Raw genomic sequence first — 50,117 nt, 5'->3', positions numbered from 1 at the left:
CGCACCGCCCAGACCGTTCTGCGTGATGTCCTCACCCGTCACGGCCTTCACGACATCCGGCCCGGTGATGAACATCTGCGAGGTCTCACGGACCATGAACACGAAGTCCGTCAGCGCCGGACTGTAGGCCGCACCACCCGCACACGGACCCAGCATCACCGAGATCTGCGGGATGACACCCGAAGCCCGCGTGTTGCGCTGGAAGATCCCGCCGTAGCCGGCCAGCGCCGACACACCCTCCTGGATCCGCGCACCCGCACCGTCGTTCAGCGACACCAGCGGAGCACCGGCCGAGATGGCCATGTCCATGATCTTGTGGATCTTCGTGGCATGGGCCTCGCCCAACGCACCCCCGAAGATCCGGAAGTCGTGCGCGTACACGAACACCGTCCGGCCGTGGACCGTACCCCACCCGGTGATCACACCATCGGTGTACGGACGCTTCGCCTCCAGCCCGAACCCGCTCGCACGATGCCGCCGCAACGGCTCCACCTCACGGAAGGAACCCTCGTCCAGCAGCAGATCGATCCGCTCCCGCGCCGTCAGCTTGCCCTTGGCCCGCTGCGCCTCGGTCGCCTTCTCGCTCGGCCCGCGCCAGACCTCCTCGCGAATCGCATGGAGTTCGGCCACGCGGGACTGCGCGGTCGGTGCCGGTGCCGGTGCGGGTGCCGGTGCGGGTGCGGGTGCCGGCGGCGCGGTGACGGGCGCGGCGGCGACGGCGGCGCCGTCCGGAGCGACGACGGAGGGCGGCTCGGCGGACTCGACGGTGATCGGAGCGGCGGTGGCCACGGACTTTCCCCTTCCCCTGAGGCAGGCCGGCTGTACCCCGCGGGGGTCGGGGCACAGCCGTCGACTCAGTGTGGGTGTCCGTCCTTTCGGACCGCTAAAGGGTCGTCTGTCCGGCGGTGGAGGGAGCCTAGGCCCGGCCACGGGCCCGGCCAGGACCCCGGACGTCTCCCGGGGCGCCGCGGAGCGGCCTTCGGCGCCCCGGGTGCCGGCGGCGGCACCCCGAACCGCGCTCCCACCTGCGGTGAAAGGCGCGTACCAGCGGCGCCGGGGCCGATCGCGAGCCGGTAGCCGCCGGGGTCGCCGACCGCGAAGCCGCGCCCGCCCGCGATGGCGAGGCGCATGAGCGGCGTCCGCAGCCGCCGACCCCGGACCTCGACCTGCCGGGCGCCGTCGTCGCGCCGACGTCCCGCAGGCGGCGTTCCACGCCGGCCCGCCACACGCCGTCCGGCGGATCACGGGTGCGCCGCGCGGAACACGCACTGCGCACCCCCTAGGCATACCGACCGGTCGGTACTACCCTCTGCCCAACTCCGACCCCGGCGTTCGCGTACCGGCCGCTCCGGGGCCACCCCACCGGTATTCCTGCACCATTTGGAGGAGCCGTATGTCCGCCACTCCGACGTCCTTCGACGACGGCAGACGGGAGCCCGCAGCCCCCGGCGCCGGCGCTCCCACCGCACTCTCCCGGCTGCTGCGCCGGGACCTGGCCGCGTATCCGGCCACCGGGCGCCGGATGGCGTATCTGGCGATCGTGGTCGTCACCACCGTCGTGCTCTACTACATGCTCTACATCCAGTACGCGGTCGCGACGTCGATCATCACCCACTTCGGCATGACCTACCGCTACTTCGTGTGGGTGTCGGTGATCGGCAACGCGGTCGGCGCCTTCGCCTCGCTCGCCGCCGGGCTCGCCGACCGGTGGGGTCGCGCCAACATGGTGGTCTACGGGCTGCTGGCCGCCTCGCTCCTGGTGTTCTTCGGACTGCCCAACGCCGGCAGCAAAGCCACGTACCTGGTGCTGTTCGCGCTCGTCAGCTTCATCGAGGGCGTCGTCCTGGTGGCCACCCCCGCGCTGATCCGGGACTTCTCCCCGCAGTTGGGCCGGGCGACCGCGATGGGCGCGTGGACGATGGGCCCGGTCGTCGGCAGCCTGGTCGTCACGACGGTCACCAGCAACACCCTCGACTCCTCCACCTGGCAGGACGAGCTGCGCTACTCCGGGATCGCCGGGTTCGTCGTGTTCGTGTTCGCGCTGTTCGTGCTGCGCGAGCTCTCGCCCGCCCTGCGTGACCAGATCATGGTCACCCTGCGGGACCGCGCGCTGGTCGAGGCCCGGGCCAAGGGCATCGATCCGGCGCAGGCCCGCCGCGGCGAGTGGCGCCAGATGCTGCGGCCGGACGTCACCGGCTCCGCCCTGGCCATCTCGATCTACCTGCTGCTCTACTTCGCCGCGGTCGGCAACTTCGTGGTCTTCTTCGCCACCACCTACGGCTACACCGAGCAGCGCGCCAACGCCGTCGCCAACTGGTACTGGGCGGCCAACGCCGTCGCGCTGGTCGTGGTGGGGCTGCTCTCCGACAGGATCAGGGTCCGCAAGCCGTTCATGATCGTCGGCGCGCTCGGCTCCATCGTGGCCACCGCGATCTTCGCCACCCGCGCCACCCACCCGGGCACCGACTACTACACCTTCGCCTGGCTGTTCGTGGCCATCGGCGTCTTCAGCGGCGTCGCCTACGCGCCGTGGATGGCGAGCTTCACCGAGACCGTCGAGAAGCACAACCCGGCCGCGACCGCCACCGGCCTCGCGGTGTGGGGATGGACGATCCGCGCGGTCGTGGCGATCTCCGCCGCCTTCATCCCGGTGCTGGTCACCTCGGTGACGCCACTGGTCGACCACGGCGCCGAGGTGGCTGCCGCGCAGAAGCAGGCGGCCCCCGCGCTCGCGATCGTCGGCGCCCACCCGCAGACCTTCGCCGAACTCGGCAAGTACCCGCCGGGCAAGGTGCCGCAGGACGTCGCCGCGCGGGCGGTCCAGGACGTCGGCGCCGCCGACCTCGCCACCGTGCAGAAGGCGCAGCCGCAGCTCGACGTCCTCAAGACGTACGGGACCAAGGTGCAGAAGGCCGCCCACGACGGCCCCGGCCAGTGGCGCACCTGGTGGTGGATCTGCGTCGGCGGCCAGGTGCTGTTCCTGCCGTTCGTGTTCCTGATGACCGGGCGGTGGAGCCCCAAGCGGGCCCGCGAGGACGCCGAGCTGCACCAGCAGGCCGTGGACCGCGAACTGGCCGCGCTCTCGACCGAACCCGCCTGACGGTCCGCGCCCCGGCGGCGCCCGGCCTCGCTGCCCCCGGCCGCGCCCGGCGGTCCGGCCCCCGGCCGCGCCGCCGGGCCACCGGAGGCCGGGGCTCCGGATCTTCCGGGGACCCCGGCCGTGCCGGAACCCCGTCGTCCGCATCCGGCAGCGCCGCAGGTGAGGCGTCCGCGCACGGGCGGCCCCGGCGCGGTGTTCGCGCCGTGACCGCCCGTGACCTGCTCAATTCGACGGCCTTGACCGGTACTTGACGACTACAGTCCCCGATCATGACCGAACGTCCGTTTGAGGCAGTGGGGTTGAGCGCCGATGCGGACCGGGCCTATCCGCTGCTCATCGCCACGCGGGGGGTTGCCGCGGCGGAACTGGCCCGGGGCATGGGGGTGTCACAGGAACGCGCCGAGGCCGCCTGCCGCGAGCTGGCCCGGCGCGGGCTCGTGCGGCAGTCCGGCGACGGCCTGTGGTACCCGCTGCCTCCGCAGTCGGAGTTCCTGCCCCTGGTGGCCCGCGCGCAGGACCAGTTACGCCGCGGCCGCGAGCTGCTCGACCGGCTCGGCGCCGAGTACCGGCGTGTCCACGAGGGACGCAGGGCCGGCCAGATCGTGCAGGTCGTGGAGGGCGCGGCGGCCGTGCGGGAGCAGGTCCAGGAACTCCACGCCGAAGTGCGCGAGGAGATCCTGGTGTTCGCCCGGGCGCCCGCCGCGGGACCGGCCGGTGGCGACGTCCCCGCGCTGCGGCACGGCGTGCGCAGCCGGGTCGTCGTCGAACGTGACGCCCTGGACTCCGGGCGCCTGTTCGGCGCGGCGCACCTGAGGGTCGCCGACCGGCTGCCGGTGCAGCTGTCCATCGCCGACCGGACCCGGGCCCTGCTGCCGCTGGCCGCCGACGGCCAGCACGGCGACCCGCTGATGATGGTCGTGCGGCCGAGCGGGCTGCTGGACGCCCTGGTCACGCTCTTCGAGTCGGTGTGGGCGGCCGGCGTGCCGCTGGGCACCCCGCACAGCCCGCTGCGGCTGCGGATCCTGGGCATGCTCGTCGGCGGCAGCACGGACGCCGCGATGGCCCGTGCGCTCGGCGTCGCGGTGCGCACCGTGCAGCGGCACATCTCCGCGATGGAGCAGGCCGCGGGCGTCGACAACCGCATCCAGCTCGTCTGGCACGCGGCCCGGCACGGCTGGCTCGACGGGCAGCAGCCGGCTCCTCCCGGACAGCCCGGCGACCCCGCGTTACGGGCGGGGGCGGGCGGTGGCGGGATGCCGACGTGACGCAGGAGCGGGAAGTTGTCATGTGTCCGACACGGCGTTCGGGATTCCGAAGGTGCCTGTGGTGCACAGGTATACGCCAGCGGTCCGACTGGACCGCGCACCCATGGCCCAAGGGAGACCCACCTTGCGCATACCCTCGCTCAGACGTCGCGCCGCCACCGCGGCCGCTCTTGCCGTCGTCGCCCTCCAACTGCCCCTGGCCGTCGTGGCACACGCCGCCCCCAAGGACCAGTCCGACCGTCCCGACGTGGTGCGGCAGTGCGCCGACCCGAAACCGGGGGCGTTCTCCTGCTTCGCGCTGCGGCGCACCGACGTCGCCGCCCGGCGCGGGCTTCAGCCGGCGGCCACCACCCCCGCCGGCTTCGGGCCCGGCGACCTGCAGGGTGCGTACGCGCTGCCCGCCGACGGCGGCGCCGGCCAGACCGTGGCCATCGTCGACGCCTACGACGACCCCAACGCCGAGGCCGACCTGGCGGTCTACCGGCAGCAGTTCGGGCTGCCGGCGTGCACCACCGCCAGTGGCTGCTTCAGCAAGGTCAGCCAGCGCGGCGGCACCGACTACCCCACCCCGGACCCCGACTGGTCCGGCGAGATCTCCCTCGACGTCGACATGGTCTCCGCGGTCGCGCCCAACGCCCACATCCTGCTGGTCGAGGCCGACTCGGCGAACTTCGAGGACCTGGGCGCCGCGGTGGACGAGGCCGTCGCCCTCGGCGCGAAGTACGTGTCCAACTCCTACGGCACGGGCTACTCCAGCACCCCGGGCAGCGGCGAGGACCCGTCCGAACTCACCGCCATGGACCCGTACTACAACCACCCGGGCGTCGCCGTCGTCGCGTCCTCCGGCGACAGCGACTACGGCGTCAGCTACCCGGCCGCGTCGCAGTACGTCACCTCGGTCGGCGGCACCGCGCTCACCCGGGACTCCGGCACCAGCCGCGGCTGGAGCGAGTCGGTGTGGAACAACGCCTACGGCGGCCCCGGTTCCGGCTGCTCGCTGTACGAGCCGAAACCTGCCTTCCAGACCGACACCGCGTGCGCCAAGCGGACCCTGACGGACGTCTCCGCGGTCGCCGACCCGGTCACCGGCGTCTCCGTCTACCAGACCTACGGCGGCGGCGGCTGGTCCGTGTACGGCGGCACCAGCGCCTCCTCGCCGATCATCGCGGGCGTGTACGCCTCGGCCGGCACCCCGGCCGCTGGCACCTACCCCAACGCGTACCCGTACGCGCAGCGCGGTGCGCTCAACGATGTGACGACCGGCGACAACGGCACCTGCACGCCGGCCGCGCTGTGCACCGCGGGACCCGGCTACGACGGCCCCACCGGCCTCGGCACCCCCAACGGCCTGGCCGCCTTCCGCAGCGGCCCGCACGGGGTCATCAAGGGCACCGTCACCGACCACGCCACGGGCGCCGCCCTCGCCGGCGCGACCGTCAAGGCCGGCGACTACTCGGCGACGTCCGACGCCACCGGCGCCTTCACCATGGACATCCCGCCGGGCAGCTACGACGTCACGGCGAGCGCCTACGGCTACAGCAGCGCGTCCGACAACGGTGTCGCCCTGACCGACGGCGGGACCGTCACCGAGTCCTTCGCGCTGGACGCCGTACCGCGCCAGACGGTGACCGGCAAGATCACCGACGGCTCCGGCCACGGCTGGCCGCTGTACGCCAAGATCACCGCGGACGGCGTGCCCGGCGGCCCGGTCTTCTCCGACCCGGTGACCGGCGCCTACACGCTGACCCTGCCGCAGAACGCGTCCTACACGCTGCACATCGCGTCCGACTACCCGGGCTACCAGACCGTCGACAAGACCGTGCAGGTCGGCGCCGCCGGCAGCACCGTCAACGTCGCCGTCCCGGTGGACGCGGAGGCCGCGCAGGCCCCCGGCTACGCCGTCCATCTCAGCGGCCCCACCGAGCCGTTCACCAGCACCACGGCCGCCCCGGACGGCTGGAGCGTCACCAACGCCACCGGCACCACCGGCGGCTGGGCGTTCGACGACCAGGGCAACCGCGGCAACCGCACCGGCGGCAGCGGCGGCTTCGCGATGGTCGACAGCGACCACATCGGGTCGGGCCTGCACCAGGACACCGCCCTGCTGTCGCCCTCGTACGACCTGAGCGGCCAGAGCGACCCGATCCTGGCCTTCGACACCGACTACAAGGAGTTCTCCAACTCCACCGCCGACGTGGACGTCTCGGCCGACGGCGGCACCACCTGGACCACGCTGTGGCACAAGACCACCACCTCGGTGACCGGCCCCTCGCACGTCTCCCTGCCGCTCACCGACTACGCGGGCAAGAGCGACGTGCGGCTGCGGTTCCACTACACCGGCACCTGGGCGTACTGGTGGGAGCTGGACAACGTCTTCGTCGGGCAGCGCAGTTACGACCCGGTGCCCGGCGGCCTGATCGTCGGCAACGTCACCGACGCCAACACGGCGGCGGGCGTCAACGGCGCCACGGTCACCAGCACGGACGCCCCCGACGACCACACCACCACCGTCGCCACCCCGGACGACCCGGGCCTCGGCGACGGCTTCTACTGGACGTTCTCGCACCTCACCGGCAAGCACCCGGTGTCCGCCGCGGCCTCGCACTACACGACCGCCACGGCCACCGCGAACGTCCCCGCGGACGGCACCGCGTCACGCGACCTGACGCTCAAGGCGGGTCGGCTGAAGGTCACTCCGGCCTCGATCGCCAAGACCGTCGCGTGGGGCAAGAGCGCCGCGCAGACGGTGACGGTCAAGAACACCGGCACCGCGCCGGCCACCGTGACCCTGGGCGAGAACCCGGGCGGCGTCGTCATCCAGCAGGCCGGCGCCCCGCTCAACCTCGTCAAGGGCCACTACTCGCCGCTGTCGCTGGCCGCGCAGGCCGCCAAGTCCGGTGCCGCCGGCGGCGGCACGGCGGGGGCCAAGACCGCGGCCACGCCCGCCGACACCGCCCAGGGCGCCGCGGGCACGGCCTGGCAGACCATCCCCGACCTGCCCGTCACCACCGGGGACAACGCCGTCGCCACCTACCAGGGCACCGTGTACTCGGCGTTCGGCTACACCGGGCTGAACGACACCAGCGACCTGTACGCGTACAGCGCGGACAGCGGCGCCTGGACCAAGCTCGCGTCGGCCGCCGACACCCGCGAGGCCCCGGCCCACGGCATCATCAACGGCAAGTTCTACGCCGCCGGCGGCTGGGGCGCCTCGGGCAGCCCCGATGCCAAGCTGGAGATCTACGACATCGCCGGCAACACCTGGTCCACCGGTGCGAACACGCCCAAGCCGTACGCCGGTTCGGGTAGCGCGGTGCTCGACGGCAAGCTGTACTCGGTCGGCGGCTGCACCGCCACCGCGTGCGGCACCACCGACGTCACCGCCTACGACCCGTCGTCCGACTCGTGGGCGAGCCTGGCCGCCTACCCGGAGCCGGTGTCCTGGGAGTCCTGCGGCGGCGTCGCCGGCAAGCTGTACTGCGCCGGCGGCACCACCGACGCGGGCAGCATCACCTCCGCCTACGTCTACGACCCGGCCGCGGACTCGTGGTCGCCGATCGCCGACCAGCCGACCGACGCCTGGGGCGCGTCCTACACCGCCGCCAACGGGCTGCTGCTGGTCAAGGGCGGCGCCGTGCAGAGCGGCGGCGCGCTGAGCAACCAGACGTGGGCGTACCAGCCGAACGACAACACGTGGACGGCACTGCCCAACGCCAACTCCTCGCTGTACCGCGGCGGTGGCGGCGTCGGCTTCTACGCGGTCGGCGGCATGACCGGCACCACGCCCAACAAGGCGGCCGAAGTGCTGCCCGGTTACGACCAGACCGAGTCCGCCGACGTCACCTGGCTGTCGGAGAGCACCGGAACGGTCACCGTCGCGCCCGGCGCCAGCGCCACGCTGACGGTCACGGTCGACGCGTCCGTGCCCGAGATCACCCAGCCCGGCGTCTACACCGCCTCACTGGGCCTGGGGTCCGACACGCCGTACCGGCTCGACCCGATCGCCGTCTCGATGACGGTCAAGCCGCCGGCCAGCTGGGGCAAGATCGCCGGCACGGTGACCGCCTCGGGCGGGGCGCCGATCGCCGGCGCGACCGTGCAGATCACCAGCTGGGCGACGCACTACACGCTCAAGACCGGCACGGACGGCTCGTACCAGCTGTGGCTCGACGTCCGGAACAACCCGCTGCAGGTCATCGTGGCCAAGGACGGCTACCAGCCGACCGTGGCGACGGTGCGGATCACGAAGGGGGCGACCACCACGAAGGACTTCACGCTGCTCAAGGACTGACCGCCGCTCGGGACCCGGTGCGGCCCGGCCGCCGTGCCGCACCGGGTCCGCTCACTCCAGCCCGGTCGCGCGCAGTGTGGGAGTGTGAGCCGGCCGCCGGTCAGCCCGGTGGCCGGCTCACCCGTCACTCCCTGCGTGGAGCGCCCGGGCGGGTGCGCCCGGCCCTGGTCCCTGCGGACCCATCTACGGGCGGTAGACCTTGCCCGGTTCCGGCGTCGCGGGGGCCAGCAGTTCGGGGACGGTCACGAACGTGTACCCCTGCGCACGGAGCGCGTCGATGATCCCGGGCACGGCCGGGACCGTCCCCCGGTAGAGGTCGTGGAGCAGGATGATGCCGTCGCGGTGGGCGTCCTTGAGTATCCGCCGGTGTATCAACGCGCTGTCGGTGGTGGCGTAGTCGGACGCCGTGTCGTTCCACAGCACCTCGGAGAGGCCGAGTTCCCTGCACACCTTCGAGACCTTGTCGCTGGTACGGCCCTGCGGCGGGCGCATGAGGGTCGGCCGGGTTCCGGTCAGCTTCTCGACCGCCGTGTCCAGCCGGTCGAGTTCGCTGCGGATCTCGGCGGGGTCGAGATCGGTGAGCCGCCGGTGCGTCCAGGTGTGGTTGCCCAGCACGTTGCCGCCCTGGCCCATCTGCCGTACCAGGTCGGGGTACGTGTCGACGTGGTTGTGGCCGAGCAGGAAGAACGTGACCCGGACCTTCTTCTCCCGCAGCACCTTCAGCAGCGCGGGCGTGTTCGCGCTCGGGCCGGCGTCGAAGGTGAGCGCGATGCACTTGGCGACGCGGCAGTCGACCGCGCCGGGGGCGAGGGCGCCCTTGTGCCCGCCGCCCGCCGCGCCCGTGCCGCCGCCCGAACCCGCCGTGCCCTGACCGCCGTCACTGCTCCCGGCGTCCGCCGCCGCCGCGTATGCCGCGTCCCGGGCGTCCTTCGGGGACACCGTGTCGTAGCGGGTGCAGCCGGTCAGCCCCAGCGCCAACGCGACCGCGGCGGCCATCGCCGGCACGCCGCCGCGCCGGGCGCCCCCCGTCGAGCGAGATGTCGCTCGGGACGTCGATCCTGACGTCGTTCGGGGCATGGCCAACCTCCAGGCTGTGAGTCCGCTGTGCCCGCGGGCCGCGGGCCCGCCCACTGTACACAGCCTCTATACACGCCATGTATAGCGGGTGACCTGGGTGCGCACGAGAGCCGTCGGGGCGGGGAGTCCGCGGCCGCGCCGCGCGGGTCGCGGCCGTGCTCCCGCGGTCGCCCGAGTGCGGTGGCGAAACGGGGGAGGATCGGTTCACCGGCAGACAGTTCGGGTCAGATGTCGTCCTCAAGTTCCCACAATTAAAAGGATCTTCGCGCAAAACACCGGCGCAAGCGGTCCCGTGCGGTGTGTACTGGGCGGGTCCGCCGCAAGGCGGGCCGACACCCTTCACCCGCATGGACCCTCTGAGGCCGATTCGATGATCGAGATTCCGGACCTGGTCCTCGGCTGCCTGGCCGCCGGGACCCTGGCGGCGTTCGCCCTCGGGGGCGCCCTGCTGCGGCTGCGCCGCCGCGGCGCGCGGCAGGCCGGGGAGATCGCGTCCCTGACCGCCGCGCTCGACACCGAACGCCGGGAACTCGACCTCGGGCGCGCGGAGTTGGCGGACGCCAGGACCGAACGCGCGCGTACCGCCGCGGCCGTCGCCGCCGAGGTCGTCCATCTCGCCCGGCAGCGCGTCCCCGCGGCGGCGACCGCCTCCGCCCACCCGCACGTGAAGGTGCCGGGCCCCCTCGGCGCGGCGATCGACGGCACCCCGCTGGGCGACGCGCTCGACGAGGCGCAGGCCGCGGTGCTGACCGCCATGGCCCAGGAGCGCAAGCGCGTCGACGCGGCGGCCCGCGCCGGGATGCGCGGCGCCACCCGCGACATCCAGGCCGGCCTCTACCGCCTCCAGGACGTGCTGCGCGGCCTGCAGCGGCAGTACGACGACCCCGAACTGGCCGAGGTGCTCTTCGCCCTCGACCACGAGAACGAGCAGTCGCTGCGCCGCGCCCAGGTCACCGCCGTGGTGTGCGGCGCCTGGGTGGGGCTGGCCCGCGAGGAGTCGCACCTGGTCGAGGCGGTCACCGGCGGCCAGGCCCGGCTCGTCGGCTACCACCGCGTCAAGGTGCACCACCACCTGGAGGCGGGCACCGCGCTGGTCTCGCACGCGGTCGAGCCGGTGGCGATCATCGTCGCCGAACTGCTCGACAACGCGCTGCGCCACTCCGCGCCCGACACCGACGTCGTCGTCAACCTCGAACGCGTCCCGCACGGCGTCGCGGTCACCGTCGACGACTACGGCGTCGGCATGGCGGCGGACGAACGGGCCCGGGCCCAGCGCATGGTGGGCGGCACGGAGCCGATCCTGCTGTCGGAGCTCGGCGACCCGCCGCGGATGGGCCTGGCCGCCATCGGCCAGCTGACCCGGCGCTTCGACCTGTCGGTGGACCTCTCCTCGCCGTCGCCCTACGGCGGCGTCCGCGCCGTCCTCCTGATCAGGAACCACCTGCTCAGCCACATCGACCCGGCCGAGCAGCCGCCGGCCGCCGCCACGCCGCGCCCCACCCGTGCCGCCGTGCAGATCCCCGAGCAGCGCACCGCGCACGCACGCGGGGCCGCGCCCGCCGAGCCCGCGGCCGGCGCCCGGACCCTCACGCACGAGACGGGCGCGCCCGTCGGCGCCGCGGCGCACGCCCCGGCCGGCCACGACGCACACGACGGCCGCGAGGACGCCCCCGGCGCGCCCGCCCCTTCCGCCGGGCACGACGCGGACCGGGCCGGTGACGACCTCGGCCCCGCGGCGGACGCCGGCCCCCGCCAGGACATCGACGACCGCGACCTCCGCGACGACCGCGACCTCCGCGACGCCCCCGCCCCCCGCGACGCCCGGGCCGCCGTCGACGCCGAATCCGTGTCCTCCGCCCCGGGCGACGCCTCCGAGGGCGACGCCCTGCCCCAGCGGCGCCGCCGCAACCGCAGCACCGACGCGGGCGGCGCCCCCTCCGCCCCGGCGGCCCCCGCCCGCACCCCCGAAGAGGCCGCCGCAGCGCTCGGCGCCCTCCAGGCCGGCACCGCCGCTGCCCGATCCGAAGCCGACACCGAAGGGAGCGACCCGAGATGACCAGCCGCGACACCGGCGACACGGCCTGGGTGCTCGATCCGATCCTGGAGATCCCGCACGTCAAGGCCGCCGTCCTGCTCACCCGGGACGGACTGGTCTCCGGCTACACCGAGGCGCTGTCCCAGCCGACCGCGGAGCGGACCGCCGCGATCATCAGCACCGTGCAGGGCGCCTGCCGCACGGCGGCCGCGGCGTTCGCGGACAAGGACGACGCCCAGGTCCGCCAGGTCGTCATCGAGTCCGACCACGGCTACATCCTGGTCGCGCCGACCGCCCACGGCACCTGCGTGGCCGCCTTCGGCGACCCCGAGGTGCGTCTCGACCTGCTCGCCCACCGGGTCCACTCGCAGGTCGCCCGCCTCGGCGAGAAGACCATGACCGCCGCGCCCCGCGGAGCCGATGGCGGCGCTCCGGCATGACCGCCCGCCGGACCGGCCGCCCGCTGGTCCCCGCGTACCTGTCCACCGGCGGCGTGGCCACGCCGCGCCGCGGCAGCCTCGAGCGGCTGTCCGTGCTCGCCGCCACGGACCAGCCCGTGCCGCAGGGACTTCCCGCGGCGCAGCACGCGCTGCTCGACGTGCTCGGCGACGGCTCGCTGACCGTCGTGGAGAGCGCGGCGCTGCTCAGACTGCCGGTGTCGGCGATCCGGGTGCTGGCCGCGGAGCTGACCGACCGCGGCCTGGTCACCTCGCGACCGCCGGTGCCCGCGGCCGAACCGCCCGATCCCGACCTGCTGAAGAGAGTGGCCGATGGCCTCCGCGCCCTCAAGCACTAGCGGTCTGCGCCAGCCGGGCAGCGGCCCGCACCTGCCGGACACCGCACGCGAACTGGTCAAGATCCTCGTCGCCGGGCCCTTCGGCGTGGGCAAGACCACGCTGATCGACTCGGTCTCCGAGATCACGCCGCTGCACACCGAGGAGCAGCTCACCGAGGCGTCGGTCGCCGTGGACGACCTCGCCGGGGTGCGGGACAAGACGACCACCACCGTCGCCATCGACTTCGGCCGCATCAGCCTGCCCGGCGGGGTCGTGCTCTACCTGTTCGGCACCCCCGGGCAGGAACGGTTCCGCTCGCTGTGGGACGACATCGCCTACGGGGCGCTCGGGGCCCTGGTCCTGGTCGACACCCGGCGCATCGACGACTCCTTCGACGTCCTCGGGCTCGTCGAGGAGACCGGCCTGCCGTACGCGGTCGCGCTCAACACGTTCCCCGACTCCCGCAGTTACACCGAGGACCAGCTGCGCGCGGCCCTCGACCTGGAGCCCGGTACGCCGATGGTGGCGTGCGACGCCCGGGAGACCAACTCCTCCATCGACGCCCTGCTCGCGCTCGTGCAGCACCTCATCGACCGCAGCGCGGGCACGTGAGCCGGCCGGGCGCCGCCGCGCCGGCCGCCGTGCCGCCGCGTTCCGGCCCCCGGCCGGTCCCCACCCTCGCCGATTCCCCGTCCGGAGCCCCTCGTGAACCCCTCGACCTCCCCGCCGCCCAGTCCGAAACCCGCCTACCCCGCGCCCGCCGAGGCGTTCACGCTGTCCACGCCGGTGCGGCTGTGGGAGGACGGGTTCGGCGCCGATCCGCACCACTACTACGAGGCGCTGCGGGCACAGGGGCCGCTGGGCTGGGCCGAACTCGCCCCGGGCGTCCCGGCCTACGTCGTGACCGACCGGCAGGCCGCGCTCGACCTGCTGCACGACGACGCGACGTGGTCGCACGACCCGCGGCCCTGGGAGACGACCGTCGCCGAGGACGCGCCGATCCTCGGCATGATGCGCTGGCGGCCCAACACCCTGTTCTCCGACGGCGAGGCGCACGTCCGGTACCGCAGGGCGTTCGTCGACGCGTTCGACCTGGTCGAGCCGCACGACCTGCGCGAGCGGGTGCACCGCGCGGTGGATCTGCTGGTCGGCAGGTTCGGTCCGGCGGGCGAGGCGGACCTCGTCTCCGGGTTCGCCCGGCCGCTGATGTCGCTGGTCTTCAACGACCTGTTCGGGCTGCCCGACAGCGAGAGCGGCCGGCTGGAGGCGGGCCTCGGCAAGATGATGGAGGGCGGCGCCCAAGCGGCCGAGGGCGAGGCGGAGTTCGGCGCGTACGTGCTGGACCTGATCGCCGCGAAGTCCGAGCGGCGCGGGCCCGACATCACCAGCTGGCTGCTGGACCACCCGGTGGAGCTCACCGCCGAGGAGGTCACCTGGCAGGTGTTCCTCACCCTGGGCGCGGGCCACGAGCCGACCGCGAACCTCGTCTCCAACGTGCTGTCCCGGGTCATCGGCAACCCCGACTTCTACTCGACGCTGACCAGCGGCTCCAGGCCGATCACGGACGCGGTCACCGAAGTGCTGCGCTACGAGACGCCGTTGTCGAACTACGGCATCCACTACGCCCGCGAGTCGGTGAGCTTCCACGGCGTGTGGGTGCAGGCCGCGGTGCCCGTCGTCATCTCCTACGGCGCCCTCGGGCACTTCGGCGAGCGGGAGTTCGGCGCGGCGCACCACCCCAGCGACGCCTCGCACCTGTCCTGGTCGGCGGGCGAGCACGCCTGCCCGGTCAAGCACCACACCCTGCTGATCGCCACCGAGGCCGTCGAGCGGCTCACCCAGTGGCTTCCCGACCTGGAGCCGGTCGTCCCACGCGACGCACTCGCCTGGCGCCCCGGCCCGTTCCACCGTTCGCTGACCGCCCTGCCCGTCCGCTTCACCCCTCGCACCCCCGACCAGTCCGGAGAGCGCCCATGACCACCTCCACCCGTCTGGCCATCGATCCGTTCGGCGACGACATCCCGGCGGAGAGCGCCCGGCTGCGGGCGCTCGGCCCGGTCGTGCCGGTCGACCTGCCGGGCGGCATCCCCGCCTGGGCGCCGACCGGTTACGACACCCTGAAGTCGCTGATCCTCGACCCCCGGGTCAGCAAGGACCCGCGCCGGCACTGGTCGTTGTGGCCGCAGGTCGCGGAGAACCCGTCCTGGGGCTGGATCCTCGGCTGGGTCGGCGTGGTCAACATGCTGTCCACGTACGGCGAGGACCACACCCGGCTGCGCAGGCTGGTCGCCCCCAGCTTCACCGCCCGCCGCACCGAGGCGATGCGGCCGCGCGTCGAGGCGATCACCGCCGGACTGCTGGACGCCCTGGAGGCGGCCGGCGCGGCGGCCCCCGGCGCGCCCGTCGACCTGCGGGCCGCGCTCGCGTACCCGCTGCCCATGCGGATGATCTGCGAACTGTTCGGCGTGCCCGACGACTTGGTGGAGTCCGTCGGCACCCTGATCGCCGCGATCATGGACACCTCCGACCCCAGTCCCGAGCACGGCGCGTTCGTCCAGGAGCAGATCGGCACGGTGCTGCCCGCGCTGATCGGCTACCGGGCCGAGCACCCGGGCGACGACATGACCACCGAGCTGATCCGGGTCCGCGACGAGGACGGCGACCGGCTCAGCGACGAGGAGCTGCTGTTCACCCTGCTGCTGGTGATCGGCGCCGGCTTCGAGACCACCGTCAACCTGATCGGCAACGCGGTGGTGGCGCTGCTCGGCCACCCCGAGCAGCTGGCCGCCGTCCGCGCCGGTACGGTCGGCTGGGACGCGGTGGTGGACGAGACGCTGCGCGTCCACCCGTCGATCGCGTCGCTCCCCTTGCGGTTCGCCGTCGAGGACATCGCCATCGGCGACGTCGTGATCCCGGCGGGCGACGCGCTCGTCACCACCTATGCGGCCGCCAACCTCGACCCCGCGCACTACGGTGACGACGCCGCCGAGTTCAACGCGATGCGGGCCGCCGACGACCACCTGGCCTTCGGCATCGGCGTCCACCGCTGCATCGGCGCCCCGCTCGCCCGCGCCGAGGCCCTGACCGCGCTCCCCGCCCTCTTCTCCCGCTTCGAGCACCTCGCCCTCGCCGCCGACCCGGGCACCCTGAAGCAGGTCCCCTCCTTCATCGCCTTCGGCTGGCAGCAGATCCCGGTGTTCCTCGACGGCACCGCTGACCGCGACGCCTGACCGCGCAGCCCGACCCCGGCGGCTGCCCGGGCCCGGCCCGGGCCCCGGCAGCCGCTTCGGTCATGTCCGGGGCCGGAGGCCGGTGACCGCTACCGCGGCCGCACCGGGGTCAGGGACTCGCGGGTGACCGGGTCGCCGCAGTGGGCGCAGTGGAGGGCGACGTCGACGGTCTCCCCGCAGGTGTGACGCAGGTCGAGCGCGGGGGAGTCCACCGCCCAGCGGTCACCCCAGGCGCGCAGGGCCATCAGGACCGGGAAGAGCTCCTGGCCGGACCGGGTCAGGTGGTACTCGTAGCGCGGCGGGTGCTCGCTGTACTGCCGGCGCTCGACGACCCCGGCGTCCTCGAGCTTGCGCAGGCGGTCGGCGAGGATGTCCCGGGACGCGCCCGTGTAGCCGGCGATCTTCGCGAAGCGGTGCACGCCGTAGCCCATCTCGCGCAGCGCCAGCAGCGACCACCGCTCGCCGAGGATGTCCAGGGCCGCCGCGATCGAGCAGGGCCGGGGTGCGAGCGGCATCGCCGCCATCGGCGGCAGCGGCGCACCGCCGCCCCTCCCCACCGCGTCCACGGCACCCGTACCCGCCGCCGCACCCGCACTCGCGGCCGCTTCCGATCCTGCGTCCCGTCCCGGTCCGCGTGGCGCTTCCGCCGTCTGAGGGGCGTCCGCCGCTTCCGCGGTCCGCGCCCCTGCCGTGCTGCCGTCCATGCCCCCAGCCTAGCTCGCGGTCAGTTGTGTTCTCCTACTCACCGCCGCTACAGTCGGTCGAGTCGGTAGGAAATCACAACACACTCCGCCGTCGGACCGCGCGCACCCCGAGCGCGCGCACCCCATCCCGAAGGCGCGGTCCCGCGCACCGCGCACACATCACCGAGGGGCACCATGACCATCCCGGAGCGGACGCCCGCCGCCGCTGCCGCCGGCTCGGCCGCGGACGCGCACGACTCGCCGGCCGCCCGGCGGCACGCCCTGCGCGTCCTCGCCCTCAGCAGCCTCGGCGTCTTCGTGGTGTTCCTCGACACCACGATCGTCAACGTCGCCTTCGCGACCATCAGCCACGGGTTCCACACCACCACCGGGCACCTGGCCTGGGTGCTGAACGCCTACAGCCTGGTGTTCGCCGCCGTCCTCATACCGGCCGGACGGCTCGCCGACCGCTACGGCCGCAAGCGGGTGTTCCTGACCGGCATCACCGGGTTCGCCGTGACGAGCGCGCTGTGCGGCATCGCGCCGAGCGCGGGCGCGCTGATCGGCGCCCGGGCCCTGCAGGCGGCCTTCGCCGCCCTCGTCACGCCGACCTCGCTCGCCCTGGTGCTGCCCGAGTTCCCGGCCGCCCGGCGCCCGATGGCGATCGGCACCTGGGGCGCGATGGCGGCGGCCGCCGCCGCGCTCGGCCCCACCACCGGCGCCCTGCTCACGCAGTACGCCTCGTGGCGCTGGATCTTCCTGGTCAACGTGCCGGTCTGCGCCCTGGTCCTGGTCGTGGGCCTGCGCCTGCTGCGCGAGGCACGCGAGCAGCACGCCGAGGGCCTGCCCGACCCGGTGGGCGTGGTGCTGGTCGCGGCGGTCCCCGCCGCGCTGAGCCTGGCCATCATCGAGGGCCCCTCGTGGGGCTGGTCCGACCCGCGCGTCATCGCCGCGTTCGCCGTCGGCGCCCTGCTGCTGCCGGTGTTCCTGCTGCGCACCCGCGCCGCCGCCCACCCCGTGATGGACCTGGCGCTCTTCCGCGTCCGGCAGTTCCGCGTGGTCAACGCGTCGTCGCTGCTGTTCTCCTCGGCCTTCTACGGGATGCTGCTCGCCAACATCCTCTTCCTGCAGACGGTGTGGGGGTACTCGGTACTGCGCGCCGCCCTGGCCAGCGCGCCGTCGCCCCTGGTCGTCACCGCGGTCGCCCGCACCGCGAGCCGGCTCGGCCACACCTACGGGCCCAAGCGGGTGCTCTCGGCCGGTGCGGCGTGCTGGACCGTCGGCCTGGTGCTGCTCGCGGTGGGCGCCGGCGGTCACCCGCACTGGGTGACGGGCTTCCTGCCCGCGTCGCTGATCATCGGTCTCGGCATCGGCCTGACGCTGCCCGTGCAGTCGGGCGCCGCCGTCCAGTCGCTGCCGCCCGCGCGGCTCGCCGTCGGTTCGGCGATCAACGCCAGCTTCCGGCAGCTCGGCGCGGTCCTCGGCATCAGCGTCTTCGTGGCGGTCCTCGGCACGCCGACGCCGGCCACCGCCGTGGACGCCTTCCACCACGTGTGGTGGGTGCTGGGCGCGCTCGGCCTCGCCTCCGGCCTGCTGCTCCACCTCCCGCGGCTGCGCCGGGGCGCCGATGACGCCGACGGTGCCGCGTCGTCCCCCGAGAAGGCGCCCGCCGAGCCGGCCCCGGCGGCCTGAGCGCCGCCCGGGCCCTCCCGACCGCCCTCGGTGTCCGCCACGCCTGTTCCCTCGGGAGTGGCGGACGCCGAGGGCCCCGCCCTCCGGGCGGACGGCGACCAGGCGCCCTGAGGGCGGGGTCCGGACTCAGCCGGCCGCGGCCAGGGTGTCGAGGAGCCGGGTGAGCGAGCCGCCGAGGCCCCAGCGCTCGGCGAGCTGCTCCAGCAGCCCGGGGTCGGCCGGCTCGGTGGGGAGCGCCGCGTCGAACGCCGGCAGCGGCACGTCCCGCGCGACCCGCACCACCGCGGGCGCCACGTCGAGATACCCGGCCGCCTCGGTGATGTTGCGCCGCCGGGCCGGCGTCAGCTTGGAGAACGGGTCCGCGGCCGCCGCCCGCACCCCCGCCAGGTCCCCGTACTCGGTGACCAGCTGGGCGGCGGTCTTCTCGCCGATGCCCTTCACACCGGGCAGGCCGTCGCTCGGGTCGCCGCGCAGCGCCGCGAAGTCCGCGTACTGGTCCGCCCGCACCCCGTACCGCGACGCGATCAGCTCCTCGTCGACCACGTCGCAGTCGCCCACGCCCTTGCGCGGGTACAGCACGCGCACCCCCCGCGCGTCGTCGACCAGCTGGAACAGGTCGCGGTCGCCGGTCACGATCGCCACCGGCCCCGCGGCGGCCGAGGCGAGCGTGCCGATCACGTCGTCGGCCTCGTACCCGGCGGCGCCCAGGCGGGTCAGGCCGATCGCGTCGAGCACCGCCTCGATCACCGGCACCTGCGGCGACAGGGTGTCGGGCACCTCCTCGACGCCCTCGGTCTCGGCGACGACCCGGTGCGACTTGTACGACGGGATCAGGTCCACCCGCCACTGCGGGCGCCAGTCGGCGTCCATGCACGCCACCAGCGCGGCGGGGGAGTGGTCGGCGACCAGCCGGGCGATGAAGTCCAGCAGCCCGCGCACCGCGTTGACCGGCGTGCCGTCGGGCGCCCGCACGGACTCGGGCACGCCGAAGTACGCGCGGAAGTACAGGCTCGCGGTGTCGAGCAGCAGCAGCCCGCCGGGCCTGCCCTCGGTCGCCTCGGTCATCGTCGTGTGATCCCCTCGTCCGGCACGGCGCCAGCATGGCACGCCCCGCCGACAGCCCGCCGTACCGTGGGCCGGTGACCGCGAAGAGTCCGGCGCCCGTGCGGCGCCTCGTCAGCCTCGTGCCCTCGCTCACCGAGGCGGTCGCCGCGACCGCGCCCGGCCTGCTCGTGGGCGCCACCGACTGGTGCACCCACCCCGCGGACCTGGACGTGGCCCGGATCGGCGGCACCAAGAACCCCGACGTCGCCGCGGTCGCGGCGCTCGCACCCGATCTCGTGATCGCCAACGAGGAGGAGAACCGCCCCGCCGACCTGGCGGAACTGCGCGCCGCCGGGCTGCGCGTCCTGGTCACCGAAGTGCGCTCGCTGCCACGGGCGTTCCGCGAACTGGAGCGCGTCCTCGTCGGCGGGTGCGGCGTCGCCAGGCCGCTGTGGCTGGACGAGGCCGAGGCCGCCTGGCGCGCGGTCCGGCCGGTGTCCCCGCGGCGCACGGCCGTGGTGCCCGTGTGGCGGCGGCCCTGGATGGCGCTGGGCCGCGACACGTTCGCCGGGGACGTCCTCGCGCGGCTGGGCGTGGACCACGCCTTCGCCGGGGACCCCGAGCGCTACCCCCGCTTCGACCCCGCCGCGCTGACCGGCGCCGACCTCGCGGTCCTCCCCGACGAGCCGTACCGCTTCACCGCGGACGACGGCCCCGAGGCGTTCCCCGGCCTCCCCGCGGCTCTCGTCGACGGCCGTTACCTCACCTGGTACGGGCCCTCCCTCGTGCGGGCCCCCGCGGCCCTGCTCGCCGCCCTCGCAGACCCGCTGCCGCCGCGCGGCCGTTGACCTTCCGGACCGTTGACCTTTCGGACCGTTGACCTTCCGGACCGTTGACCTTTCGGACCGTTGACCTGCCGGCCCGGCGCCGTCCGGCCCGGCGCCGTCCGAGCCGGAGGCGTCAGGCGGGCCGGGCCACGCTCGCCCGCACCGTGCCCGCCGCGGCGGCCAGCCAGGCGGCGGCCAGCGCCGCGTACAGCGCGACCGCCAGCCAGGTCAGCGCGTGCAGGCCGGTGTGGCGGGCCAGGCCCGCGGCGCCGGTGACGCAGGTGCCGACCGGGAAGGTGAACGCCCACCAGGTCATGGAGAACCCCATGCCGTTGCGGGCCGCCCTGACCACCAGGGCGAGCGCGATCGCGAGCCACAGCAGGGCGAAGCCCATCACCGGGACGCCGTACAGGACGGCGAAGCCGCGCAGCGCCGCCGCGTAGGGCCCGGGCACGCTGCCCGGCGCCGCGTCGGCGACGTTCCCGGCCGCCGTCGTGGACTGGCCCAGCGGGCCGAGCACCAGGAACAGCGCCGGGGTCAGCGCCACCGGCAGCGGCCCGGTGCGCAGCAACCGCCCCCACACCAGAGGCAGCAGCGTGAGCGTCGCCAGCAGGCTCATCCCGAACATCGCCAGGCACCCCAGCAGCAGCGCCTCGCGGCCCTGTACGTCGCCGGCCGGCAGATGCGCCACCAGCGCAGGGCCGAGCGCCGCCGCCACCATCGGCGCCACGATCGGCAGCAGCCACACCGGCGACGCGTCGTCCGCGCCGATCCGGTGCCGGGTCACCATCAGATACGGCACGCCCGCCGCGACCAGCAGCGCGAGCACGGAGCCGGCCCCCCACAGCACCGCGTCCAGACCGGTCGCGGCCGGCTCGCCGATCACCGTCCGCCCGCAGGACAGTGCTCCCGCGCCGACCGCCAGCAGGGCCATCGGCAGGCAGCCGAAGAACGGCGCGACCGCCGGGTCCAGCAGATCGCCGCGGGCCGCCGCCGGGTGGCGGATCCAGCGCAGCGCGCGCGCCCCCAGCACTCCGGCGAGCAGCACCACCGACAGCACCCACACCACCGAGCAGGCGTCCCGCAGCCACGGCGGGCTGCCGGGCAGCGCCACCCCGGCGTTGCCGACGATCGCGGTGCCCATCACGGTGGCGTACCAGTTGGGCCCCACCTGGCGCAGCGTGAGACCCCGCCGGCCCACCGGCACGGACGGGGACGGGGCCCCCGGAGCGGACAGGGACGGGGACGGAGCACTCACGACAGCCATACCCCGACCCTCGCCGAGGCCGTCCCCGGCCGGTAGGGGCCGCCCGGCTATCGGCACATAAGCTGGGGTTATGAGCAGCGCCACCGAACCGCACGGGGAGCCCGCCGCGCCCCTCGCGCACCGGGTTCCCGACCTCGGGGCGATGGAGCTGCTACTGGCCGTCGCCCGCCTGGGCAGCCTCGGCCGGGCCGCGCGGGAGCTCGGCATCAGCCAGCCCGCGGCCAGCGGGCGGCTGCGCGCGCTGGAGACGCAGCTCGGCGTGGCCCTCGTGCGGCGCTCGCCCAGCGGTTCCCGGCTCACCGACGAGGGCGCGCTGGTCAGCGTCTGGGCCCGGCGCGTGGTCGAGGCCGCGGAGGCGTTCGACGTGGGGGCGCGGGCGCTGCGCGGCCGCCGCGACTCGCGGCTGCGGGTCGCCGCCAGCATGACCGTCGCCGAGTACCTGATGCCCGGCTGGCTGATCGCCCTGCACGGGCGGCGGCCCGGCACCGCGGTGTCGCTGGCCGCGGGCAACTCGACGGCCGTCGCCCAGCAGGTGCTGGAGGGCGAGGCGGACCTCGGCTTCGTCGAAGGACTCGACGTGCCGACCGGCCTGGACTCCGCGGTGATCGGCCACGACCGCCTGCTCGTCGTCACCGCGGCCCACCACCCCTGGGCGCGCCGGCGGCTGCCGCTGCCCGCGGCCGAACTCGCCGCCACCCCGTTGATCCTGCGCGAGTCCGGCTCCGGCACCCGCCAGGTCCTCGACGCCGCCCTGGCCCCGCACTCCGGACCGGCCGCGCCGCTGCTGGAACTCTCCTCGACCACCGCCGTCAAGGCCGCCACGGTCAGCGGCGCCGGCCCCGCCGTGCTCAGCGAACTGGCCGTCGAGGAGGAGCTGGGCACCGGGCGCCTCGCCGCCGTGCCGCTCGCCCCGGACCTCGTCCTGACCCGCTCGCTGCGCGCCGTGTGGCCGGCCGGCCACCGCCCCACCGGTCCCGCCCGCGACCTCCTCGCGCTCACCCGGGGCTGAACCGCGGCGCGCCGGGCACCCCCGGACACCGTTCCGTTCCAGGGCTGCCGCCCGAATCGTGACCAGGCGCTTACGGGATTCTCATGCTCGGGCCATAGGGTGACCGCCGTGACGACGACGACCCCGCCCGGCTGGTATCCAGAACCCGGGCACACAGGCAACGGCCCGGCCATGGAACGCTGGTGGGACGGGAGCGCGTGGACCGAGTACACCCGGACCGCACCAGCGCCGGACGTCCCGCAGCAGCCTGGCGCGTACGGCTACCCGTACCCGTACCCGTCCGGTGACCCGCAGGGCGGCCGCGGGCGCAGGCCCGGCACCGTCGTGCTCGCGATCATCGCGGCGCTCGTCGTGATCGGCGGTGTCGTCGCGGGCATCATCGTCCTCGGCTCGAACGGCAAGAAGGACGACGCCTCCTCGCCCACGTCCGCCACGAGCGCCCCCCAGGACCAGGGCAAGGGCCTCACCCCGCGGTCGCCCGGCCAGACCCCCACGGGTCCCGGCGGCGCCGGCGGCCAGGACGGCGGCCAGGGCGGGGACGCCAGCAAGGCCGTCGACGCCTACGACGGCATCAGCCTGCCGGTGCTCGACGGCTGGCAGGGCGCCGCCGGCCAGAGCGGCGTCGGCGCGAACGTGACGACCGGTGGCTACCCCTGCCCCGGCGACTCCTCGCAGAGCTGCGTGCGCGGCGGCGCCTTCGCCGCGCCGGCCGAGGCACTGAAGCTGTCCGCCAAGACCGCCGAGGCGGCCGCGAAGGCGGACATCGCCCCCAATGCCGCCAACGCCTACAGCTCCGACACCTACGGCGCGACCACCTCGCACAGCGAGGTCGCGTCCCGGTCCGTCACCGTCGCGGGACAGCAGGGCTACCTGGTCCGGTGGAAGATCAGCACCAAGTCCGGCACGGACGGCTACGTCGAGTCGCTGGCCTTCCCGTCGCCCTCCGGCAACGGCAAGCTCGTCGTCGTCCGCTTCGGCTTCGACATCAGCTCCGACGCGCCGAAGCCGGCGGACATGGACACCATCACCGCCGGCATCAAGGCCGACAGCTCCGGCGGCCAGAGCGGCACCGGCGTCTGACCGCCCCACCCCGCCGCCCCGGGCCCCCGCCACTCCCGAGTGGCGGGGACCCGTACCCGTACGGCCGGGGGCTCGGGTCCGTCTCGACAGGCCCTAGAGGAACGTCTTGCCCTCGCCGCGGTACGTCGGCACGGACCCGGTGATCCGGTCGCCCTCGACCAGGTGCAACTCCGCGAAGCGCTCGCACAGTTCACCGGCCTTGGCGTGCCGGAACCACACCTTGTCGCCGATCAGCAGGTCGTCCGCGGGCGAGCCCAGCAGCGGCGTCTGCACCTCGCCGGCCCCCTCCTGCGCGTCGTACCGCAGGCCCTCCGGGAGGTACGGCTGCGGCAGGCGGTCCTTTCCGGCCGCACCCGACGCGGGGTACCCGCCGCCCAGCACCGTCACGACGCCCACCCCGGGGCGCCGCACCACCGGCAGCGCGAACAGGGCCGCCGGGCGGCCGCTGAACGCGGTGTAGTTGTCGAAGAGCCGCGGCACGTACAGGCCGGAGCCGGCCGCGATCTCGGTGACCGCGTCCTCCGCGGCGGTGTGCTGCACGCTGCCCGTGCCGCCGCCGTTGACGAACTCCAGGTCCGGCACGACCTCGCGCACCGCCCGGACCGCCGCGGCGCGCCGCGCCGCCAGCTCCCTGCGGGCCGCGGACTGCATCAGGCGGATCGCCAGCGAGCGGGCCCGCCGCCCGGCCAGCGCGTCGCCCACGCCCGCGATGTGCCCCTCGTACCCCATGAGGCCGACCAGCCGGAAGCCCGGCCGCCGTGCCACCGCGCCCGCGACCTCGGCCAGCCGTTCCGGCGCGTGCAGCGGGGAGCGCAGCGCGCCTATCCGCAGCCGCCCGGCCAACTTCCGCAGCGACGTGTCCAGTTCGAGGGCGATCCGGATCGTCTCGGTGCCACCGTCGCGGGCCGCGTCGATCAGGTCGAGCTGCGCGGGGTCGTCGACCATGACGGTCACCGCGGCGGCGAGTTTCGGGTCGGCGGCCAGCTCGGCGTACGCGGCCCGGTCGGCCGACGGGTAGGCCAGCAGCACGTCGTCGAGGCCGGCCCGGGCCAGCCACAGCGACTCCGCGAGCGTGAAGGACATCACGCCCTCGAAGCCGTCACGGGCCAGGACGCGCTCCAGGAGCGCGCGGCAGCGCACGGACTTCGAGGCGACGCGGATCGGCTTGCCACCGGCCCGGCGGACCAGGTCGGCGGCGTTCGCGTCGAACGCGTCGAGGTCCACGAGCGCCAGCGGGGCGTCGAGATGCGCGGTGGCCCGGTCGTACCGGGCCCGGTCGGCTGCACGATCGGACATGGCGGAAGCCTGCCAGAGTCGCCTACCCGGCGGTAGGGGTGCGCGGGATGCGTGAGATGCCCGAACCGGCACCGGAGTTGACGAGCACCTGCCGCCCCGGTGGGCTCCGCGGCCCCCGCCGACCCCGTAGAGTGACGCGGAAGCAGCGCACGTACGTACAGGTCACGAGGGAGCGCCGGGTGAGCACCGGAGTGGACAACGGACAGACCCCGCCCTCCCCGTTCCCCACGCTGCATCCCCGGCGCCCCGCCGGCACCCCCGCCGCGGACGAGGCGGCCGCCGACGGCCCCACCCCGCCGATACCGCGGTCCCCGGCGCCCCCGCCCGCCGCGCCCTCGGTGCCGCCGGCCGCACCGGCCGCGCCCGGTGCGGGCCCCGACGCCGCGCAGGACGGCCCCGAACCCGCCGCCGGGCAGGTGCCGCCCCCGGTGCCGCCGCAGCCCCCGCGGCCGCCCGCCGCCGGACCGTCCCCGGCCCCGCCCGCCGCCGGACCGCTGCCGCCCACAGCCCCGCCGCGTCCCGCGGGTGTTCCGCGGCCGCCCCGCCCGCCCGCCTCTCCCGCGACACCGCCCGCCGCGCCGGCGGCCCCGCCGCGGTACGCCGCGGCGGCGCCCCCGCCGCCGCCGGCCGCGCCCTCCGTCCCCCCGCAGTCCGGCTGGGCCGCAGCCCCCGCGCCGCCGCCGTTCCGGCCGGCCGCGGGCATGGGGACCGGCACGGGCGCCGCCCCCGGCACCGTCCCCGGCGCGAGCGCCGACGACGAACCGGTGTGGCCGGACTTCGGCCTGGCGCGGCCGCCGGCCGGCGGCGCCTACACCGGGACCTACTCCGCCCCCCACCCCGGCCCGCCCACCGCCGCGCCCGAGGCGCCGCGCCGCCCCGCCCGCGGCAAGGTGTTGGCCGCCACGGCCCTCGTGCTGGGCCTCGGGCTGATCGGCGGCGCCACCGCGGGAGCCGTCCTCAACCACGGTTCCCGGGCCGCCGCGGCGGTCGCCGACGGCAGCCCCGAGGCGTTCGCCCGGGCGCGGACCGTGTGGCACGAGGTGCCCGTCGACCAGCTGTTCCCGCCGACCCTCGCGCAGTCCGGAGCCGGCCCGGGCGGTGCCGACCGCTCGTGGACGCGGATCGGCGTGTCCCGGCCCGCGGGCTGCGCCGCCGCCTTCGACCCGCTGCTGCAGAAGGTGCTGGCGCCCGTCGGCTGCGCCCGCCTGATGCGCGCCACCTACGTGGACAGCACGTCCTCGACGGTGACCACGGTCGGCCTGCTCGTCGCCTCCGGTGAGGCGAAGGACATGTCCGCGCTCAACCAGCGCTGGACCACCCAGAACCTCGGCGACCGCACCGACCTGCTGCCCAGGACGGCGCCGTTCCCCGGCACGGCCGCCGCCGGGTTCGGGGACCGGCAGCGCGGCAGCTGGGCCGTGCAGGTCTCCGCCGACCTGCCGTTCGTCGTCTACGCGGTGAGCGGCTTCGCCGACGGCCGGACGGTCTCCACCCCGCAGCCCGCCGACAAGGCGGACGCGCAGGGAGCGACCAGCGCGCCCGCGCAGGCCGGCCTCGGCTTCGACGCCACCGCCCTCGCCTCGGCCGTCGACGACCGGCTGCACTCCGCCGTGGGCGCCCTGCTGCACCCCACCGCCCCGACCACCGCCCCCGCGGGCGCGGAGAAGAGCCGATGACCCCGACCCGCCGCCTGCTCGCGGCCCTCGCGGCCGCCGCGGCCCTCACCGTCGCCACGCCCGGCCTCGCCGGGGCCGACGCGGTCCGCAACGCGGACTGGGCGCTCGACGCGCTGCACGCGCAGACCGCGTGGCGCACCAGCCAGGGCGCCGGCGTCACCGTCGCCGTGCTGGACACCGGCGTCGACGCCACCCACCCCGACCTGACCGGGCAGGTGCTCGCGGGCAAGGACGAGGTCGGCTTCGGCGCCAAGCGCGGCGACAGCGCCTGGGCCCGCCACGGCACGGGCATGGCCGCGATCATCGCGGGGCACGGCCACGGCTACGGTGACGGGTCCGGCGTCATGGGCATCGCCCCCAAGGCCCGCATCCTTCCGGTGCGGGTCATCCTGGAGGACAAGGATCCGCAGCGCGCCAAGGCCCGCGCCAGCCGGGGCGACGCGCTGCCCAACGGCATCCGCTGGGCCGTCGACCACGGCGCGGACGTCATCAATCTGTCGCTCGGCGATGACAGCGCCACCGCCGCGCCGGTCGCCGCCGAGGACGACGCGATCCGCTACGCGCTGAGCAAGGGCGTCGTCGTGGTGGCGTCCGCGGGCAACGGCGGCGAGGCCGCCGACCGCTCGTCCTACCCCGCGGCCTACCCCGGCGTCATCGCCGTGGCCGCCGTGGACCGCAACGGCGTGCACGCCGGGTTCTCCACCAGCCGCTGGTACGCGTCGGTCGCCGCGCCGGGCGTGGACGTCGTCATCGCCGACCCCGACCGCTCGTACTACACCGGCTGGGGCACCAGCGCCGCTTCCGCGTACGTCTCGGGCGCCGCCGCGCTGATCCGCTCCGCCTACCCCAAGCTGAGCCCGGCCCAGATCAAGCAGGTGCTGCAGAGCACCACCCGCCACCGGCCGAAGGGCGGCCGCAACGACCAGGTCGGCACCGGCCTGATCGACCCCGCCGCGGCCCTCGCCGCCGCGCGGAAGCTCAAGCCGCAGCCCGCCGTCCCGGTCCCTGTCGCCTACGCGTCCCGCTACTTCGCCCCGGGCCCCGCGCCGGCCCCCGCGCCCGCCGACCACGCACAGCTCCTCGGTGACGGTGTCGCCGCCGCGTGCGCGGCCGCCGGTGCCGCGCTGGTGGTCGCGGCCGGACTTCTCTGGTTCCGCCGCCGCACGGCCTGAGCCCCGCCCGGCGCGTTCCGCCCGGGGCGCCGGGCCCCCGCCCGGTGCCGGGGAAGCGGGCGGATAGGGTTCCCACGTGGCGCTGAAGAACATTCCGGACCCCGGCTTCTCCGACGACGACGGCTCCGCCGATCCGGCACTGGCCGCCGCGCTCGCCGGCTACGCGCAGGCCCGCGCGCGGAGCGGCGGCGGCGCGCCCGCCCAGGCCGAACTGGCCGCGGCGGACGCCGCCGTGGTGGCCGCACTGCACGGCGCCCGCCTGCTCGTCCCGGTCGTGGCCGTGCTGGGGGAGGCGGAGACCGGCGAGGACGGGCTGCGCCGCGAGAAGAGCAGCGACATGGCGGTGCCGGTGATCCAGGCGCCCGACGGCCGGCGTGCCCTGCCGGCCTTCACATCGACCGAGGCGCTGGCCCGCTGGCGGGCGGACGCGCGGCCGGTGGCGGTGCCGCTGCACCAGGCGCTGCAGGCACTGGCCCACGAGAAGGCCGGCACCCTGCTCGTCGACATGGCTGGCCCGGTCGTCTACGAGCTGACCGGGGCCGCGCTGCGCGCCGCCGCCCTCGGGCCCGACCGGCCGGACCCGCTGGACGACCCCGCCGTCCGGGAGGCGCTGCGCGCCGCGGTCGCGGCACAGCCCGGCGTCGCGCGGGCCCACCTGGTCGCCGGCGCCCCGGGCAGCGACGGCACCCTCGGGCTGGAACTCGCCCCCGGCGCCGACGTCCAGGCCACCGGGCGCGGCGTCGCCGCCGCGCTCGCCGGCGACGAGGTCCTGCGCGCCGCCCTGCTCCAGGGCCTCGACCTGGCGCTGCTGCCCCCGGGCGCCGCCGTGCCCGGCGACCTCCTCTTCTCCCGCTGACCGCGCGCGCCCGCCGCTGACCGCGCGCGCCCGCCGCTGACCGCGCGCGCCTGCCGCTGACCGCGCGCGCCGCGATCCGCGTCCGCGCAGGCGCAACCGCATCGCCGCCACGGCACTCTTCGCCGGGGGCGGCACACGAGGGCGCAACTCGACGATCGGTGCTGGTGCCGGTGCCGGTGCTGGTGCCTGTGCCTGTGCCTGTGTCGCTGTCGGCGACGGAAACGACGGCGACCGCGACGCGCGGTGCGCGCAATCCGCCGCATTTCGACCGTTTCGGGCGAGATTGGCAGAAGATGTGCGGTCGTTGCGCCCGGCCCACAATGCAGGGGCAGGCTTGATCATCACGAGGAGGCCCGATGGACACGCGAACCGTCGTCCCGCTGGACACGCGCACCGTCACCTGCGAGTTCCTCGGCACCCTCCTGCTGGTGTTCTTCGGGGTGGGCTCGGCGGTGCTGTCGGGTGAGTACATCGGGACCCTGGGGATCGCGCTGGCCTTCGGCTTCGTGCTGCTGGCGCTGTGCTACACGATCGGCCCGATCTCGGGCTGCCATGTCAATCCCGCCGTCACGCTCGGCATGCTGGTGGCACGGCGGATCGACCTGCGGCGTGCGGTGGAGTACTGGGTCGCGCAGATGCTGGGCGGGATCGCCGGCGCCGCGCTGCTCCTGCTGGTGGCCAAGCAGGTGCCCGGGCTCAAGGTGCACGGCGCGTTCGGCACCAACGGCTACGGGTACCGCTCGGCGGTCGGGATCTCCATCTTCGGCGCGTTCGTCGCCGAACTGCTCCTGACCTTCCTGCTGGTCTTCGTGTTCCTCGCGGTCACGCACCGGATCGCCGTGGTGGGCTTCGACGGGCTGCCCATCGGCCTGGCGCTCGCCGTCATCCACCTGGTCGGCATCCCGCTGACCGGCACCGGGGTCAACCCGGCGCGCAGCTTCGGGCCCGCGGTGTTCGCCGGGAGTCCGGCGCTGACGCAGGTGTGGCTGTTCCTGATCGCCCCGCTGGCCGGCGGGGCGCTCGCGGCCGTCGTCCACGAGCTGACGCACCCGGCGCTCACCGCGCTGCGGGCGGCCCGCACCGCGGCCATCGAGGCGGAGGAGGCGGAGGCCTTCACGCGCGCCGAGGCCGGCGGCGGGGCGGGGCCGGGCGGTGACGGGGGCTCAGCCGGGGGTGCCGGTGCGGGGACCGGGCCGGCTCAGCCGTAGACGGGACCGGTGAACTTCTCGCCGGGACCCTGACCCGGAGCGTCCGGCACCAGCGACGCCTCGCGGAACGCCAGCTGCAGCGACTTCAGGCCGTCCCGCAGCGGTGCGGCGTGGAACGAGCTGATCTCGGTGGCGCTGGCGGTCACCAGCCCGGCCAGTGCCTGGATGAGCTTGCGCGCCTCGTCCAGGTCCTTGTGGTCCGCGCCCTCCTCGGCCAGACCCAGGTTCACCGCGGCGGCGCTCATCAGGTGCACGGCCACGGTGGTGATCACCTCCACGGCGGGAACGTCCGCGATGTCGCGGGTCAGGTCGTCGAAGCCGGGGGTGGGTGCGTCGCTCATGCGACACACGATATGCCCCGTCCGGCCGATTACGGGCTTTGACCCCACGCTGCTATGCTGGGTGAACGACCGGTCGGGCACCTGTGTGTCCGACCCTCAAGTGGAGGCTCCGATCTCCCACCTGGTCGACCGTTCAGGTCGACGGGTTCCGGTCAGACGGTACGGCTCAGCACCGCTGATGCACCACCGTCCGATGCGCCCCGCGGAATAACGCGGCGGTGCTCCCGGTTGTGAGGAGCCCCGCCTGTGTCCCGTATGGGGCGTTTTTCACGCCCGGGGTACGGGGTCGGACGAAGACAGACTCAGCGCGGCTGTCGGCCAGTCAGCCGCGTGGTGCAACCGAGGAGGCCCCATCAGCGCCGAGCCCCGCATCAACGACCGGATTCGCGTTCCCGAGGTGCGACTTGTCGGTCCCAGCGGCGAGCAGGTCGGCATCGTGCCGCTTGCCAAAGCCCTGGAGCTTGCGCAGGAGTACGACCTGGACCTGGTCGAGGTCGCGGCGAACGCCCGTCCGCCCGTGTGCAAGCTCATGGACTACGGGAAGTTCAAGTACGAGTCGGCCATGAAGGCCCGTGAGGCGCGCAAGAACCAGGCGCACACGGTCATCAAGGAGATGAAGCTCCGGCCGAAGATCGACCCGCACGACTACGACACCAAAAAGGGTCACGTCGTCCGGTTCCTCAAGCAGGGCGACAAGGTCAAGATCACGATCATGTTCCGTGGACGCGAGCAGTCCCGGCCGGAACTCGGATACCGGCTGCTGCAGCGCCTCGCGGAGGACGTCACGGACCTCGGGTTCATCGAGTCGAACCCGAAGCAGGACGGCCGCAACATGATCATGGTCCTCGGTCCGCACAAGAAGAAGACCGAGGCGATGGCCGAGGCCCGCGAAGCCCAGGCCGCCCGCAAGGCCGAGCGTACGGGCGAGATCGGCGAGGCGCCGGCCGGTGAACCGGCCGAGCCGCCGGCCGACGCCGGCTGAGACGAAGGACATCCCGGAGCCCGGCGGGCTCCGGGTCGGTAATGCAGGACTGACGCTCTCCGCACGCCCACCGGCGGACGGGAGGGCCAGCGACGAGGAGATCACGGCGCCATGCCGAAGAACAAGACGCACAGCGGTACGAGCAAGCGCTTCAAGATCACCGGCTCCGGCAAGGTGCTCCGCGAGCGCGCCGGCAAGCGCCACCTGCTCGAGCACAAGCCGTCCAGCAAGACGCGGGCGCTGACCGGCACGGTCGAGGTGGCCCCGGCGGACGCCAAGAAGGTCAAGAAGCTTCTCGGCAAGTGACCGCCGCGCCCCTCCCGGGGCGCGCCGTCCCGATCCGGGACCCCATTCGCTTTCGGACCGCGTGAGCACACCCGCGGTCCCCTAGAAGGAGTCATCAAGTGGCACGCGTCAAGCGGGCAGTCAACGCCCAGAAGAAGCGCCGGGCGATCCTGGAGCAGGCCAGCGGTTACCGCGGTCAGCGTTCGCGCCTGTACCGCAAGGCCAAGGAGCAGGTCACCCACTCCCTGGTCTACAACTACAACGACCGCAAGAAGCGCAAGGGCGACTTCCGTCAGCTGTGGATCCAGCGGATCAACGCCGCTGCCCGCGCCAACGGCATCACCTACAACCGCTTCATCCAGGGCCTGAAGGCCGCCAACGTCGAGGTGGACCGCAAGATCCTCGCCGAGCTGGCGGTCAACGACGCGAACGCGTTCGCCGCGCTCGTCGAGGTCGCCCAGAAGGCGCTGCCCTCGGACGTGAACGCCCCCAAGGCGGCGTGACGCCCCACCGGCGCGCACTGCGACCCACGCACTGCGACGACCCCAGGCCCGCGGCGGGTGCGACGACACCTCCGCGGGCCCGTGGTCTGTGCGCGGCCGGTCGCGCCGGTTCCGTACGAGCCGCTGCGACCCGTCACGCGCGGACCGCACCCGACCGGTGCGCCCTGCGTGCTTCCCGCACCTGACCAGTGCCCCTGCGTGCTCCCCGCACCTCCCCGAGAACGCACCCCGAGCACCGGGGCCGAGAAGCGCCCTGAGGCGTGCCCCCGAGAAGTGAGTGATCCATTCCGTGGCCACCCCCGAGCTGACCTCCCTGCGATCCGCGCGGGTGACCGCCGCGCACCGGCTGGCCAAGCGCAGCTTCCGCGGGAAGGAGCGGCGGTTCCTCGCCGAGGGACCCCAGGCCGTACGGGAGGCGGTCGCGCACCCCGGTGGCGATGCCGGGCGCACCCTGATCGAGCTCTACGCCACCCCTGAGGCCGCCGAGCGGCACGCCGACCTGGTGGCCGCGGCCCGCGCCGCCGGAGCGCCGGTGCTCACCGCCACGCCCGAGGTGATCGCGGAGATCTCCGACACCGTCACCCCGCAGGGCCTGGTGGGCGTCTGCCGCTTCCTCGACACGCCGTTCGACGAGGTGCTCGCCGCCCGGCCGCGGCTGGTCGCCGTCCTCGCGCACGTCCGCGACCCCGGCAACGCCGGCACCGTGCTGCGCTGCGCCGACGCGGCGGGCGCCGACGCGGTGGTGCTCACCGACGCGTCCGTCGACCTGTACAACCCCAAGGCCGTGCGGGCCTCGGCCGGCAGCCTGTTCCACCTGCCGGTCGCGGTCGGCGTGCCGGTCGCCGACGCGGTGGCCGGACTGCGCGCCGCCGGCGTGCGCGTGCTCGCCGCGGACGGCGCGGGCGACCGCGACCTGGACGCGGAGCTCGACGAGGGGGCGATGGGCGGGCCGACCGCCTGGATCTTCGGCAACGAGGCGTGGGGCCTGCCCGAGGAGACGAGGGCGCTCGCCGACGCGGTGGTGCGCGTCCCCATCCACGGCCGCGCCGAGAGCCTCAACCTGGCGACGGCCGCCGCGGTCTGCCTCTACGCCTCCGCCCGGGCGCAGCGCGCGCCCGGAGGGTGCCGCAGCGTCACCTCGACCTAGTAGGGTGGCGGCCCTGGTGCCCTGAGAGGGGGGTGGCGGGCATGGACGTCATGCCGCAGAACGGCACACGCGGCACGCGCGCGGGCCGGGCCGCGGAGCCCCCAGGTGCCCGCGGCCCCCTCGACGCGGCCGGCCCCCTCGGCGCCGACGCGAGCCGCGCCCCGGCCGACCCCGCGGCCCCCGTGGTCCCCGCCGTCCCCGTCGACCCCGACGACCTGCCCGACGGCCTGCTGGTCGCCGACGCGAACGGCCGCGTGGTGTGCTTCAACGCCGCGGCCGCCCGGATCACCGCCCTGCGTCCCGCCGACGTGCTGGGCCGCCCCGTCGAGCAGGTCCTGCCGCTGGAGGACCTCGAGGGCCGTCGCTGGTGGACGCTGACCCGGCCGTACACGGGCCTGGCCATCCGCTCCGGGCACCCCGAGCGCAACCTGCTGCTGCCCGGCGGGCGCGAGGTGCTGGTCGCCGCCCGCTACGTCCGCGACCGACCGACCGGGCCCGTGCTGCGGCTGGTCGTCACCCTGCGCGGCACCGAGGCGCGGCGCCGCACCGAGCGCAGCCACGCCGAGCTGATCGCCACCGTCGCCCACGAGCTGCGCTCCCCGCTCACCTCGGTGAAAGGGTTCACCGCGACCCTGCTCGCCAAGTGGGAGCGGTTCACCGACGACCAGAAGAAGCTCATGCTGGAGACCGTCGACGCCGACGCCGACCGGGTGACCCGGCTGATCGCCGAGCTCCTCGACATCTCGCGGATCGACTCGGGCCGGCTGGAGGTGCGCCGCCAGCCGGTGGACATCGCGGCGGCCGTGCGGCGCCACGTCGAAGGCCACGTCGCCGCGGGACAGTCCGCGGACCGGTTCCGGGTCCGGGTCAGCCGTCCGCTGCCCGCACTGTGGGCCGACCCGGACAAGGTCGACCAGGTGCTGGCGAACCTGCTGGAAAACGCGGTGCGGCACGGCGACGGAACTGTCACCATCGACCTAGCGCCTTCGTCGGCCCCGCGGGAGCACCGGTCCACCGGTACCGCGGTGACCGTCAGCGACGAGGGCCCGGGCATTCCGGAGGAGTCCATGAGCCGCGTCTTCACCCGCTTCTGGCGGGGCAGCAAGCGCGGTGGCACCGGTCTCGGCCTGTACATCGTCAAGGGCATCGTCGAGGCCCACGGCGGCACCATCGCGGTCGGCCGCGCCCCCGGCGGCGGCGCCGAGTTCCGATTTATCCTGCCCGTCGGGGCCCCCGCGTACCTGGTCTGAGCCGCCACCGGCCGCCGGACCCGGAACGGGACCGCTCCGACGGGCGCCGCCGCCTGCCAGGAAGCGGGCTCTCCGCAGGCCAGTAGACTCATCCTTTGGCATGTGTCCGGTCGGGCAGAGCCAGTCATCCAATTCGGAACGGGAAGAGATGTCGGCACCGAACAAGTCGTACGACCCTGTGGAAGTCGAGGCGTTGAAGCCGGAAGAGATCGAGCGGATGCGCGACGAGGCACTGGCCGCGATCGCGGCGGCCCCCGACCTGGACGCCCTCACGCACGTGAAGACCGCGCACGCCGGCGGCGCCTCGCCGCTGGCGCTCGCCAACCGCGAGATCGGCGCGCTGCCCCCCCAGGCCAAGGCCGAGGCCGGCAAGCGTGTCGGCCAGGCCCGCGGCGCCGTCAACCAGGCGTTCGCGGCGCGCCAGACCGAACTGGAGGCCGAGCGGGACGCCCGGGTGCTGGTCGAGGAGGCGGTGGACGTCACGCTGCCCTACGACCGCGTCCCGTCCGGCGCCCGCCACCCGCTGACCACGCTCTCCGAGCGCATCGAGGACGTCTTCACGGCCATGGGCTACGAGGTCGCCGAGGGCCCCGAGGTCGAGGCCGAGTGGTTCAACTTCGACGCGCTGAACTTCCCGCCGGACCACCCCGCGCGCGAGACCCAGGACACCTTCTTCGTGAAGGGCCCGGACGGCGGCGACCAGTCCGGCGTGGTGCTGCGCACCCACACCTCGCCGGTGCAGGTGCGCGCGATGCTCGAGCGCGAGCTGCCGGTGTACGTGATCGCGCCGGGCCGCGTCTACCGCTCCGACGAGCTGGACGCCACCCACACCCCGGTGTTCGCGCAGGTCGAGCTGCTGGCGGTGGACGAGGGCCTGACCATGGCCGACCTCAAGGGCACGCTCGACCACATGGTGGTGTCCCTGTTCGGCGAGGGCATGACGACCCGGCTGCGGCCGAACCACTTCCCCTTCACCGAGCCGTCCGCCGAGATGGACATGGTCTGCTACGTCTGCCGCGGGGACTCCGTCGGCAACCCCGACCGGCCGTGCCGTACCTGCTCCTCCGAGGGCTGGATCGAGCTGGGCGGCTGCGGCATGGTCAACCCCAAGGTGCTGACCGCCTGCGGCATCGACCCGCAGAAGTACAGCGGATTCGCGTTCGGCTTCGGCATCGAGCGGATGCTGATGTTCCGCCACAGCGTCGAGGACATGCGAGACATCGTCGAGGGTGACGTGCGCTTCACCCTTCCGTTCGGGATGGAGATCTGATGCGGGTCCCGCTTTCTTGGCTGCGGGAGTACGTCGACCTGCCCGCCGGTGTCACCGGCCGCGACGTCCAGGCCAAGCTCATTTCCGCCGGCCTGGAGGTCGAGGCCGTCGAGCAGCTCGGCGCCGGGCTCACGGGCCCGCTGGTCGTCGGGCAGGTGCTGACCATCGAGGAGCTGGAGGGCTTCAAGAAGCCGATCCGGTTCTGCACGGTCGACGTCGGCGACGCCGGGGGCAGTGGCGCGCCGCAGGAGATCGTCTGCGGCGCCCGCAACTTCGAGGTCGGCGACAAGGTCGTCGTGGTGCTGCCGGGCGCGGTGCTGCCCGGCGGCTTCGAGATCGCCGCCCGCAAGACGTACGGCCGCACCTCGCACGGCATGATCTGCTCTGCCAGCGAGCTGGGCATGAGCGACGACCACGACGGCATCATCGTGCTGCCGCCGGAGCACGAGGTCGGCACCGACGCGATCGCCCTGCTGGAACTGGTCGACGAGGTCCTCGACATCGCGGTCACCCCCGACCGCGGCTACGCCCTGTCGCTGCGCGGCGTGGCGCGCGAGACCGCCATCGCCTACGGGCTGCAGCTCGGCGACCCGGCGCTCATCGACGTGCCCGCACCGAACTCCGCGGGCTACCCCGTGCAGGTCTCCGACCCGTACGGCTGCGACCGCTTCACCGCGCGCACCGTCACCGGGATCAACCCCGAGGCCCACTCGCCGCTCTGGCTCCAGCGGCGGCTGCAGAAGGTCGGCATGCGCCCGATCTCGCTCGCCGTGGACATCACCAACTACGTGATGTTCGAGGTCGGCCAGCCGCTGCACGCCTACGACCGGTCCCGGCTGACCGGCCCGATCGGGGTGCGCCGCGCGGAGGCCGGCGAGAAGATCACCACGCTGGACGGCGCCGAGCGGGTGCTGGACGCCGAGGACCTGGTCATCACCGACGACTCGGGTCCGATCGGCATCGCCGGCGTCATGGGCGGCGCCCACACGGAGATCGCCGAGTCCGGCGCGGACTCCGGCACCACCGAGATCGTCATCGAGGCCGCGCACTTCGCGCCGGTCTCGATCGCCCGCACCGCGCGGCGCCACAAGCTGGCGTCCGAGGCGTCCCGCCGCTTCGAGCGGGGCACCGACCCGCAGGCCACCTCGGCCGCCGCGCAGCGCGCCGTCGACCTGCTGGTGCTGCTCGCCGGCGGCAAGGCCGACGCGGGCGTCACCGAGGTCATCTCGCCGTCCGCGCCGCGGACCGTCGCGATGCCCGCCGACCACCCCGACAAGGTGGCCGGCACCGAGTACGGCCGCGAGACGGTCGTCCGGCGCCTCCAGGAGATCGGCTGCGACGTCTACGGCTCCGACGAGCTGATCGTCACCGTGCCGAGCTGGCGGCCCGACCTGGCCTTCCCCAACGACCTCGCCGAAGAGGTCATCCGGCTGGAGGGCTACGAGAACCTGCCCTCGACGCTGCCGCGGCTGCCGTCGGCCCGCGGGCTGACGGAGTCGCAGCGGCTGCGCCGCCGCGTCGGCCGGGCGCTGGCCGGTGCCGGCTACGTCGAGGCGCCCAGCTACCCGTTCGTCGGCGCCGAGGTCTTCGACCAGCTGGGCCTGGACGAGGACGACGCGCGGCGCCGTACCGTCACCCTCGCCAACCCGCTGTACGACACCGAGCCGTCGCTGCGCACCACGCTGCTTCCCGGACTGCTCGCCACGCTGCGCCGCAACCACGGGCGCGGCGCGCCGGACCTGGCGCTCTTCGAGACCGGCCTGGTCTTCCAGCCGTCCGGTGAGGCCGTCGTGCCGCCGCGACTTCAGGTGGACCGCCGGCCGACCGACGAGGAGATCGCGTCGCTGGAGGCGGCGCTGCCGCACCAGCCGCGCCGGGTCGGCGTCGTGCTGTCCGGCGCGCGCGAGCAGGCCGGCTGGTGGGGCAAGGGCTACCCGGCGAGCTGGGCCGACGCGGTCGAGGCCGGGCGGACCGTGGCGCGCGAGGCCGGCGTCGAGCTGACCGTTCGGCAGGAGCAGTACGCGCCGTTCCACCCCGGGCGGTGCGCGGTGCTGCTGGCCGGCGAGCAGGTCGTCGGCCACGCCGGCGAGCTGCACCCGCGCGTCGTCAAGGCGCTCGGGCTGCCCGAGCGGAGCTGCGCGATGGAGCTGGACCTCGACCTGCTGGAGGCGGCGGGCGGCGACGGCGTGACGGGCCCGCGGGTCTCGACGTTCCCCGTCGCGACGCAGGACGTGGCGCTCGTCGTGGACGCGTCCGTGCCGGCCGCCGACGTGGAGCGTGCGCTCCGCGACGGCGCGGGTGAACTGCTCGAGGCCGTCCGGCTGTTCGACATCTTCACCGGTCCGCAGATCGGCGAGGGCCGCAAGTCCCTCGCGTATGCGCTGCGCTTCAGGGCGCCGGACCGCACGCTCACGGCCGACGAGGCGTCCGCCGCGCGCGATGCCGCGGTGGCCGCGGCATCGGAGCGGACGGGGGCGAGCCTGCGCGGGGCGTGACGCCTCCCGCTCCGGGTTCCTCCACCGCCCGGGTGGGCCGGTCGCTTCGGCGGCGGGCCCGCCCGGGCGGTGGTGCGTCCGGGCCGTGTGGCCGGCTCGCCGCCGCCGCGCTCCTGGAGCGGCGTGGGGGGCACCTCCGGGCCGAGGGCCGCGGGACTGCGCGCCCCTCGGCGCCCGGGGTGCTCTCCGGTGATCCGCCGGCCGGCCGCGTCCCCGGCGGGGCGGGTCAGGAGGTGGTGAGGGCGGCGGTGGTGGCCCTGGCGAGATGGTCGAGGGTGGGCGGGGGGAGGGGCGCGCGCATCACGGAGACGTGCCAGTAGAGCGGGCCCGCGAGCAGGTCGAGGGCGAGACCGGGATCCGTGGTGGGGGCGAGCTCGCCGCGGGCGACGGCCTGGCGGACGACCGCCTCCGCGATCCCGCCGTACGTCCCGCGCAGCGCCGACCGCAGCGCCTCCGCCATCTCGGGGCTGCGCGCCGCCTCGGCGAGCAGGTCGGGGACGATCTGCGCGGCCACCGGATGGCCGAGTGCCCGCGCCGCCACCTCCAGCACTTCCCGCACGTCGCCGTGCAGCGTGCCGGTGTCCGGCACCGGCAGCCCGCCGGCCGCCACGGCCGGCACCAGATCCAGCACCAGCGGCAGCTTCGACCGCCACCGGCGGTACACCGCGGCCTTGCCGACACCGGCCCGGCGGGCGATGCCCTCCATCGACATCCGCCCGTACCCGACCTCCGCCAGCTCGGCGAAGACCGCCGCGCGGATCGCGTCCGTCACGTCCTCGCGCAGCACCGCCGCGCCCGCCGGCGCCCGACGCTGCGCGCCGCCGCCCGCCGCGTCCCGTTCCGTCGTCATGGCACGAGCCTAGCGCAGCGTCGTGACGGCGACGTAACGACGGAACGGTTGCGTTCCGTCGTGGTTCTGCGTACGGTCGGCCCATGTCCGCTTCTCCCGCCGCGGTTCTCGCGGCCAGCCACGGCCTGTCGGTGAGCGGCGCCCGGCCGGGCCCGGGCGCCTACGCCCGCCAGCTGTGGGCGCGCCGCCACTTCATCACCGCGCTGGCCGCCGCCCGCCAGTCCGCCCTGTACTCGGGGGCCCGGCTCGGCCAGCTCTGGCAGGTGCTCACCCCGCTGCTCAACGCGGCCGTCTACTTCCTGGTCTTCGGGATGCTGCTGGGCGCCGGCCACGGCGTCCCGGACTACATCCCGTTCCTGTGCACCGGCGTCTTCGTCTTCACCTTCACGCAGTCCGCCGCGATGTCCGGCGCCCGCTCGCTCACCGACAACCTCGGCCTGGTCAGGGCCCTGCACTTCCCCCGGGCGAGCCTTCCGCTGGCCGCCACGCTGCTGCAGCTCCGGCAGCTGATGCTGGCCCTGGGCGTGCTGGCCCTGGTGCTGGTGGCCGACGGGGTGCCGGTCACCTCCCGGTGGCTGCTCGCCGTCCCCGCCCTGGTGCTGCAGTCGGTGTTCAACGCCGGGCTGGCCCTCGCCCTGGCCAGGGTCGGGGCGCGCACCACCGACTTCGCCCAGCTGCTGCCGTTCCTGCTGCGCACCTGGATGTACCTCTCGGGGATCTTCTACGACCTGTCGAAGATCACCGCGGGCGCCCCGCATCCCCTGGTGCGGCTGCTGGAGACCAATCCGGCGCTGATCTATGTGAGCCTGATGAGGTACGCCCTGATCGACACGGTGACCGGGGCCCGCCTGCCGCCGCACGTGTGGCCGCTCGCACTGATCTGGGCGACTGTGGCGGCAGGTGCCGGGTACGCGTTCTTCTGGTCGTCCGAAGAGGAGTACGGACGTGGCTGAATCCTCCGCCGAGCGGGCGGCGGCCGACAGCGGCACGGCGCGGCAGCAGCCGCCCCTCGCCGTTCCGGCCTCCGCCGTCCCCGCCGCCGGGTCCGACCCGGCGGCCGTCCCCGACGCCGGGCCCGAGCCCGCCGCCGGGTCCGATCAGGCTGCCCCCGACGTGTCCAGGGTGCCCACGGTCGTGGTCGACGACCTGCACGTCATCTACCGGATCTACGGCACCGGCACCGGCCACGGCAACGCCACCGCGGCGCTGCGGCGGATGCTGCTGCGCCAGGGCTCGCCCAACGTCACGACCGTGCACGCCGTCAGGGGCGTCACCTTCACGGCCTACCGCGGCGAGGCGATCGGGATCATCGGTTCCAACGGCTCCGGCAAGTCCACCCTGCTCAAGGCCATCGCCGGCCTGCTGCCCGCCGACCGCGGCAGGGTCTACACGGACGGCCAGCCGTCGCTGCTGGGCGTCAACGCCGCTCTGATGAACGACCTCACCGGCGGCACCAACGTCCTGCTCGGCGGCCTGGCCATGGGCATGTCGCAGGAGGAGATCCACTCCCGCTACCAGGACATCGTCGACTTCTCCGGCATCAACGAGAAGGACGACTTCATCTCGCTGCCGATGCGGACCTACTCCTCCGGCATGGCCGCCCGGCTGCGGTTCTCCATCGCGGCGGCGAAGAACCACGACGTCCTGATGATCGACGAGGCGCTGGCCACCGGCGACCGCGCGTTCCAGAAGCGCTCCGAGGAGCGGATCAGGGAACTGCGCAAGGAGGCCGGCACCGTCTTCCTGGTCAGCCACAACAACACCTCGATCCGCGACACCTGCGACCGCGTGCTGTGGATCGAGCGGGGCGAGCTCCTGATGGACGGCCCCACCGACGAGGTCGTCCAGGCCTACGAGGACCACGGCGGTCGCTAGGGTCTGTCGTGCGGATTCTCCGCGGCGTCGCGGAGATCCGCACGGCAGGCCCTGGGGTCTTTGCTTGCCTGCTCAGGGTGCGGCGGGCGGCCACGCGGGGGCGGCGGTACCGCGGCGCCGGACGGCGGCGGCGACACCCGCCGCGCCCAGGCCCGCGAGGGCGACGGCGGTGCCGGCCCACGTCCACAGGCGGTCGGGGGAGGGCGCGCTCGTCCCCGGGGACACCGTGCCGACGACGGCCGCCTGCGCGATGGTCCCCTCCTGCTCGCTCTGGTGGCTGCGCGAGTCGACGGCGTCGTTCCGGTGGTCGCCCAGGAGGAACAGCCGGCCCGCGGGCACGGTGACGTCGACGGGCATGCCGGGCGTGGGACCGGGAGCGAGGTACGGCTCGCCCAAGGCGGTGCCGTTGACGCTCACGACGCCCGCCGGGTCGATGGCCACGCGGTCGCCGCCGACGCCCACCACGCGCTGCATGAAGACCTGGTCGGTACCCCAGTCGCGGGCCGAGAACACGACGACCTGCCCGCGCCGGACGGGCGAGCCGCCGGTGTCGTGCACGGTGACGATGCTTCCCGGCTGGTAGGTCGGTGCCATCGAGTCGCTCCGGACCCGCATCGTCCGGCCGCCGTCGGCCGCGAACGCGGTCACCAGGACGCTCGTCACCGCCAGGAGCGCGCCGGCCGCCGCGACGCACAGGGCCAGCGCGAGCGGCACCCGGCTGCCCGCCCGCCGCACCGCCTGCTGCCCAGACCCCCACCCCTGCCACGCGCCCGGGGGTCGTGGGGGCACGCCGGGCTGCCGGTTCCAGGTCTCCACGGTCGAAGGTCCCCTCGACGAACGGTTCGGGCACGGGCGTTCCGTGCTCGGACGAATGTGCGGACGCTACCAGGGCCCTTGGCGGTCCGGGACCGCACCGGCGCCGGCCGGGTGCCCTTGTCCGGCCGTCGCGCCAGGAACGGGACGACGCCGCCGCGGGCCAGCGCCTCACCGAGCGTGCGAAACCGACGAAACGGCAACCGCCTTTTGACGTAAGGGCGTTGGCGGACCGGCGTAGTTCCCCTCCACCGCCCCGGCGCCGGGTCCGTGCGGAATTGCCGCCGCACTCCTTGTGGTGAATGCACGAGGAGGGCGTCATAGGCCGCTGTCAAGACTGCCTCTCCTTTGAACGGCCGCTCGCGGCAGGGCTCTTGAGGCCTCTCCTTGGGATGCCCGCCGCGCCCTGGCGTCCGCGGCCCGTGTGTGCCATGCGTGCCGTCGCCGGCGCCGACCGTGCAGGTGGGCGGCGTTCAGGGCACGGTTGCCCAGCCGGCGCGCACCGGGGCGCGTGGGACGGATGGGGCGGGTACGAGGGGCGCTCCGGCCCGGCCCGGCGCACTCCCGCCCGTGACGCGCGCCGTCCGCCGGATCCACCACGCCGGTGCGCATACGCCGCGGGCAATGGGCTCCGTAGCGCCGTTGCCGTCACCCCGACGGCCCGGTCATATTTCGGATGGTCGCACCGCGGATTCCGGACGGCTCGTGAAATGGCCGTCCACCGCGGGGACTTCGCCGCACGTCCTGCCGGAATTCCGGAATGCGGGAATGCGGGAATTCCAGTCAACGCCGATCCGTCCCCGCTGATCCGTTCCCTGCCGATCCGTCCGCGCCGCCGTCCGAGGAGGGTTTTCGTTGGACAACCGGTACGAGGCCTACGCCTACGCCGACCCGTACTTCTACGACACGCCCCGGCGCTGGGGAGCGCAGGAGGAGTTCGCCCATGTGACCAGGCCGCTGCCCGAGGGGTGGGAGCACGGCGAGGGGGAGATCTGGTCGATCGTGCGGCCGGCGGACGTGCGGCTGCCCGCGCAGGGCTGGAAGATCCACGTGTCCGCGCGCACCGAGGACGCCGAGGAGGTCCTGGACACCGTCTGGGACTACTGCCTGCGCGAGGGCGTCACCTTCAAGTTCCTGCGCGGGCTGCCGATCCTCCAGGTGCAGAACTCGAAGTACGCGGCGCGCGGGTCCAGCGGGAAGTTCTGCACGGTGTACCCGGCGGACGACGCCGAGCTGGAGCGCTGCCTCGACGGTCTCGGCGGCCTGCTCGCCGGCCGCAAGGGCCCGTACATCCTCAGCGACGCGCGCTGGGAGGGCGGCCCGCTCTACCTGAGGTACGGGGGGTTCGAGGAGCTGTACTGCCGTGACGCGTCCGGGGCACGCGTGCTCGCCCTGCGGGAACCGGACGGCACGCTGGTGCCCGACGTGCGCGGGCCCGGATTCGCCGTCCCGCCGTGGGCGCCGGTGCCGCGCTGCGTCGCCGCCGCCGTCGAGCGGCGGACCGGGGCGCGGGACACCGGGCTGCCCTACACGGTGGAGCGGGTCCTGCACTTCTCCAACGCGGGCGGCGTCTACCTGGCACGGGACCCCGGCACCGGCGAGCAGGTGGTGCTGAAGGAGGCGCGGCCCTACGCCGGCCTCGACCAGCGCGGTGTCGACGCCGTGGCGCGTCTGCGCGGCGAGCACGCCGTCCTCGTCCGGCTCGCCGGCGTGCCGGGCGTCCCCGCGGAGCACGGCGTCCTCACCGCCTGGGAGCACGAGTTCCTGGTGCAGGAGTACGTCGAGGGCAGGTCCCTCAGCGAGTGGCTGACCGCCCGCTACCCGCTGATCCACCCGGACGCCGGACCGGACGCCGTGGCGGAGTACTGCCGCGACGCGCTCGACCTGGTCGGCCGGGTCGGGCGCACCCTGGACGCGATCCACGCCCGCGGGGTGGTCTTCGGCGACCTCCACCCGCGGAACGTGATCGTGCGCCCCGACGGCGAGATCTGCTTCATCGACTTCGAACTCGCCAGCACCGTCGACGACTTCGTCCGCCCCGCGCTGGGCGCCGCCGGCTTCGCCGCGCCCGGCGGCTACTCCGGCCCGCAGATCGACCGGTACGGGCTGGCCGCCATCCGGCTCTGGCTGTTCCTGCCGCTGCTCCAGCTCACCGGTCTCGACCCGGGCAAGGCGGGCGAACTCGCCGACGTCCTGGAGCGCCGGTTCCCGGTCCCCGCGGGATACACCGACGAGATCCGGCGGCTGCTCGGCCCGGCGGCCGGCGACGGGCGCACCCCGCGCCCGGCGTTCGGCCGGCGCCGCGCCGAACTCCAGGCGCTGCTCACCGCGCCCGCCCCCGACTGGCCGGCCCTCCGGGACTCGCTCGCCGCGGGGATCGCGGCCGCCGCCACCCCCGGCCGCACCGACCGGCTCTTCCCCGGCGACGTCGCCCAGTTCACCCACGGAGGGCTGGGCCTGGCGCACGGCGCGGCGGGCGTCCTGTACGCCCTGCACGCCACCGGAGCCGCGATCGACCCCGCGCACGTGCGATGGCTGGTCGAGGCGGCCGAGGCGCAGTCCACCGTGCCGGGCCTCTACCACGGCGGGCACGGCACGGCCTACGCGCTGGACCTCCTCGGCGAGCACGAGGCCGCGCTCCGGCTGATGCGGCGCCTCGCCAAGGCTCCCGACGAGGACGCCGGCACCGACCTGGCCGGCGGGGCACCCGGGATCGCCCTCGCACTGCTCCACTTCGCGGAGGCCACCGGCGAGTCCGGGCCGGCCGACCGCGCCCTGGCCCTGGCCCGGTCCGCCGCGGACACCCTGGAGAGGGCCGGCACGAGCGACCCGGCGCGCCGGGTGGGCCTGCTGGCGGGCGCGTCGGGGACGGCCCTGGCGCTGATACGGCTGTCCGAGCACACCGGGGACACCGGCCTGCTGGACCGCGCCGAGGCGCTGCTCGGACTGGACTTCGAGCGGTGCGCGAGCGTCGCCGACGGCACGCTGCAGGTCGTCGACGGCCGTCGCGTCCTGCCCTACGTGGAGACGGGCAGTGCCGGGATCGGGCTGGTGCTCGACGCCCTGCTGGCACACCGCCCGGACAACGGGCTCGCACGGCACGAGACGGCCGTCCGGCGCGCCGCGGAACCGGAGTTCGTGATCCAGTCCGGCCTGTTCAACGGTCGCGCCGGGCTGCTCGGGTACCTGGCCGCGACCGGCCGCAGGCACGCGGGCACGGGGCGGCCCGCGGACCCAGGCGCCGGGCAGGGCACGGGCGCGGACGCCGGGGCGGCCGCCCCGCTCGACCGGCAACGGGCGGCGCTCGCCCTGCACCAGATCCCGTACGAGGGCCATCTCGCCTTCCCCGGCGACCAGTTGCTCCGCCTGTCGACCGACCTGGCCACCGGTTCCGCCGGCGTGCTGCTGGCGCTGGGCACGGCCCTGGCCGGCACCCCCTTCCTGCCCTGGACCGGCGCGCGCGCTCGCGTGCCGCTGCCCACGGCCCCTCTCGGCTGACGGCCCCACGGCCCGGCCCACCGGGCGCGCACCGCGCCCCACCCGCTCCCGGCCGCCGGCCGGGTGATCCCTCGAAGTGAAGGAGAACAGTCATGGCGATCCTCGACCTCCAGACCCTGGAACTGCCCGAGACCGAGGCGGCTCCGATCGACGACACCCTGGCGAGCGTCAGTTCGCTGAGCGCCCTGAACTGCGGCACGAGCACCGTCAGCACGCTGCTCTGCCTCTGACCCCAGGCGCCGCCCGCTAGGGCGGAACCCGTCGAGCAGCCGGCCGGGACCCGCGGGACGGGCCCGGTCGGCCGCTCCTCTCCCCGCTCGCCGAGAGCCCCCAGAGAGGTCGAGGCCCGTGGCCGTTCCCCCTCCCCGTACCGAGCCGCCCGCCCCGGACCGGATCCGCCTGCGCCGCGAACTGACCGCCGACCCCCTGCGGCTCACCTGCGCGCTGCTGCTCGCCGTGGCCGCCACGGCCGGCGCGCTGGCCCTTCCCCTGCTGGTCCGGCGGATCATCACGGACTTCGCCGCGCACCGGCCGCTCACCACCGACATCGCCCTGATGTGCGCGGTGGCCGTCCTCGGCGCCCTCGTCCAGGCACTCGCCGGCCGGCTGCTGGCCTGGATCGGCGAGCGGATGACCTACCGGCTGCGCACCCGGATCATGGAGCACGCGCTGCGGCTGCCGCTGCCCGTGGTGCGCGCCAAGGGGACCGGCGAACTCACCGCCCGCGTCACCTCCGACGCCCTCCTGCTGCGCGAGGTCGTGGACGTGGCCACCCAACTGCCCCTCGCCGGGCTGACGGTGGTGGCGACGCTGGGCGTGATGGTGTGGATCGACTGGGTGCTCACCCTCGTCACCGTGCTCGCGCTGGCCGTGCTGTGCGTGATGGTGCTGCTGATCCTGCGGCGGATGAAGACCAACGTCGTGCAGCAGCAGGAGGCCGTCGGGCGGGTGGCGCAGCGGTTCACCGCGAGCCTGGAGGCCCTCGCCACCGTCAAGGCGTACCGGGCCGAGCCGGTGGCCGCCGCGGCGCTCGCCGAGGACGCCGGGAAGCTGCGCGAAGTCGCGCTGCAGGGCGGGCGGTTGAACACGCTCGTCCCCGCGGTGCTCACCCTCGGCAACCAGTTCGCGATGATCTCGGTGATCCTGACCGGCGGAGCGCGGCTGGCCTCGGGCCATCTCCAGGTGGCGGCGTTCGCCGCGTTCCTGCTCTACCTGCTGCAGACCGTGCCGTCGGTGAGCACGCTCGCCACCGGCTTCGGCCGGCTCCAGGGCGGTCTCGCCGCCCGGGACCGCTGCAACGACCTGCTGGCGCTCCCGGCGGAGGGGGACCGGCGGGACGCCGCACGCCCCACGCCCGTCCCGGTCGCCGGCGCCCCGGCCGTCGAGTTCCATGCCGTCTCGTTCACCCACACCGGGTCGGACCATCCGGCGCTGCGCGGCGTCTCGTTCAGCACCGCGCGCACCGGGCTCACCGCCGTCGTCGGGCCCTCGGGGGCGGGAAAGAGCACCGCACTCGCCCTCGTCGACCGCTTCGTCCAGCCGTCATCGGGTTCCGTCACGGTGCTCGGCCACGACGTGCGGCACTGGCCGCTGGAGGCGCTGCGGGCCCGCATCGCCTACGTCGACCAGTCGTTCACGCTGCTGGAGGCCACGGCACGGGACAACCTCCGGCTCGGCAGGTCCGGCCCCGTCGGCGACGCCGAACTGGCGGCCGCGCTGGGCGCGGTGGGGCTGACCGAGGACGTCGCGCGGCTGCCGCACGGGCTGGACACCGTCCTCGGACGGGAGTCCGACCTGTCCGGCGGCCAGCGCCAGCGCATGGCGCTGGCCCGCGCGTTGCTCTCCGACGCGGAGATCGTGCTGCTCGACGAGCCGACCAGCCAGCTCGACGGGCTCAACGAGCAGCGGTTCCGGGCCGTCGTGGACACCCTGGCGCTGACCAGGGCGGTGGTCGTGGTCGCCCACCGCCTGTCGACCGTGCAGCACGCCCGTCACGTCGTGATGATGAACCACGGCACCGTCGTCGACGCGGGCGAGCACGGCACGCTGCTGCGGCGCTGCCCGCCCTACCGGGAGCTGGTGGCCAGCCAGGCCGTCGCCGCCCACTGAGCGGACGAGGCCGCGGACGACGCCCGCGGCCGCCGTCGCCCGCCCGGCCGCGGCCGTCAGTAGCTGTAGAAGCCGGCGCCGCTCTTGCGCCCGAGACGGCCGGCGTCGACCATGCGCTGCAGGATGGGCGGCGCCGCGTACAGCGGCTCCTTGTACTCGCCGTACATGGAGTCGGCGATCGCCGCGACGGTGTCCAGGCCGATGAGGTCGGAGAGCTTCAGCGGACCCATCGGGTGCGCGCAGCCCATCTCCATGCCGTTGTCGATGTCCTCGCGGGTGGCGATGCCCGACTCGAACATCCGGATCGCCGACAGCAGGTACGGCACCAGCAGCGCGTTCACCACGAAGCCCGAGCGGTCCTGGGCGCGGATCGCGTGCTTGCCGAGCACCTCGGCCACCAGGTGCTCGGTGCGCTTGACGGTGTCGGTGGAGGTGGTCAGCGCCGGGATGACCTCGACCAGGCGCTGCACCGGCGCGGGGTTGAAGAAGTGGATGCCGATCACGTGGTCGGGACGCGAGGTGGCGACCGCGAGCCGGACCAGCGGGATGGAGGAGGTGTTCGACGCCAGGATCGCGTCCTCGCGCGTCACCACCTGGTCCAGGACCCGGAAGATGTCCGTCTTGACCTGCTCGTTCTCCACGACGGCCTCGATCACCAGATCGCGGTCGGCGAACTCGCCGAGGTCGGTGGTGAAGCTCAGCCGCTCCAGCGCGTCGTCGCGCTCCTGCTCGGTGATCTTGCCGCGCTCCGCGGCCTTGCCGAGCGAGGTGGTCAGCCGGGCGCGGCCCAGCTCCAGCGCCTCACCGGTGGTCTCGGCCACCCGGACGTCGAGCCCGGCCTTGGCGCACACCTCGGCGATGCCCGAACCCATCTGGCCCGCGCCGACCACTCCGACGCGCTGGATGTCACTCACTCGTCAGCCTCTCGCTGCTGTCCGCTATGTCTGCCCGTTCGTCTACCGGACAGACGTTACCCGGGCCCGGACGGAGCGGTGCCCGCGGGGACCTGCAGTCGACCGGACCCCGAGGGCACCGCGAGCGGAAGCCCGCCCGGGGCCCGGCGCTCAGGCCGTGGCGCGGGCCGCGCCGTCGAGCGTGAACACGGCCGGAACGGTTTCCCCCGTCCGCGGTGCCGCCCGCGACCCCGCCCGGCCCGCCGCCCGCGACGCGCAACTGGAGTAGACCAATCGGTGGTTGCCGCCACGACCGAATGGGCCCATCATCGGCGGGTCGTGATGGAAGATCAGGAGGCCTGCATGGACCCGCTCTCAAGACGCTCCTTCACCGCCGCGGCCGCGGGCGCGCTCGCCGCGACCGCCCTGCCCGCCGGCTCGGCCGCCGCCGAGGAACCGGCGGACCGTGCCGCCACCGCCGGGACCGCGGCGGCGCCGGGCGGCCCGCCCCCCGGACGGCCCCGCCCGCACCGGCAGATGCGCGGCATGTGGGTCGCCACCGTGGCCAACACCAACTGGCCGTCGGCGCCCGGTCTCAGCCCCGAGCAGCAGCGCCAGGAACTGCTCGACCTGCTCGACCTGGCCGTCGAACGCCGCCTGAACGCCGTCGTGTTCCAGGTCCGCCCCACCGCCGACGCGTTCTGGCCGTCGCCGTTCGAGCCGTGGTCGCAGTACCTGACGGGCACTCAGGGCCAGGACCCCGGCTGGGACCCGCTGGGCACGGCGGTCGAGGAGGCGCACCGGCGCGGCCTGGAACTGCACGCCTGGTTCAACCCGTACCGCGTCTCGCTGAGCACCGACACCAGCAAGCTCGTCCCCACCCACCCGGCGCGGCTGCACCCGGAGTGGATCGTGCCCTACGGCGGCAAGCTCTACTACAACCCCGGCATCCCCGAGGTCCGCCGCTTCGTCGAGGAGGCCATCCTCGACGCGGTCCGCCGCTACCCGCTGGACGCGGTGCACTGGGACGACTACTTCTACCCGTACCCCGTGGCCGGCCAGACCTTCGACGACGACGCAGCCTGGGCCGCGTACGGCGGCGACTTCACCGACCGCGACGCGTGGCGCCGCGACAACTGCGACCTGCTGGTGCGGGAGACCGCCGAGGGCATCAAGGCGATCCGGCCGACCACGAAGTTTGGCATCAGCCCGTTCGGCGTGTGGCGCAACGCGGCCACCGACCCGGCCGGCTCGGCCACCACCGCCGGCGTGCAGACCTACGACGACCTGCACGCCGACACCCGCAAGTGGGTCGAGGAGGGCTGGCTCGACTACATCTGCCCGCAGGTGTACTGGAACATCGGCTTCGCCGCCGCCGACTACGCCGTCCTGGTGCCCTGGTGGTCCGACGTGGTGACCGGCACCCGGGTGCAGCTCTACATCGGCGAGGCGGTCTACAAGGTGGGCGTCGCCGGCCAGCCCGCGGCCTGGCAGGACCCCGCCGAGCTGTCCCGGCACCTGGACTTCGACGCGGACTACCCGCAGGTGCGCGGCAACGTCTGGTACTCGGCCAAGGAGGTCGCCGCCGACCCGCTCGGCGCCATGACCCAGGTCGTCGCGGACCACTACCCCACGCGGGTGCGCACCCCCTGACGTCCCCCGCCCCACCCGGCGGCCCGCGGGCCCGCCGCGCCGGTGCGGCCCTCGGGCCGATCGGCCGGCCGGTCCGCAGGCCGGTCAGCAGGCCGTAGGGTGTCAGGGCGATGGGTCGATTCAGCACGCCGTGGGGCGCACAGGAGATGAGCCGCTTCCCTGCGGAGCCGCGGGAGCAGCTGCAGGCGTGGGACGCGGCCGACGCGTACCTGCTGTCCCACCTCGCGGAGCAGGGCACCGACCTGTCCGGCGAGGTCGTGGCGGTCGGCGACCGGTGGGGCGCCCTGGTCACCGGCCTCGCGGAGTTCGGGCCGACGCAGATCTCCGACTCCCATCTGGGCCGGCAGGCCACCCTCGCGAACCTGCGGCGCAACGCGCCCGACGCGCGGGTGCGCCTGCTGTCGACCCGGGACGACCCGCCGCCGCGCGTGGACGTGCTGCTGGTGCGGGTGCCCAAGAGCCTCGCGCTGCTGGAGGACCAGCTGCACCGGCTGGCGCCCGCCGTCCACGCCGGCACCGTCGTGGTCGGCGCCGGCATGGTCAGCGAGGTCCACACCTCCACGCTGCGG

41 protein-coding genes (1 of these 41 only partly in view) are annotated in these 50,117 nt (G+C 74.6%); 31 read left to right on the top strand and 10 right to left on the bottom strand.

Annotated features, from left to right (window positions below):
- Positions 1–630: carboxyl transferase domain-containing protein (locus BMW99_RS24665; RefSeq protein ID WP_322900215.1), on the bottom strand; the 630-nt coding region annotated here is incomplete at its 3' end.
- 763 nt (positions 631–1,393) lie between these two features.
- On the opposite strand from BMW99_RS24665, the gene BMW99_RS24660 reads away from it, so the two are divergent.
- From BMW99_RS24660 to BMW99_RS24650, 3 genes are all read left to right on the top strand, one after another.
- The gene (locus BMW99_RS24660) at positions 1,394–3,100 is read left to right on the top strand and encodes an MFS transporter (protein WP_069467176.1); all 1,707 of its coding nucleotides are present in this window, start codon (positions 1,394–1,396) and stop codon (positions 3,098–3,100) included.
- 269 nt (positions 3,101–3,369) lie between these two features.
- Positions 3,370–4,365 carry a hypothetical protein gene (locus tag BMW99_RS24655; RefSeq protein WP_143080560.1) on the top strand — a complete coding sequence of 332 codons (996 nt, stop codon included), beginning with the start codon at positions 3,370–3,372 and terminating at the stop codon, positions 4,363–4,365.
- Between the two features lie 124 nt (positions 4,366–4,489).
- On the top strand, positions 4,490–8,656 hold the full coding sequence (locus tag BMW99_RS24650; protein WP_075017557.1) for a carboxypeptidase regulatory-like domain-containing protein: 4,167 nt from the start codon (positions 4,490–4,492) through the stop codon (positions 8,654–8,656).
- A gap of 183 nt (positions 8,657–8,839) precedes the next feature.
- Here BMW99_RS24650 and BMW99_RS24645 read toward each other — a convergent pair whose 3' ends face one another.
- Positions 8,840–9,652 (bottom strand): polysaccharide deacetylase family protein, encoded by an 813-nt coding sequence (locus BMW99_RS24645; RefSeq protein WP_069462101.1) that lies wholly within the window; start codon positions 9,650–9,652, stop codon positions 8,840–8,842.
- A 451-nt stretch (positions 9,653–10,103) separates the two neighbouring features.
- On the opposite strand from BMW99_RS24645, the gene BMW99_RS24640 reads away from it, so the two are divergent.
- The 6 genes from BMW99_RS24640 to BMW99_RS24615 all read left to right on the top strand — a co-directional run bounded on the left by BMW99_RS24640 (position 10,104) and on the right by BMW99_RS24615 (position 15,774).
- Positions 10,104–11,789, top strand: a complete 1,686-nt coding sequence (locus tag BMW99_RS24640; protein WP_245791608.1) for an ATP-binding protein — start codon at positions 10,104–10,106, stop codon at positions 11,787–11,789.
- The gene (locus BMW99_RS24635) at positions 11,786–12,208 is read left to right on the top strand and encodes a roadblock/LC7 domain-containing protein (RefSeq protein ID WP_075017556.1); all 423 of its coding nucleotides are present in this window, start codon (positions 11,786–11,788) and stop codon (positions 12,206–12,208) included. The genes BMW99_RS24640 and BMW99_RS24635 overlap by 4 nt, the downstream gene beginning before the upstream one ends.
- Positions 12,205–12,564: a DUF742 domain-containing protein gene (locus tag BMW99_RS24630; RefSeq protein ID WP_075017555.1), complete on the top strand. Its 360-nt coding sequence runs from the start codon at positions 12,205–12,207 to the stop codon at positions 12,562–12,564. Before BMW99_RS24635 ends, BMW99_RS24630 begins: the two co-directional genes overlap by 4 nt.
- Positions 12,539–13,156 carry a GTP-binding protein gene (locus BMW99_RS24625; RefSeq protein ID WP_075017554.1) on the top strand — a complete coding sequence of 206 codons (618 nt, stop codon included), beginning with the start codon at positions 12,539–12,541 and terminating at the stop codon, positions 13,154–13,156. Before BMW99_RS24630 ends, BMW99_RS24625 begins: the two co-directional genes overlap by 26 nt.
- Before the next feature lie 162 nt (positions 13,157–13,318).
- Positions 13,319–14,521 (top strand): cytochrome P450 family protein, encoded by a 1,203-nt coding sequence (locus BMW99_RS24620; protein WP_107485410.1) that lies wholly within the window; start codon positions 13,319–13,321, stop codon positions 14,519–14,521.
- Positions 14,518–15,774 carry a cytochrome P450 family protein gene (locus BMW99_RS24615; RefSeq protein ID WP_069466687.1) on the top strand — a complete coding sequence of 419 codons (1,257 nt, stop codon included), beginning with the start codon at positions 14,518–14,520 and terminating at the stop codon, positions 15,772–15,774. The genes BMW99_RS24620 and BMW99_RS24615 overlap by 4 nt, the downstream gene beginning before the upstream one ends.
- Before the next feature lie 89 nt (positions 15,775–15,863).
- Here BMW99_RS24615 and BMW99_RS24610 read toward each other — a convergent pair whose 3' ends face one another.
- A complete protein-coding gene (locus BMW99_RS24610) occupies positions 15,864–16,289 on the bottom strand; it encodes a winged helix-turn-helix transcriptional regulator (RefSeq protein ID WP_107451732.1) in 426 nt (141 codons plus the stop codon).
- Between the two features lie 363 nt (positions 16,290–16,652).
- Here BMW99_RS24610 and BMW99_RS24605 point away from each other — a divergent pair, with 363 nt between their 5' ends.
- Positions 16,653–18,149: an MFS transporter gene (locus BMW99_RS24605; RefSeq protein ID WP_079176166.1), complete on the top strand. Its 1,497-nt coding sequence runs from the start codon at positions 16,653–16,655 to the stop codon at positions 18,147–18,149.
- Between the two features lie 126 nt (positions 18,150–18,275).
- Here BMW99_RS24605 and BMW99_RS24600 read toward each other — a convergent pair whose 3' ends face one another.
- Positions 18,276–19,214, bottom strand: a complete 939-nt coding sequence (locus BMW99_RS24600; RefSeq protein WP_079138945.1) for a 5'-3' exonuclease — start codon at positions 19,212–19,214, stop codon at positions 18,276–18,278.
- A gap of 74 nt (positions 19,215–19,288) precedes the next feature.
- Between BMW99_RS24600 and BMW99_RS24595 the strand changes: the two genes are divergently transcribed.
- Positions 19,289–20,041 (top strand): helical backbone metal receptor, encoded by a 753-nt coding sequence (locus tag BMW99_RS24595; protein ID WP_245791607.1) that lies wholly within the window; start codon positions 19,289–19,291, stop codon positions 20,039–20,041.
- 112 nt (positions 20,042–20,153) lie between these two features.
- Here BMW99_RS24595 and BMW99_RS24590 read toward each other — a convergent pair whose 3' ends face one another.
- Entirely contained in the window at positions 20,154–21,287 is a 1,134-nt protein-coding gene (locus tag BMW99_RS24590; RefSeq protein ID WP_079138944.1) for a TDT family transporter, read from the bottom strand.
- Between the two features lie 70 nt (positions 21,288–21,357).
- Here BMW99_RS24590 and BMW99_RS24585 point away from each other — a divergent pair, with 70 nt between their 5' ends.
- Complete coding sequence (locus BMW99_RS24585) at positions 21,358–22,296, top strand: LysR family transcriptional regulator (RefSeq protein ID WP_075017552.1); 939 nt, start codon at positions 21,358–21,360, stop codon at positions 22,294–22,296.
- Positions 22,297–22,404: 108 nt separating this feature from the next.
- Positions 22,405–23,376 (top strand): DUF2510 domain-containing protein, encoded by a 972-nt coding sequence (locus tag BMW99_RS24580; protein WP_075017567.1) that lies wholly within the window; start codon positions 22,405–22,407, stop codon positions 23,374–23,376.
- Positions 23,377–23,469: 93 nt separating this feature from the next.
- On the opposite strand, the gene BMW99_RS24575 is transcribed toward BMW99_RS24580, so the two are convergent.
- Positions 23,470–24,672 carry an amino acid deaminase/aldolase gene (locus BMW99_RS24575; protein WP_069467656.1) on the bottom strand — a complete coding sequence of 401 codons (1,203 nt, stop codon included), beginning with the start codon at positions 24,670–24,672 and terminating at the stop codon, positions 23,470–23,472.
- 179 nt (positions 24,673–24,851) lie between these two features.
- Between BMW99_RS24575 and BMW99_RS42235 the strand changes: the two genes are divergently transcribed.
- The 4 genes from BMW99_RS42235 (at position 24,852) to BMW99_RS24555 (ending at position 29,584) form a co-directional block, all read left to right on the top strand.
- Entirely contained in the window at positions 24,852–26,348 is a 1,497-nt protein-coding gene (locus BMW99_RS42235; protein ID WP_245791606.1) for a hypothetical protein, read from the top strand.
- Positions 26,345–27,520: a type VII secretion-associated serine protease mycosin gene (mycP, locus tag BMW99_RS24565; RefSeq protein ID WP_075017551.1), complete on the top strand. Its 1,176-nt coding sequence runs from the start codon at positions 26,345–26,347 to the stop codon at positions 27,518–27,520. Before BMW99_RS42235 ends, mycP begins: the two co-directional genes overlap by 4 nt.
- 76 nt (positions 27,521–27,596) lie before the next feature.
- Positions 27,597–28,376, top strand: a complete 780-nt coding sequence (locus BMW99_RS24560; RefSeq protein WP_075017550.1) for an SseB family protein — start codon at positions 27,597–27,599, stop codon at positions 28,374–28,376.
- A 356-nt stretch (positions 28,377–28,732) separates the two neighbouring features.
- Positions 28,733–29,584: an MIP family channel protein gene (locus tag BMW99_RS24555; protein ID WP_079176165.1), complete on the top strand. Its 852-nt coding sequence runs from the start codon at positions 28,733–28,735 to the stop codon at positions 29,582–29,584.
- Here BMW99_RS24555 and BMW99_RS24550 read toward each other — a convergent pair.
- Positions 29,575–29,925 carry a DUF1844 domain-containing protein gene (locus tag BMW99_RS24550; protein WP_069466419.1) on the bottom strand — a complete coding sequence of 117 codons (351 nt, stop codon included), beginning with the start codon at positions 29,923–29,925 and terminating at the stop codon, positions 29,575–29,577. The two genes, BMW99_RS24555 and BMW99_RS24550, sit on opposite strands and share 10 nt — an antisense overlap.
- A gap of 352 nt (positions 29,926–30,277) precedes the next feature.
- Between BMW99_RS24550 and infC the strand changes: the two genes are divergently transcribed.
- The 7 genes from infC to pheT all read left to right on the top strand — a co-directional run bounded on the left by infC (position 30,278) and on the right by pheT (position 37,857).
- A complete protein-coding gene (infC, locus tag BMW99_RS24545) occupies positions 30,278–30,907 on the top strand; it encodes a translation initiation factor IF-3 (protein WP_075017549.1) in 630 nt (209 codons plus the stop codon).
- A 111-nt stretch (positions 30,908–31,018) separates the two neighbouring features.
- Positions 31,019–31,213, top strand: a complete 195-nt coding sequence (rpmI, locus tag BMW99_RS24540; RefSeq protein WP_069466421.1) for a 50S ribosomal protein L35 — start codon at positions 31,019–31,021, stop codon at positions 31,211–31,213.
- A gap of 98 nt (positions 31,214–31,311) precedes the next feature.
- A complete protein-coding gene (rplT, locus tag BMW99_RS24535; RefSeq protein WP_018564305.1) occupies positions 31,312–31,695 on the top strand; it encodes a 50S ribosomal protein L20 in 384 nt (127 codons plus the stop codon).
- A 289-nt stretch (positions 31,696–31,984) separates the two neighbouring features.
- A complete protein-coding gene (locus BMW99_RS24530) occupies positions 31,985–32,842 on the top strand; it encodes a TrmH family RNA methyltransferase (RefSeq protein ID WP_075017548.1) in 858 nt (285 codons plus the stop codon).
- A 50-nt stretch (positions 32,843–32,892) separates the two neighbouring features.
- Entirely contained in the window at positions 32,893–34,092 is a 1,200-nt protein-coding gene (locus BMW99_RS24525) for a sensor histidine kinase (protein ID WP_079176169.1), read from the top strand.
- A 148-nt stretch (positions 34,093–34,240) separates the two neighbouring features.
- A complete protein-coding gene (gene pheS / locus BMW99_RS24520; protein ID WP_069462058.1) occupies positions 34,241–35,362 on the top strand; it encodes a phenylalanine--tRNA ligase subunit alpha in 1,122 nt (373 codons plus the stop codon).
- Positions 35,362–37,857, top strand: a complete 2,496-nt coding sequence (gene pheT / locus BMW99_RS24515) for a phenylalanine--tRNA ligase subunit beta (protein WP_075017547.1) — start codon at positions 35,362–35,364, stop codon at positions 37,855–37,857. Before pheS ends, pheT begins: the two co-directional genes overlap by 1 nt.
- A gap of 226 nt (positions 37,858–38,083) precedes the next feature.
- Here the strand turns inward: pheT and BMW99_RS24510 are convergent, their stop codons facing one another.
- Positions 38,084–38,707 (bottom strand): TetR/AcrR family transcriptional regulator, encoded by a 624-nt coding sequence (locus BMW99_RS24510; RefSeq protein ID WP_075017546.1) that lies wholly within the window; start codon positions 38,705–38,707, stop codon positions 38,084–38,086.
- Between the two features lie 83 nt (positions 38,708–38,790).
- Between BMW99_RS24510 and BMW99_RS24505 the strand changes: the two genes are divergently transcribed.
- Positions 38,791–39,660 (top strand): ABC transporter permease, encoded by an 870-nt coding sequence (locus tag BMW99_RS24505; RefSeq protein ID WP_075017545.1) that lies wholly within the window; start codon positions 38,791–38,793, stop codon positions 39,658–39,660.
- A gap of 160 nt (positions 39,661–39,820) precedes the next feature.
- Positions 39,821–40,582 (top strand): ABC transporter ATP-binding protein, encoded by a 762-nt coding sequence (locus BMW99_RS24500; RefSeq protein ID WP_245791612.1) that lies wholly within the window; start codon positions 39,821–39,823, stop codon positions 40,580–40,582.
- A 72-nt stretch (positions 40,583–40,654) separates the two neighbouring features.
- Here BMW99_RS24500 and lepB read toward each other — a convergent pair whose 3' ends face one another.
- Positions 40,655–41,398 (bottom strand): signal peptidase I, encoded by a 744-nt coding sequence (lepB, locus tag BMW99_RS24495; RefSeq protein ID WP_177226101.1) that lies wholly within the window; start codon positions 41,396–41,398, stop codon positions 40,655–40,657.
- An 852-nt stretch (positions 41,399–42,250) separates the two neighbouring features.
- Between lepB and lanKC the strand changes: the two genes are divergently transcribed.
- From lanKC to BMW99_RS24485, 3 genes are all read left to right on the top strand, one after another.
- Positions 42,251–44,893, top strand: a complete 2,643-nt coding sequence (gene lanKC / locus BMW99_RS24490) for a class III lanthionine synthetase LanKC (RefSeq protein WP_075017544.1) — start codon at positions 42,251–42,253, stop codon at positions 44,891–44,893.
- 92 nt (positions 44,894–44,985) lie between these two features.
- Entirely contained in the window at positions 44,986–45,123 is a 138-nt protein-coding gene (locus tag BMW99_RS40225) for a SapB/AmfS family lanthipeptide (RefSeq protein ID WP_107485408.1), read from the top strand.
- A 118-nt stretch (positions 45,124–45,241) separates the two neighbouring features.
- Positions 45,242–47,002: an ABC transporter ATP-binding protein gene (locus BMW99_RS24485; protein WP_069463509.1), complete on the top strand. Its 1,761-nt coding sequence runs from the start codon at positions 45,242–45,244 to the stop codon at positions 47,000–47,002.
- A gap of 56 nt (positions 47,003–47,058) precedes the next feature.
- Here BMW99_RS24485 and BMW99_RS24480 read toward each other — a convergent pair whose 3' ends face one another.
- Positions 47,059–47,916, bottom strand: coding sequence for a 3-hydroxybutyryl-CoA dehydrogenase (locus BMW99_RS24480; protein ID WP_069463510.1), 858 nt, complete (start codon positions 47,914–47,916; stop codon positions 47,059–47,061).
- Positions 47,917–48,258: 342 nt separating this feature from the next.
- Here BMW99_RS24480 and BMW99_RS24475 point away from each other — a divergent pair, with 342 nt between their 5' ends.
- Positions 48,259–49,548 (top strand): glycoside hydrolase family 10 protein, encoded by a 1,290-nt coding sequence (locus BMW99_RS24475; protein ID WP_075017543.1) that lies wholly within the window; start codon positions 48,259–48,261, stop codon positions 49,546–49,548.
- Between the two features lie 110 nt (positions 49,549–49,658).
- A protein-coding gene (locus BMW99_RS24470) for a methyltransferase (protein ID WP_075017542.1) crosses the window boundary here: on the top strand, positions 49,659–50,117 show its 5' portion. 684 nt of this gene lie beyond the right edge of the window; only the first 459 of its 1,143 coding nucleotides appear in the window; its start codon is at positions 49,659–49,661; its stop codon lies off the right edge, out of view.

This window comes from Actinacidiphila rubida (genome assembly GCF_900110255.1).
GTDB classification, from domain to species: domain Bacteria; phylum Actinomycetota; class Actinomycetes; order Streptomycetales; family Streptomycetaceae; genus Actinacidiphila; species Actinacidiphila rubida.
Note: the sequence above shows the minus strand (reverse complement) of the source record. Positions and strands in the feature narration are given on the sequence as shown.

Coding starts and splice junctions, on each gene's coding strand:
- pheS (WP_069462058.1), top strand. CDS start 34,241: ATGTCGGCACCGAACAAGTCGTACGACCCTGTGGAAGTCGAGGCGTTG.
- BMW99_RS24600 (WP_079138945.1), bottom strand. CDS start 19,214: ATGACCGAGGCGACCGAGGGCAGGCCCGGCGGGCTGCTGCTGCTCGAC.
- BMW99_RS24505 (WP_075017545.1), top strand. CDS start 38,791: ATGTCCGCTTCTCCCGCCGCGGTTCTCGCGGCCAGCCACGGCCTGTCG.
- BMW99_RS24555 (WP_079176165.1), top strand. CDS start 28,733: ATGGACACGCGAACCGTCGTCCCGCTGGACACGCGCACCGTCACCTGC.
- BMW99_RS24550 (WP_069466419.1), bottom strand. CDS start 29,925: ATGAGCGACGCACCCACCCCCGGCTTCGACGACCTGACCCGCGACATC.
- BMW99_RS24645 (WP_069462101.1), bottom strand. CDS start 9,652: ATGGCCGCCGCGGTCGCGTTGGCGCTGGGGCTGACCGGCTGCACCCGC.
- BMW99_RS24590 (WP_079138944.1), bottom strand. CDS start 21,287: ATGGCTGTCGTGAGTGCTCCGTCCCCGTCCCTGTCCGCTCCGGGGGCC.
- BMW99_RS24630 (WP_075017555.1), top strand. CDS start 12,205: ATGACCGCCCGCCGGACCGGCCGCCCGCTGGTCCCCGCGTACCTGTCC.
- BMW99_RS24510 (WP_075017546.1), bottom strand. CDS start 38,707: ATGACGACGGAACGGGACGCGGCGGGCGGCGGCGCGCAGCGTCGGGCG.
- pheT (WP_075017547.1), top strand. CDS start 35,362: ATGCGGGTCCCGCTTTCTTGGCTGCGGGAGTACGTCGACCTGCCCGCC.
- BMW99_RS24635 (WP_075017556.1), top strand. CDS start 11,786: ATGACCAGCCGCGACACCGGCGACACGGCCTGGGTGCTCGATCCGATC.
- mycP (WP_075017551.1), top strand. CDS start 26,345: ATGACCCCGACCCGCCGCCTGCTCGCGGCCCTCGCGGCCGCCGCGGCC.
- BMW99_RS24605 (WP_079176166.1), top strand. CDS start 16,653: ATGACCATCCCGGAGCGGACGCCCGCCGCCGCTGCCGCCGGCTCGGCC.
- rpmI (WP_069466421.1), top strand. CDS start 31,019: ATGCCGAAGAACAAGACGCACAGCGGTACGAGCAAGCGCTTCAAGATC.
- BMW99_RS24640 (WP_245791608.1), top strand. CDS start 10,104: ATGATCGAGATTCCGGACCTGGTCCTCGGCTGCCTGGCCGCCGGGACC.
- BMW99_RS24625 (WP_075017554.1), top strand. CDS start 12,539: ATGGCCTCCGCGCCCTCAAGCACTAGCGGTCTGCGCCAGCCGGGCAGC.
- BMW99_RS24525 (WP_079176169.1), top strand. CDS start 32,893: ATGCCGCAGAACGGCACACGCGGCACGCGCGCGGGCCGGGCCGCGGAG.
- BMW99_RS24655 (WP_143080560.1), top strand. CDS start 3,370: ATGACCGAACGTCCGTTTGAGGCAGTGGGGTTGAGCGCCGATGCGGAC.
- BMW99_RS24575 (WP_069467656.1), bottom strand. CDS start 24,672: ATGTCCGATCGTGCAGCCGACCGGGCCCGGTACGACCGGGCCACCGCG.
- BMW99_RS24615 (WP_069466687.1), top strand. CDS start 14,518: ATGACCACCTCCACCCGTCTGGCCATCGATCCGTTCGGCGACGACATC.
- BMW99_RS24475 (WP_075017543.1), top strand. CDS start 48,259: ATGGACCCGCTCTCAAGACGCTCCTTCACCGCCGCGGCCGCGGGCGCG.
- BMW99_RS24585 (WP_075017552.1), top strand. CDS start 21,358: ATGAGCAGCGCCACCGAACCGCACGGGGAGCCCGCCGCGCCCCTCGCG.
- BMW99_RS24660 (WP_069467176.1), top strand. CDS start 1,394: ATGTCCGCCACTCCGACGTCCTTCGACGACGGCAGACGGGAGCCCGCA.
- BMW99_RS24610 (WP_107451732.1), bottom strand. CDS start 16,289: ATGCCGCTCGCACCCCGGCCCTGCTCGATCGCGGCGGCCCTGGACATC.
- BMW99_RS40225 (WP_107485408.1), top strand. CDS start 44,986: ATGGCGATCCTCGACCTCCAGACCCTGGAACTGCCCGAGACCGAGGCG.